48 protein-coding genes and 1 tRNA gene (1 of these 49 cut by a window edge) are annotated in these 57,671 nt (G+C 55.1%); 31 read left to right on the top strand and 18 right to left on the bottom strand.

The window, feature by feature from the left end; translation table 11 throughout:
• Together lon and Q0Y02_RS02785 are read right to left on the bottom strand one after the other, a co-directional pair.
• Positions 1-11, bottom strand: partial view of an endopeptidase La gene (gene lon, locus Q0Y02_RS02790; protein ID WP_297764107.1) — the start only. 2,362 nt of this gene lie to the left of the window's left edge; the window shows 11 of its 2,373 coding nt (coding positions 1-11); the start codon lies at positions 9-11; its stop codon lies off the left edge, out of view.
• Positions 12-120: 109 nt separating this feature from the next.
• Positions 121-756 (bottom strand): methyltransferase domain-containing protein, encoded by a 636-nt coding sequence (locus tag Q0Y02_RS02785; protein ID WP_297764105.1) that lies wholly within the window; start codon positions 754-756, stop codon positions 121-123.
• Between the two features lie 123 nt (positions 757-879).
• Between Q0Y02_RS02785 and Q0Y02_RS02780 the strand changes: the two genes are divergently transcribed.
• Positions 880-2,127 carry an AarF/ABC1/UbiB kinase family protein gene (locus tag Q0Y02_RS02780; protein ID WP_297764102.1) on the top strand — a complete coding sequence of 416 codons (1,248 nt, stop codon included), beginning with the start codon at positions 880-882 and terminating at the stop codon, positions 2,125-2,127.
• Positions 2,128-2,143: 16 nt separating this feature from the next.
• Here Q0Y02_RS02780 and Q0Y02_RS02775 read toward each other — a convergent pair whose 3' ends face one another.
• The 3 genes from Q0Y02_RS02775 to rimO form a co-directional block, all read right to left on the bottom strand.
• Positions 2,144-3,094, bottom strand: a complete 951-nt coding sequence (locus Q0Y02_RS02775) for an alpha/beta fold hydrolase (RefSeq protein ID WP_297764100.1) — start codon at positions 3,092-3,094, stop codon at positions 2,144-2,146.
• A gap of 128 nt (positions 3,095-3,222) precedes the next feature.
• Positions 3,223-4,110, bottom strand: coding sequence for an EamA family transporter (locus tag Q0Y02_RS02770; RefSeq protein ID WP_297764097.1), 888 nt, complete (start codon positions 4,108-4,110; stop codon positions 3,223-3,225).
• Positions 4,073-5,398 (bottom strand): 30S ribosomal protein S12 methylthiotransferase RimO, encoded by a 1,326-nt coding sequence (gene rimO, locus Q0Y02_RS02765; RefSeq protein ID WP_297764095.1) that lies wholly within the window; start codon positions 5,396-5,398, stop codon positions 4,073-4,075. Before rimO ends, Q0Y02_RS02770 begins: the two co-directional genes overlap by 38 nt.
• Before the next feature lie 132 nt (positions 5,399-5,530).
• Here rimO and thpR point away from each other — a divergent pair, with 132 nt between their 5' ends.
• Positions 5,531-6,043: an RNA 2',3'-cyclic phosphodiesterase gene (thpR, locus tag Q0Y02_RS02760; protein ID WP_297764092.1), complete on the top strand. Its 513-nt coding sequence runs from the start codon at positions 5,531-5,533 to the stop codon at positions 6,041-6,043.
• A gap of 84 nt (positions 6,044-6,127) precedes the next feature.
• Positions 6,128-6,757, top strand: a complete 630-nt coding sequence (locus tag Q0Y02_RS02755) for a YbhB/YbcL family Raf kinase inhibitor-like protein (protein ID WP_297764089.1) — start codon at positions 6,128-6,130, stop codon at positions 6,755-6,757.
• Between the two features lie 64 nt (positions 6,758-6,821).
• Here the strand turns inward: Q0Y02_RS02755 and Q0Y02_RS02750 are convergent.
• Positions 6,822-6,898 (bottom strand) — tRNA-Pro (locus Q0Y02_RS02750).
• A gap of 141 nt (positions 6,899-7,039) precedes the next feature.
• On the opposite strand from Q0Y02_RS02750, the gene Q0Y02_RS02745 reads away from it, so the two are divergent.
• On the top strand, positions 7,040-8,146 hold the full coding sequence (locus Q0Y02_RS02745; protein WP_297764087.1) for a methyltransferase: 1,107 nt from the start codon (positions 7,040-7,042) through the stop codon (positions 8,144-8,146).
• Between the two features lie 104 nt (positions 8,147-8,250).
• On the opposite strand, the gene mtnC is transcribed toward Q0Y02_RS02745, so the two are convergent.
• The 5 genes from mtnC to Q0Y02_RS02720 all read right to left on the bottom strand — a co-directional run bounded on the left by mtnC (position 8,251) and on the right by Q0Y02_RS02720 (position 11,703).
• Positions 8,251-8,925: an acireductone synthase gene (gene mtnC, locus Q0Y02_RS02740; RefSeq protein ID WP_297764084.1), complete on the bottom strand. Its 675-nt coding sequence runs from the start codon at positions 8,923-8,925 to the stop codon at positions 8,251-8,253.
• A gap of 114 nt (positions 8,926-9,039) precedes the next feature.
• Positions 9,040-9,585, bottom strand: a complete 546-nt coding sequence (locus Q0Y02_RS02735) for a cupin domain-containing protein (protein WP_297764081.1) — start codon at positions 9,583-9,585, stop codon at positions 9,040-9,042.
• Positions 9,586-9,589: 4 nt separating this feature from the next.
• A complete protein-coding gene (locus Q0Y02_RS02730; RefSeq protein ID WP_297764078.1) occupies positions 9,590-10,225 on the bottom strand; it encodes a methylthioribulose 1-phosphate dehydratase in 636 nt (211 codons plus the stop codon).
• A 4-nt stretch (positions 10,226-10,229) separates the two neighbouring features.
• Complete coding sequence (mtnA, locus tag Q0Y02_RS02725; RefSeq protein WP_297764075.1) at positions 10,230-11,258, bottom strand: S-methyl-5-thioribose-1-phosphate isomerase; 1,029 nt, start codon at positions 11,256-11,258, stop codon at positions 10,230-10,232.
• Positions 11,248-11,703, bottom strand: coding sequence for a PGPGW domain-containing protein (locus Q0Y02_RS02720; RefSeq protein ID WP_297764072.1), 456 nt, complete (start codon positions 11,701-11,703; stop codon positions 11,248-11,250). Before Q0Y02_RS02720 ends, mtnA begins: the two co-directional genes overlap by 11 nt.
• Positions 11,704-11,826: 123 nt before the next feature.
• Here Q0Y02_RS02720 and Q0Y02_RS02715 point away from each other — a divergent pair, with 123 nt between their 5' ends.
• On the top strand, positions 11,827-12,285 hold the full coding sequence (locus Q0Y02_RS02715) for a DUF2489 domain-containing protein (RefSeq protein WP_286827491.1): 459 nt from the start codon (positions 11,827-11,829) through the stop codon (positions 12,283-12,285).
• Positions 12,286-12,405: 120 nt separating this feature from the next.
• On the opposite strand, the gene Q0Y02_RS02710 is transcribed toward Q0Y02_RS02715, so the two are convergent.
• Entirely contained in the window at positions 12,406-13,143 is a 738-nt protein-coding gene (locus tag Q0Y02_RS02710) for a DUF3108 domain-containing protein (RefSeq protein ID WP_297764064.1), read from the bottom strand.
• 27 nt (positions 13,144-13,170) lie between these two features.
• Here Q0Y02_RS02710 and Q0Y02_RS02705 point away from each other — a divergent pair, with 27 nt between their 5' ends.
• Together Q0Y02_RS02705 and Q0Y02_RS02700 are read left to right on the top strand one after the other, a co-directional pair.
• Positions 13,171-13,848 carry a hypothetical protein gene (locus Q0Y02_RS02705; RefSeq protein WP_297764061.1) on the top strand — a complete coding sequence of 226 codons (678 nt, stop codon included), beginning with the start codon at positions 13,171-13,173 and terminating at the stop codon, positions 13,846-13,848.
• On the top strand, positions 13,838-14,227 hold the full coding sequence (locus tag Q0Y02_RS02700; RefSeq protein WP_273009543.1) for a PilZ domain-containing protein: 390 nt from the start codon (positions 13,838-13,840) through the stop codon (positions 14,225-14,227). Before Q0Y02_RS02705 ends, Q0Y02_RS02700 begins: the two co-directional genes overlap by 11 nt.
• Before the next feature lie 58 nt (positions 14,228-14,285).
• Here the strand turns inward: Q0Y02_RS02700 and Q0Y02_RS02695 are convergent, their stop codons facing one another.
• On the bottom strand, positions 14,286-14,912 hold the full coding sequence (locus Q0Y02_RS02695; protein WP_297764058.1) for a hypothetical protein: 627 nt from the start codon (positions 14,910-14,912) through the stop codon (positions 14,286-14,288).
• A gap of 405 nt (positions 14,913-15,317) precedes the next feature.
• Between Q0Y02_RS02695 and Q0Y02_RS02690 the strand changes: the two genes are divergently transcribed.
• The gene (locus Q0Y02_RS02690; protein WP_297764056.1) at positions 15,318-16,235 is read left to right on the top strand and encodes a 5'-nucleotidase; all 918 of its coding nucleotides are present in this window, start codon (positions 15,318-15,320) and stop codon (positions 16,233-16,235) included.
• Between the two features lie 116 nt (positions 16,236-16,351).
• On the opposite strand, the gene Q0Y02_RS02685 is transcribed toward Q0Y02_RS02690, so the two are convergent.
• Complete coding sequence (locus Q0Y02_RS02685; RefSeq protein ID WP_297764053.1) at positions 16,352-17,149, bottom strand: sulfite exporter TauE/SafE family protein; 798 nt, start codon at positions 17,147-17,149, stop codon at positions 16,352-16,354.
• Between the two features lie 179 nt (positions 17,150-17,328).
• On the opposite strand from Q0Y02_RS02685, the gene cysB reads away from it, so the two are divergent.
• Positions 17,329-18,303, top strand: a complete 975-nt coding sequence (gene cysB, locus Q0Y02_RS02680; protein ID WP_297764049.1) for an HTH-type transcriptional regulator CysB — start codon at positions 17,329-17,331, stop codon at positions 18,301-18,303.
• Positions 18,304-18,496: 193 nt separating this feature from the next.
• Positions 18,497-19,114, top strand: coding sequence for a bifunctional phosphoserine phosphatase/homoserine phosphotransferase ThrH (thrH, locus tag Q0Y02_RS02675; RefSeq protein WP_297764046.1), 618 nt, complete (start codon positions 18,497-18,499; stop codon positions 19,112-19,114).
• A 146-nt stretch (positions 19,115-19,260) separates the two neighbouring features.
• Here thrH and pabB read toward each other — a convergent pair whose 3' ends face one another.
• A complete protein-coding gene (pabB, locus tag Q0Y02_RS02670; protein WP_297764043.1) occupies positions 19,261-20,178 on the bottom strand; it encodes an aminodeoxychorismate synthase component I in 918 nt (305 codons plus the stop codon).
• 544 nt (positions 20,179-20,722) lie between these two features.
• On the opposite strand from pabB, the gene Q0Y02_RS02665 reads away from it, so the two are divergent.
• The 18 genes from Q0Y02_RS02665 to Q0Y02_RS02580 all read left to right on the top strand — a co-directional run bounded on the left by Q0Y02_RS02665 (position 20,723) and on the right by Q0Y02_RS02580 (position 49,014).
• Positions 20,723-21,583: a DUF6160 family protein gene (locus Q0Y02_RS02665; protein WP_297764040.1), complete on the top strand. Its 861-nt coding sequence runs from the start codon at positions 20,723-20,725 to the stop codon at positions 21,581-21,583.
• A gap of 107 nt (positions 21,584-21,690) precedes the next feature.
• The gene (locus Q0Y02_RS02660; RefSeq protein WP_297764038.1) at positions 21,691-23,604 is read left to right on the top strand and encodes a tetratricopeptide repeat-containing sulfotransferase family protein; all 1,914 of its coding nucleotides are present in this window, start codon (positions 21,691-21,693) and stop codon (positions 23,602-23,604) included.
• Between the two features lie 204 nt (positions 23,605-23,808).
• Complete coding sequence (locus Q0Y02_RS02655; RefSeq protein ID WP_273009530.1) at positions 23,809-24,618, top strand: C39 family peptidase; 810 nt, start codon at positions 23,809-23,811, stop codon at positions 24,616-24,618.
• 45 nt (positions 24,619-24,663) lie between these two features.
• Positions 24,664-25,680 (top strand): transporter, encoded by a 1,017-nt coding sequence (locus Q0Y02_RS02650; RefSeq protein WP_297764034.1) that lies wholly within the window; start codon positions 24,664-24,666, stop codon positions 25,678-25,680.
• A 30-nt stretch (positions 25,681-25,710) separates the two neighbouring features.
• Positions 25,711-27,378 (top strand): outer membrane protein transport protein, encoded by a 1,668-nt coding sequence (locus Q0Y02_RS02645; RefSeq protein ID WP_297764031.1) that lies wholly within the window; start codon positions 25,711-25,713, stop codon positions 27,376-27,378.
• Positions 27,378-28,193: a MalM family protein gene (locus tag Q0Y02_RS02640; protein WP_297764028.1), complete on the top strand. Its 816-nt coding sequence runs from the start codon at positions 27,378-27,380 to the stop codon at positions 28,191-28,193. The genes Q0Y02_RS02645 and Q0Y02_RS02640 overlap by 1 nt, the downstream gene beginning before the upstream one ends.
• Positions 28,194-28,237: 44 nt before the next feature.
• Complete coding sequence (locus Q0Y02_RS02635) at positions 28,238-30,187, top strand: hypothetical protein (protein ID WP_297764025.1); 1,950 nt, start codon at positions 28,238-28,240, stop codon at positions 30,185-30,187.
• 91 nt (positions 30,188-30,278) lie between these two features.
• Positions 30,279-30,974 (top strand): GntR family transcriptional regulator, encoded by a 696-nt coding sequence (locus Q0Y02_RS02630; protein WP_273009520.1) that lies wholly within the window; start codon positions 30,279-30,281, stop codon positions 30,972-30,974.
• A gap of 72 nt (positions 30,975-31,046) precedes the next feature.
• On the top strand, positions 31,047-31,934 hold the full coding sequence (gene prpB / locus Q0Y02_RS02625) for a methylisocitrate lyase (protein ID WP_035244313.1): 888 nt from the start codon (positions 31,047-31,049) through the stop codon (positions 31,932-31,934).
• Positions 31,935-32,072: 138 nt separating this feature from the next.
• On the top strand, positions 32,073-33,200 hold the full coding sequence (gene prpC, locus Q0Y02_RS02620) for a 2-methylcitrate synthase (protein WP_297764020.1): 1,128 nt from the start codon (positions 32,073-32,075) through the stop codon (positions 33,198-33,200).
• Between the two features lie 152 nt (positions 33,201-33,352).
• Positions 33,353-35,944, top strand: coding sequence for a Fe/S-dependent 2-methylisocitrate dehydratase AcnD (gene acnD / locus Q0Y02_RS02615; RefSeq protein ID WP_297764017.1), 2,592 nt, complete (start codon positions 33,353-33,355; stop codon positions 35,942-35,944).
• Between the two features lie 123 nt (positions 35,945-36,067).
• Positions 36,068-37,246 carry a 2-methylaconitate cis-trans isomerase PrpF gene (prpF, locus tag Q0Y02_RS02610; RefSeq protein WP_297764014.1) on the top strand — a complete coding sequence of 393 codons (1,179 nt, stop codon included), beginning with the start codon at positions 36,068-36,070 and terminating at the stop codon, positions 37,244-37,246.
• Positions 37,247-37,412: 166 nt separating this feature from the next.
• A complete protein-coding gene (locus Q0Y02_RS02605; protein WP_297764011.1) occupies positions 37,413-38,897 on the top strand; it encodes a bifunctional 2-methylcitrate dehydratase/aconitate hydratase in 1,485 nt (494 codons plus the stop codon).
• A 369-nt stretch (positions 38,898-39,266) separates the two neighbouring features.
• Positions 39,267-40,568, top strand: a complete 1,302-nt coding sequence (locus Q0Y02_RS02600) for a hypothetical protein (RefSeq protein ID WP_297764008.1) — start codon at positions 39,267-39,269, stop codon at positions 40,566-40,568.
• Entirely contained in the window at positions 40,565-41,386 is an 822-nt protein-coding gene (locus Q0Y02_RS02595) for a DUF6160 family protein (protein ID WP_366516900.1), read from the top strand. Before Q0Y02_RS02600 ends, Q0Y02_RS02595 begins: the two co-directional genes overlap by 4 nt.
• A gap of 2 nt (positions 41,387-41,388) precedes the next feature.
• Complete coding sequence (locus Q0Y02_RS02590) at positions 41,389-43,833, top strand: DUF6160 family protein (protein WP_297764004.1); 2,445 nt, start codon at positions 41,389-41,391, stop codon at positions 43,831-43,833.
• A gap of 80 nt (positions 43,834-43,913) precedes the next feature.
• Positions 43,914-45,491, top strand: coding sequence for a hypothetical protein (locus Q0Y02_RS02585; protein WP_232221944.1), 1,578 nt, complete (start codon positions 43,914-43,916; stop codon positions 45,489-45,491).
• 106 nt (positions 45,492-45,597) lie between these two features.
• A complete protein-coding gene (locus tag Q0Y02_RS02580; RefSeq protein ID WP_297763999.1) occupies positions 45,598-49,014 on the top strand; it encodes an FG-GAP-like repeat-containing protein in 3,417 nt (1,138 codons plus the stop codon).
• Between the two features lie 416 nt (positions 49,015-49,430).
• On the opposite strand, the gene Q0Y02_RS02575 is transcribed toward Q0Y02_RS02580, so the two are convergent.
• Positions 49,431-50,249, bottom strand: coding sequence for a pyruvate, water dikinase regulatory protein (locus Q0Y02_RS02575; protein WP_035244330.1), 819 nt, complete (start codon positions 50,247-50,249; stop codon positions 49,431-49,433).
• 454 nt (positions 50,250-50,703) lie between these two features.
• On the opposite strand from Q0Y02_RS02575, the gene ppsA reads away from it, so the two are divergent.
• Positions 50,704-53,076: a phosphoenolpyruvate synthase gene (gene ppsA, locus Q0Y02_RS02570; protein WP_273009502.1), complete on the top strand. Its 2,373-nt coding sequence runs from the start codon at positions 50,704-50,706 to the stop codon at positions 53,074-53,076.
• Between the two features lie 210 nt (positions 53,077-53,286).
• On the top strand, positions 53,287-53,589 hold the full coding sequence (locus tag Q0Y02_RS02565) for a Rieske 2Fe-2S domain-containing protein (RefSeq protein WP_297763992.1): 303 nt from the start codon (positions 53,287-53,289) through the stop codon (positions 53,587-53,589).
• A gap of 11 nt (positions 53,590-53,600) precedes the next feature.
• On the opposite strand, the gene Q0Y02_RS02560 is transcribed toward Q0Y02_RS02565, so the two are convergent.
• Positions 53,601-54,251 (bottom strand): transglycosylase SLT domain-containing protein, encoded by a 651-nt coding sequence (locus Q0Y02_RS02560; protein ID WP_297763989.1) that lies wholly within the window; start codon positions 54,249-54,251, stop codon positions 53,601-53,603.
• A 350-nt stretch (positions 54,252-54,601) separates the two neighbouring features.
• On the opposite strand from Q0Y02_RS02560, the gene gorA reads away from it, so the two are divergent.
• Positions 54,602-55,966, top strand: coding sequence for a glutathione-disulfide reductase (gene gorA / locus Q0Y02_RS02555; protein WP_297763986.1), 1,365 nt, complete (start codon positions 54,602-54,604; stop codon positions 55,964-55,966).
• A 64-nt stretch (positions 55,967-56,030) separates the two neighbouring features.
• Here gorA and Q0Y02_RS02550 read toward each other — a convergent pair whose 3' ends face one another.
• The gene (locus Q0Y02_RS02550; RefSeq protein WP_297763984.1) at positions 56,031-57,374 is read right to left on the bottom strand and encodes a cytochrome P450; all 1,344 of its coding nucleotides are present in this window, start codon (positions 57,372-57,374) and stop codon (positions 56,031-56,033) included.
• Between the last annotated feature and the right edge of the window lie 297 nt (positions 57,375-57,671).

Raw genomic sequence — 57,671 nt, 5'->3', positions numbered from 1 at the left:
TCTTGGCTCATAATGTTGTCACTTCCATTCAGCGTGGAAACAACATGGTGGCGACGTGCGAAAAATCAATAGTGCGGCACCGGCGGGCACCGCATGTTGGGTGCATCGCAGGCCGCTGGGTTAGCGATTTATAATCAACAGATCCGCACTGAGGACTTTCGGGGTTTTTGTCCGGCGCTCCACCACACGGGCATCCATCCCGGCATTCTCGCATTTTTCTGCCAGGGCATAGAACGGTGAGCGGCCCGGGTCCGCGATGATCACCTGTTTGACGCCACTGCGCAGTCCCCGGCGGATGAGGTTGAAAAGCACCGGAGTCAGTTCATCCCAGAAACAGATGTCGGCACCGGCAATGATATCCACATCGGCCAGGCGCTTTTGGGTGAGCTTCTCGAAGCTATCCTGCTGTTGGTCAATCCGGACCTTGTTGATCTGGGCATGCAGGTCCAGATAGGGGAACACATCCGGATCTGCATCAACGGCTGTGACCCGGCAACCGAAACGCTTGGCGGCAAAGATGGAGAGGGGCCCCCAACCGCAGCCAATATCCATCATATGCTCTTCGGCGGACATTTTTCGGCGGGTCAGGTGGTCCATGATAAGGAAGCTGGAGTTCCAGACCTTGTTGCCATGAATGGAAGGGGTGTGGTTTGCACGTTTCAGGCGGCGGATTTCCCGGTGGCCGGAACGCAGCAGAGTAATGCCGCGAGTGCGAATGGTATGCGGCTCTCCAGCGCGTATAACTGTTCCTGACATAATCGCTCACCAGCGGCAAAGCTAGAAACAGTACGGTCAAGGCCGACGGGTTTCAAGCCGTATCTATGCGGCTTACTCTGGGCAAACCGATTTCCGGTGAATAACCATAATGAATAAAGCCTGATGATGAAGAAAAGTATCGCCGGCGTCAGTGGCCTGGCTGGGGGCCGTTCCCGGTATTTACGGGCACTGACGGCCATGGCCCGTGTGGCGGCGATCTATGCGGGGGGCGTGGGCAAGGATGATCGCCACCAGCGCCACTGCCGGGGAGCCGAGATTGTCACTGCCCTGTGTCGACGTAATGGTGCTTTCTGGGTGAAGGCAGCCCAGTTCTTCAGTTGTCGGCCAGACGTGCTGCCGCAGGAATATATTGAAGCGTTTCAGCAATTGCAGAATGACGCGGCACCGGTGCCTTTTTCACGGATTGACGCTGCCCTGAAACGATCCCTGGGTGCTGACTGGCGTGACGCTTTTCGCTGGGTTGACGAGAACCCGGTGGCGGTAGCCTCCATCGCTCAAGTGCATCGCGCGCGCCTGGAAGACGGCACCGATGTGGCGATCAAGGTGCGTTTGCCTGGGGTGAAGAAACTGTTCGAGCAGGATGCCAAGGTGTTTGAGGTCCTGGCGGCGATTGCTGCACCCCGGTTTCGGGAATTTGATCTGAAGCAGGCTATAGAGCAGCTGCTGATCATGACCGCCATGGAACTGGATTTTCGTAATGAGGCCGCCAACACCCGGCGTTTTTCCCGCCAGCCCCATCATGCCCGTATTCGTATTCCCGATTTGATCGATGACCTGTGCAGTGAACGCATTCTGGTGACCAGCTGGGAACATGGCGCAAGGTTGCGTAACCACCTGGATGCGAATCCGGAACAGGCCAGGGACCTGCTCTCGGTACTGTTAACCAGCTACCTGCAGCAAGTGACCCGTTTCGGGGTCTACCAGGCGGATCCGCACCCGGGCAATTTCCTGGTCAACGACCAGGGCCAGGTAGTGATTCTGGATTTCGGTGCCATCGGCGTGCTGACGCCGGATGAAGTGCGTCGTTACTCACGGTTGCTGTACGGCCTGATGGGCTTTGAAGGGGATGTGGATATCGGCGAGCTGTTTGTTCAGGCAGGTTTTAAAGGCGGAAGCCCGGAAACATTGAAAGAGCTGGCTCTCTTTGTGCTGACTGACAAGGTCAACCAGCAGGGGCCGGTAGCGGCGATGGGGGAGTTGATGCAGCGCTTCCGTGAAGAGCGAATCAGTATTCCCGATTCCTATATCGGTATCTCGCGGGTACTGATTACCCTGGGTGGTTTCCTGATGAGCTATCAGGTGCCGTTTGACTGGACACCGCCGGAGCAGCGGCAGGCCCAGTCAACGTAGCGACGGTAAAGAAGAATCAGGAGCCTGATTGGGCTTCCCGCCAGAATACCCGGAAAGCATCGGCGCTTTTGGTCGGGGCTTCTGCCATGGGCACGTGGCCGATACCATCGAGAATCACCGCCCGGGCTTTGGGTAGTTCCTTGAGGAAAACCTCCACGTTGTCCACGCCTAACAAGCGATCCTCCCGGCCCCAGAGAACCAGTGCCGGTTGCTTCAGGCTGGCCAATTTGCCGGTGCCTTCAAGGCTGACTCCCGGGTCAGTGTCCATATCCTTCCAGATCTTGTCGGCCACAGGAGCGTTCTGCGCCTTTTTCGCGCCCATGATATCGATGAAGAATTCCGGGATATAAGGTGCGTCTTCCATGGCCCACTTTAGCGTGGTGTGGAATTGTTCCGGGCTGCGCGGTATCAGCGGGTTGCTGTCACTGGTTGCCAGTAGTGAGCTGAACTCCTGGGTCTGGCGAGTCAGCCCGGCAGAATCCACCAGCCCCATGGAAAGCACCCGCTCGGGTGCTGCTTGCGCCAGAGCCAGGGTGATGGCGCCGCCCATGGAATTGCCGGCTACGTGATAGGCCGGAATTTCCAGGGTTTCCATCAGAGTCACCAGGCGCTCGGCCTGGGCTGCCATGGTGTAATCCAGCTCCGTGTTACGGGTGGTTTCGCCATGACCCGGCAGGTCTGGAACGACAAAGTGAAAGTCGCCTTCCAGTTCGTTGACGAAGCGTACCCAGTTACTGGAATCGGCGCCGAAACCGTGAATCAACAATACCGCCGGCTTGTCGTTCTGGCCTTCACTGCGTAGCAGATGCCATTGAATGCCATCGCGGGTTTCCAGGGTCTGGTCTGTCAGGCCGGCGCGACCCTTTTCCAGGCTCAAGCCGCTCTCGTAGGCCCATTTGGCCAGTCCGTCGCAGCCGCAAAGGATGATAGTGCTGATCAACAGCAGGCTGAGTTTCAATGAATGCATGCACAAATCCCGTTTGTTGTTTTGCCGACCCACGAGCATAGGGGATTTTGTCGCCTCGTGTCCTTCTCTGCGGGCCAATATCCAATAGATTCTCGACGCTCGTCTTTCGGTATTGATTGAGGAGTTCCCTAGCGGCTTTTCAGATTCCAGACGCCGGCGGCGACAATTAGCAGGGTGCCGATCAGGGTGGTCAGTACCAGGGTTTCGCCCCAGAACATCCAGCCCAGTAGTGCGGCCCAGACGACTGAGGAGTAGTTGTAGACACCCACCTGACCCGGGCGAGCGATCTGGTAGGCGGTAGTCATGGCGTATTGCCCGCCGGTGGCTACCAGGCCGATGGCGAACAACCACAGATAATCGGTGCCGGCGGGCAGGGTGCTGGCCCAGGGCAGGGGCAGGGCGGAAAACAGGGTCGCGAACAGGGCGAAATAGAAGACGACCCGTTGCGCCGGCTCCGATACGGCCATGCGCCGGATGCTGACCTTGGCCACACTCATGATGGCGGCGCCGGCCAGCGCTACCCACATCACCGGATTCACGCTGCCACTGCTGACATCCATGATCACGGCAACCCCGGCAAACCCTCCGATGATGGCCAGCCAGGTGCGCAGACTGATTACCTCCCGCAGCCACAACCAGGCCACGATGGGCAGAAAAAAGGGCACGGTCATTTTCACCAGTACGGCTTCTGCCAGAGCAATGTGACCAATGGTGTAGAAGAAACAGAACATGGCAGTGACCCCGGTAAAACCACGGATCATGTGCAGGTGTAGAAAGCGGGTGCGCAGTTGGCCAAAACCGCCACGGGAGGCAATGATCGGAATCAGAATCAACAGCCCGAACAGATTGCGGGCAAAGACGATCACCTCGGTGTCGAGGTGATCGGTCAGATGCTTGATCATGGCGGCCATCACCGCCAGTAGACCCTCACCGAGGACCAGTAGCAGAGCGCCTTTGAGTGGCTGGTCGTTCACCGGATCAATGGCCGGACGGTACCGGAGTACCCCACAGGTCATGCTCGTCGGCGTGCTCGACATTCACCATTAGCCGCTGGCCGGGCTTCAGCTCACTTTGCCCGTTGAGATACACCAGGCCGTCGATCTCCGGCGCATCCGCCTGAGAGCGGGCGATAGCGCCTTCCTCATCCACTTCGTCCACCAGCACTTCCAGCGTCTTGCCGATTTTCTTCTGCAGTTTGGCGGCGCTGATACGGGCCTGCACGTTCATGAAGCGCTCGCGGCGTTCTTGCGCCACGTCCGGATCCACCGGGTCGGGCAGGGCATTGGCCGAGGCGCCGTCCACCGGGGAATAGGTGAAACAGCCCACCCGGTCCAGTTGCGCTTCTTCCAGCCAGTCCAGTAGAAGCTCGAAATCCGCATCGGTTTCACCGGGAAAGCCGGTGATAAAGGTGCTGCGCAAGGTGATGTCCGGGCAGATCTCCCGCCAGCGACGAATTCGCTCCAGGGTGTTTTCGGAATGGGCCGGGCGCTTCATGTTTTTCAGTACGCTGGGGCTGGCGTGCTGAAAGGGAATATCCAGATAGGGGAGGATATGACCTTCGGCCATCATCGGGATGATGTCGTCCACATGGGGGTAGGGGTACACATAGTGCAAGCGTACCCAGGCGCCGAGCTGGCCCAGGGCCTGACACATTTCCAGCATGCGGGTCTTCACTGGCATGCCCTGCCAGAAACCGGTCTGATACTTGCGATCCACTCCATAGGCGCTGGTGTCCTGGCTGATCACCAGCAGCTCCTGCACGCCGGATTTTACCAGGCGCTCCGCTTCATCCATCACATCGCCAATGGGGCGCGAATCCAGTTTGCCGCGCATGCTGGGAATGATGCAGAAGCTGCATTTGTGATTACAGCCTTCGGAAATCTTCAGGTAGGCGTAATGGCGGGGAGTCAGTTTAATGCCCTGTGGCGGGACCAGATCGAGAAAAGGATCATGGTTCTGGCTCGGAGGCACCACCTGGTGAACGGCGTTAACCACCTGTTCGTATTGCTGCGGGCCAGTGACGGACAGGACCGAGGGATGTACCTTGCGAATGATGTCCTCTTCCACGCCCATGCAGCCTGTGACAATCACCTTGCCGTTTTCGCTGAGTGCTTCGCCAATGGTGTCCAGGGATTCGGCCTTGGCATCGTCGATAAAACCACAGGTGTTGACCACCACCACGTCCGCATCATCGTAGCTGGATGTGACGTCATAGCCTTCCGTGCGAAGCTGGGTCAGAATACGCTCAGAATCCACCAGGGCCTTGGGGCAACCCAGGCTGATGAAACCGACTTTACCGGACATAGTGATACCTCGAGATTGGCTGCCGTTCGCTGATGGCTAACACTGGCTGGGCGAGCAGGGCGCAATTCTACCGTCGTGACCGCTTTGAAGCCATGCCGCTCGGCTGGGCTTAAATAGACAGGAGGTTTTTTCATGCGCTGTTTTGTCGGCGTACCGGTCACCGGGTCTTTGGCCCGGCAGTGCAAGGAGCTTTCCCTGGGATTGCCACGGGCAACCCCTCGACCCAATCTGCACCTGACGCTGGCCTTTCTGGGGCAATGTACGCCGGCGGGAGTGGCTAGATTATCTGGAGAATTACAGTCGCTGGCCGACCGCTTTCCGGCGTTTGCTCTGGATTTCGATTGCTGTGAACCCTTCCCCGCGCAGCAGGGCCCTTTCCTGGCGCTGACCACTACCATTTCCGGTTCCCTCAATGCCTTGCATGAAGCCCTGTGGGAATCCCTCGGTCGCCAGGGGGTAGAGCGAGAACAGCGGGCCTTCCGGCCGCACATTACCCTGGCAAAGCCGGGGCTGGCCCTGGCGCCACAAACGGGCCAGTGGCTGCTGTCGGTGGATCAACTCTGTCTGTATCAGAGTGAACTGATACAGGGTGAGGTTCCTACGTACCGGCCATTATCCCAGCACCCGCTGACCGGTATCGCTTGAACCGAAATGGTGATGACAGGTTGAATTTATCGCCCGCAACTGCAAGGTTGGGGCTGTGCAAACACTGATTTAAGGAGTTGTACCATGGAGCTACTCAGTAACAGCCTCACCGATCAGGCTCCCATCGCTGAGAAGTTCGCTTTCGCAGTGATTGACCCGGACAACCATGTGGCTCTGTCCAGCAACATCAATCCTCATCTGGCCTGGAAAGGCGAGCCGGCCGGGACCCGCTCTTTCGCGGTGGTCTGTCATGACCCGGATGTGCCCAGTGCGGGGGATGATGTGAATCAGGAAGACCGCGAAGTCCCTGCCGACTTGCCGCGGGTGGACTTCTATCACTGGACCCTGTTCGACATTCCCGCTGACCAGAGCGAGTTGATGGAAGGCAGCCATTGCCAGGGGATAACACCGCGGGGAAAAAACGGACCGTCAGCTCCACAGGGTCTGCGGCATGGCCTTAACGACTACACCAGCTGGTTTGCCGGTGATGAGGATATGGAAGGGAGTTACTTCGGCTATGACGGCCCCTGTCCGCCCTGGAACGACAGCATTGTGCATCGTTATGTCTTTACCGTTTACGCACTGGATGTGAGCACATTGCCGGTCAAGGATGACTTCAGTGGGGCGGCCATTGTGGCGGCCATGGAGGGGCATGTGCTGGCCAAAGCCAGTATCACGGTGAGCTACACACTGAACCCGAGATTGGCAGACTGAGAAGACACAAAAAAGGCCGCAAAAGCGGCCTTTTTTGTAGGCCCTTGATGACAAGGACCTGAATTGGTCGGAATAGCAGGATTCGAACCTGCGACCCCTACGTCCCGAACGTAGTGCTCTACCAGGCTGAGCTATATTCCGAGTTCGCTGGCGCATTCTAGCAGCGAAATTGCAAAATGCCATACCTAAATAGGTGTCGCCCGGCTGTTTGCGCAGAATCTGGCCAACAGCCAGCAGGGCAGGCAGAATGCGCGCTCTGATCGATCGGCAAGCAGGAATGGTATGACAACCTTTGAGCACCCCTGGGGCGAATTGACCCTGCAGCGCTGGCCCCGTCGCCGGAATGAGCCTCTGCAGGCCTGGGACAGTGCCGACCTCTATCTGCTGAAGACTCTCAAGGAACGCCATGCCGGCCCGGTAACGCTGGTGGTTAATGATCAGCAGGGGGCACTGGCTTTGGCAGCAGGCCGCCATGGGCCAGTGGTCAGCAGTGGCGATTCTTATATGGCCAGCCGTGCACTGACCCATAACTGCCTACTCAATGAGCTGCCGGAGCCGGGCGCCACCCTGTGGCCGTTTGATAACCTGTCGCAAGCCCCTGATCAGGTGGTCATGCGGGTGCCCAAATCTCTGGCGCTACTGGAATGCCAGCTGCAGTGGCTCAGTGAGCAGCTGGCGGGCGGCACACCGGTCTGGCTGGCGGGCATGGACAAGCACCTGCCTCATCAACTGGTGCCCTTGATGGAGCAGTACCTGGGCAAGGGCCGGGCGGAGCTAGGCTGGAAGAAGGCACGCCTGTTCAGTGCGACGGCGCCCGGTGAGCGGCTCGCAATCGCCCCGTACCCCACCCAGGTGGAGGGTCCCATGGGGCCGTTGACGGTCCACGCCGGGGTGTTTGCCCAGCAGCAGCTGGATATCGGGGCGCGGTTTTTCCTGGCCCATCTTCCCGGCAGTCTGACGGCGGGGGCGAAGGTGGCAGACCTTGGCTGCGGCAACGGCGTGATCGGGCTGGCACTGCTGCAGGCCCACCCGGACAGTCATCTGGTGTTCTGCGACGAATCCTGGCTGGCCCTGCAAAGTGCCCGTGACAATGTGGCCAGGTATTACCCGAAAAGTACCAGCGAATTTCATCTCGGTGATGGTCTGGCCGGGTGCGATGCGCGTTTTGATCTGATCCTTCTCAACCCGCCGTTTCATGAAGGGCATGTGGTCGGGGATCATGTGGCGCGGCGCCTGTTCCGGCAAGCGAAACAGGCGCTGAACGCAGGCGGGGAACTGCGGGTGATCGGTAACCGCCACCTGGGCTATCACAAGCTGCTGAGCAAACTGTTTACCAACGTGGAGGTGCTGGGCAGCAACCAGAAATTCGTCGTCTGGCGTTGTTCGTAGGGTGCACTGAGCCTCAGGCGAACTGCACCATCCGGGCGTCGAATCGGTGCAGTTCGCCTGAGGCTCAGTGCACCCTACATTTTCCGATTCCCCGTTGTGCGGTCCTACAGGGCGATTTCTTCGAATGAAGTGACTACCTGGTGCCGACTTTCCCCTTGGCTGCCTTCACGGTCCAAGCGAATAGTCCGGAATCCCGCGTCAGCCGCTGCATCCAGTTCTGCCTCTATATCCGACAGGAACAGCAACTGCTCCGCCGGCAAACCGATGGCTTGCTGGATAGTGCGGTAGCTGTCCGTTTCCTGTTTATGGCCAGAGGTAGTGTCGAAATGGCCAGACAGCAGACCGGTCAGATCCCCCTCATCGCTGTAGCCGAAGAACAGTTTCTGGGCGGCGATGGAGCCGGAGGAGTAGACGTAAAGGTCCAGCCCTTTTTCCTTCCAGGCTTGCAGGGCAACGGCAGTATCAGGGTAAAGATGGGCGGTGTAATCGCCATTCTGATAGCCGGCCTGCCAGATCATTCCTTGCAGGGCTTTTAGCGGGGTGGCTTTACGGTCATCGCGGATCCACTGCTGAAAGAGTGCATTGGCCGAGGCTGGGCTTTCCAGAGTGCGGCCGCTTTCCTGCTCGGCCGCGCCCACCTGTGCCTGTACCTCCGGTTGATTCCAGTGCGTTTCGAGAAACGCCGGAAATTGTCTGGCGGCATAAGGGAACAGGACTTCCTTGACGAAGGAAATGCTGCTGGTGGTGCCTTCAATGTCGGTGACGACGGCTTTAATCATGATTGCGCTACACAATGAATAGTCTGCAGGAGCCTTTTGCTGAACAGCAACCTCAGCGTTACAAGCGAGGGCATTGTTGCAGTCCGAGCGATGACTCCTGACGGGGAGAGGGTGTCAGTTTTCCAGGCGGTTGAAGCGTTGGGCGATATCACTGCCGGTAAAATCAGCCACCCAGCCTTCCGGGTTATTGAACAGGCGGATGGCGACGAACCGGGGATTCGGGCCCATATCGAACCAGTGTGGCGTGTTGGCGGGGACGCTGATCAAGTCGCCTTTGGTGCAAAGTACTTCGTAAACCTTGTCGTTGATGTGCAGTGTGAACAGGCCCTGGCCTTCCACGAAAAAGCGCACTTCATCTTCGCTGTGGCGGTGCTCTTCCAGAAACTTCTGTCGGAACGCGGCTTTTTCAGGGTGATCGGGCACCATGCTGACCACGTCCACGGTCTGATAGCCTTCCTCATCAATCAGGCGATCGATATCTGCCTTGTAGGCGGCGATGACCTGCTCCTGTTGTGGGGCGTCGGGCAGGGCCTGTGTGGCTTGCCACTGTTCATAGCGAATACCCGCTGCAGCCAGAGCTTTGGCCATGGATGCCTTGTCAGTCAGGTGCTGCTCAAGGGTGTCGGGTTGGCTGTCGTGGAAAATTTTCAGTTCACTCATGGGGTCATACTCCTTGCAAACGGCGGCGATCCAGCTCTATGGCGAGCAGGGTCTCCAGCGCTTCAAGTTGACGGTAGCAGGTGGGCAAATCGCTTGCCCAGGTATACAGACCATGGCCGCGGATCAGGTAGGCGTGGCTAATATCACCGTCCGCCATGGCCGCATCCACCTGGTCGGCGAGAGCGGCAATATCCTGGGTGTTATCGAATACCGGGATGACCAGTCGGCTGTCATGGGTCGTAAAGCCTTCCAGGGCCTTGAGCAGCTCGTAGCCTTCCAGGGTGATGCTGTTGGCGGGCCAGTGCATGGTCAGCACCGTGCTGGCATGGCTGTGGGTATGCAGGACGGCGCCCACGGCGTCATGGCGACGGTACAGTTGGGTATGCAGCAGGGTTTCTGCCGATGGCTTGCCATCGCTGGCGGCCTGGCCGTTCATGTCCACGGCCATGATATCGGTTTCCTGCAGCAGTCCCTTGTCCTTGCCGGAGCGGGTAATCGCCGCATGGGTGGCATTCAGGCGCACGGAGTAGTTGCTGCTGGTGGCCGGCGACCAGCCCTGCCGATAGATGCGCTGGCCAGTGGTTGCCAGGGCATGGGCAGCATCCCGGTAAAGGGCGGTAGAGTAGGGGCGCTCAATCATGTTTTTATCCACGAAGATGTGCCAATAGTGTATCGGTGGTGGGGGCTCGTATCACGCCCCGCTCGGTGACGATGGCGGTGATCAGTTCTGCGGGTGTCACATCAAACGCCGGGTTGTACACCGGGCAGTGGGCCGGTGCCAGCGTCTTGCCCTGAATGCTGCGCACTTCGCGGGCGTCACGCTCTTCGATAACAATGTGGCTGCCATCGGGCAGTTCTGCATCAAGGGTAGACAGTGGTGCCGCAACGATAAAGGGAATGCCGTGGTGGCGTGCCAACACGGCCAGATTGTAGGTGCCGATCTTGTTGGCCGTATCGCCGTTGGCGGTAATGCGGTCGGCACCCACGATCACGGCCTGGACCTTGCCCTGCTGCATAAGCTGGCCGGCGGCACTGTCGGCGACAAGCGTGACAGGGATGCCGTCGTTGAGCAGTTCCCAGCTGGTCAGGCGGCTGCCTTGCAGCCAGGGCCGGGTTTCCCCGGCGTAGACTTCCTGCAGGTTACCGCGTGACCAGGCGGTGCGGATGATACCGAGCGCCGTGCCATGACCGCCGGTAGCCAGGGCACCGGTGTTGCAGTGGGTATAGACGCTGGCGTTGTCTGGCAGCAGATCGGCACCCAGTTCGCCCATGCGTTGATTGGCCGCCAGGTCTTCCTGGTGAATAGCCTGCGCATCGGCTTTGAGGGCGCTGATCAGCGCGGCACCGGAAAGGTCGCTGGCGACTCCCTGCAGACGCTCCAGGGCCCAGAACAGATTGACGGCCGTAGGGCGGCTGGCGGCAAGGGTGGCAATGGCAGGCGCGAGCGCCAACGCTGAAGCGTCATCGCCCAGACGCGCAGCCTCCAGGGCGAGGCCGTAGGCGGCGGTGATGCCAATGGCAGGTGCGCCGCGAACCACCATGTCATGAATGGCGGTAGCGGCATCGTCGCTGCCGTGGATCGGCAGCCAGATGGTTTCCGCCGGAAGACGTCGCTGGTCGAGCAGCTCGAGGTGGTCGTCATGCCAACGGATGGCAGCGCTGTTAATGGCCATCGGTGATGTCCTTGTCATGTCCGTCAGGATGTTTCAGGGGTGTTCTGTGGTATTTACGGCGAATCCAGTTGGCTGTCCGGAAGACGCCAGGGCGGCGCATGATAGCGCGTTCCAGACGGTATTTCCCCGGAAAAGTGCTGGCCATTAATGCTATCAGAATGGTCAGCAGCCCTTGCCCGGGAAGCACCAGCATCACAATGCCAGCAACCAGTAATAATATCGCCAGGACGTTTCGAATCAGCCAGAAACACCACGCCAGAGGGCCTCGCTGGGTGTGGGGCTGATAGCTCTCGGTGAAATAATCCTCAGGCATGCGCAGTAATAGCCAGGGAATGGCGACACAGGAGGCCAGGGCCATGACAATACCGCTTACCGTGAGTGCCGGCAGCCAGGGTTCCAGTTGCTGAGCCAATGGCTTCAGCCAGACGGATAACTCTGCGTTCAATGTGCCTCCGGTTTGCGGTGCTGTAGCAGAGAGAGTGTGCCGCGTACAATGCGGCTATGCCCAAGGATTTTCAATGCCGACGGCATGGCTTTTTATCTTCACAGACTCCAAGGAGAATGCGTTATGGCCCAGGCCGGACAACTTATACTGGCAGCCTTGATTGGGCTGTTGATTGGTGCAGCCCTGGGCCTGGTGCTTTGGCGATTCTGGCTGGCCCGCCGTGAGGCACGGGAAACCCGCGCTCAGCAGGTGCACATTATCGAGAGTCTTGACGTGTTGTGCCGCGCTGTGGAGCAGAAACAGGTGGAGTTAAGCGAGGCCTCCATTCGTATCAGTGCCCTGTTGGATTGCCTGCCTGACAGCATCGAACCGAAAGTGGATCTGGCTGCCATTCATCAGTTTGCCGAAACCTGTCAACAATTTGATCGTGGTGAGCAGCGCCAGGAGCTGACCCCCCGGGCGCGATTCCAGCAGGATTCCCGTCGCTGGCAGCTGGAAGAGGATCAGGATGAGGTGGTGAACCAGGCGACTCGCCGCCTGGCAAAAGTGCTGCCAACCTGGCGGAGCGGCTTGAGAGTCTAGAGGCCCTCTCAATCACTTTTTGCGTACTCAGCCTGGCCTGAAGGGAACAGTTGTTGTGCTTTGTCGCGAGGGGCGGGTGGCTGCCTTTCCTGGCGACAAAGGGCAGCCGATGAGGAGGGTTCAGGGGTTCGTAGCCAGATAACGGAACGACGTCAACTCAATGCGTCCCCGCACGAACAGATTTTCCTGATGGTCCATGCGGACCATGAAGTAATCCAGCTCCCGGGCTGCCCAGAACCGGGAGCGCTTGCCCCGCTCCGGATAATCCCGCTCTATACTGGCGGCATCCCAGTCTCCGGCGGGAGTCTCCAGATTTTCCACACCCAGAGAGCGGTATTGGTAGTTTGCCATGCCGTCTGGTTCTGCTACCGGATAACTGAACTCTGCGTCTCCCCTGGCCATGTTGCAGCGCGCCACCATGGCGACACTCAAGGCATCCAGCGCCTCATCGACCAGTGGATAGATCGCCTTGCTGCCCTGGGCTTCACGGTCTTGCCAGTCAAACACAATCTCCCCTTCGCGGCGCAGGCCGAAGCCGGCGCTGGCATGGCGATAGTGATGGGGGCGAGCGGTGCAATCATGCCAGCGGAAGGTGGCGATTTCTTCATGTTGAAACAGGCGATTTTCAATCCGGAAATGCAGTCGGTAGTCCTGCTCTTCCTGCGTTAGACGGATGGTGGCATTGAGGCCCAGGGGAATGCCATTGACCACAACGCGGTACTCGGCTTCAGCAGGCTGGAGCGCTATCGGGAAGGGGGCAGGCTGATCGCCGGGTTGAGCAAACAATGACTGGGACGCCAAAAGCAACAGGCCCGACAGCAGCCGTAAGGGCCGCAGGATTACAGTATGATTCGCCACTTTCCCAGTGTCCCCAGTTAAATGAGTATGGATGATAGCACGCTCCACATTGCGTTCGAGGCCTCACAACCCCTTCAGCAGTCCATTGAAGGCTTTATTGATGGCATGCTGGCTGAGCCCGGACGTTGTCACCTTGAAGAACTGGATGCTCTGGTTGTGCCTTTTGTCGATGAAGTGCTGTCTGTGTTCTTCAAGGGGCCGCTGCAAGCCGCCGAGGCAAAGGGGGCATCGGCAAGGTTGATTCTGGGTGCCATGAGAGTGATAAACCGGTCAGCGAACAGTCTGATTGGTCGCTTGATGAAAAATACCACGCTCGACGAGCAACTGGCTCTGGCTCGATATTTCCAGAATCTGCGCCGTTATCAAGGTGGCAAATTGTATGTGGCTTACCCCCTCAGACCGGCCATGGCAGAAAAGGCCTGCCTGGTGTTCCAGGCAGGGTTGCTTGGCGAAGAAGACATGGCCGGACTGCTGGATGTGATGCAAGCGATCAATGATGGCGCGATCACTCATTTCATGGACAACTCCGTAGCTTGTCTGACATTGGGGCGGGTAAACCGTGCATTAGTATCGGCTGCTCGTGTTACAATTTGTAAAGCGACGGCATCAGCCACTCACAAGGGGTTGCCGGGCATGGAGGCCAGCGCCAGGACGGCGGTGGTGCGTTATTTTGATCAGATGCTGATACGGTTCGATGATGGATAGCAGGGAAAACCGCGGTGCCAACCGCCGCAAGCTGGCACGAATCAATACCCAAATGCGGGTAGATATCTTTCGCCACCGATTGATTGGCGGATGGCGCTTTGTGACCCGTGCCAAGGCCATGGACTACAACCGCTATGGAGTGGGTCTGACGTCACCGGTGAGTCTGTCACGGGGTGCCCGCCTCAAGCTGGACTTGTATGCGCCTGGCATGATTCTGCGTCAGGTATCGGCAGAAGTGGTCAGTTGTCATCGGGCGGGACAGGCATACCGGATTGGTTTACGCACCTATTCCAACTTGCGTGAGTTGGCTGGCGACGCGCGGCAGCATCAAATCCGTTATCTGGCAGGAATGGAAGAACAGCTTTCCCCGCAGGGGTAAGACTGATTGCGAATACAAAAAAGCCGCCCTGAGGCGGCTTTTTTGATAGTGGCTTGGCTCAGTCGCCTGAAGAAGGCGCTGCGGCTTTCTTCTTGGCGGGAGCCCGCTTGGCAGGTGCTTTCTTCTTGGCAGCTGCTTTCTTGGCGGGGGCCTTTTTGGCAGCTGCTTTCTTCTTGGCAGGAGCCTTGCGAGTAGCAGCCTTCTTGGCAGCTGCTTTCTTCTTCGCCGGTGCCTTTTTGGCAGCCGCTTTCTTGGGCGCTACACGGCGCTCAATTTCCTTGGCGCGTTTTTCCAGGTCTTTCTCGTACTGACCGATAACCCGGGACAGGCTGTGGGCCTGCTTGGCGGTGGCCTTCAGAACCCGAACCTCGGTTTCCAGGATGCGCTTGCGGCCCTGGGAGGTTTCCACCTGTTTGCGGGCATCTTCTGCCGCCTTGCGGGCGCGCTCGATCTGTTTCTTGACGGTGGCGGTGGCACGGTCACGGTATTCCGCCTGCAGCTTTTCAACTTTGGCGAAGTACTCCCGCTGACGCTTCATTTCCTGGTTAAGGCGATCGCGCACCTTCTCCAGCTGTTTCTCAAGTTGACTGATCTGTTTCTCGCGTTCCTTGTCGAAGCGCTCAGCCAGCTTGCGAATCTGAGCCTGAAGTTCCTCGACAGTATCTTTCACCTTGCTAGCAGCCATGGATGACTCCCTTTCCCCTTCGGATTGTTCGTAGTGGCTTTGTGCTGGAGAGCAGCAATGCCCGGATTCAATAGTAACGTGCAACGCCGTTGCTGTAGCAACTTTATGCCACATCCTACGACTGAACAACCATTGATCAATTAAAGAACGCCGGGCGCGACTTATTAGCAGCGGTTTGATTGCGGCCCTCGGAGGAGGGCGCAGGCAAGTAACAGCGGTTGTCGTGCACGAAGAGACAGACGAAACCGGTAGCAAAGCGATGCCTGGATCGCGAATCAGACCACACTGCAACACAGGGATCACCTCCTGCTAAAGCACTGGCACACCTGGTGCTGCGTTGTGCTGTTGCGATTCAAAGTGGCGCGCAGGATACTGGGCGAAACTCACCTTCACCCGGGACATATCATGCCGGTTTCCTTTGATGGCAAGCTGGTTATCGCGATCAGCTCACGTGCCTTGTTCAATCTTGCAGACAGCCACAAGGTCTACCTGGAAGAGGGCCTGGAAGCGTTTCAGGATTACCAGACCCGTCATGAAGACGATGTGCTGGAGCCGGGGGATGCTTTCACGCTGGTGCAGAAGCTGCTGGCTATCAACGAACTGAAAGAGGGAAAGGGGCGGGTCGAAGTCATTCTGCTGTCGCGCAACAGCTCTGATACCGGCCTGCGGGTCTTCAACTCCATCGAGCATTACGGATTGCCGATCACCCGTGCGGCCTTTGCCGGCGGGCAAAGCCCCCACCGTTATGTGTCTGCGTTCGGCGCCCACCTGTTTCTGTCCACCGACCCGGATGACGTACAGCAGGTACTGGAAGCCGGCTATGCAGCTGCCACCATTCTTTCCGGCGGCCAGTGTCAGCGCCCGGATGGCATTTTGCGGATTGCCTTTGATGGCGACGCGGTGCTGTTTTCCGATGAGTCGGAACAGATTTTCCAGAGTGATGGCCTGGAGGCTTTCACCGAGAATGAAAAACGCTCCGCACGTCAGCCACTGGACGGCGGCCCGTTCAAGCCTTTCCTGGCAGCCTTGCATCAACTGCAGGACAGCTTTCCGGTGGCATCCTGCCCGATCCGAACGGCTCTGGTGACCGCCCGGGGCGCTCCTGCCCACGAACGGGTAGTGCGAACCCTGCGTGACTGGAATATCCGCCTGGACGAAAGTCTGTTTCTGGGAGGCTTGGCGAAAGGGGATTTCCTGCGGGCGTTCGGTGCCGATGTGTTCTTCGATGATCAACAGGGCCACTGCGAATCCGCAGCCCGACATGTGGCGGCCGGCCATGTCCCCCATGGTGTGGCCAATCGGCGAAAAAGTGGGGAAGCCTGAGATCGCGCATTAGCCCGAGGCTTTCTCAGATCCTGCCGGAACCGGCGAACCTGGTTGAGACAGTGCGACTGTTCGCCATGCAGGCATAGCTCCTACGTCTTTAGCAGGGACTTCCTTCAAAACACCGCATACTTGATCCCCAGCGCCAACAAAACCGTCACCAATACCGGGTGCATGATGTGGTTGGGTACCCGATGGCCCACATGCGTGCCGATGTAGATCGCCGGCAGGGACCCCATCAGCAGGGCAGCCAGCAGACTCAGGTCCACATGGCCAAGAGCCAGATGGCCCAGGCCGGCGATCAGGGTAAGGGGGACCGCATGGGCCAGATCAGTACCCACTACCCGAATCGGTGCCAGGGCAGGGTAGAGGATCAGCAATACGGCGGTACCGATGGCGCCGGCGCCCACCGAGGACAGAGTCACGAACACGCCCAGCAGAATTCCCATTGCCACAGTCCACACGCCGGCCCGGTGCTGAGCAGATCCCAGTAAGCCAGATGGGCGGTGGTTCACTATCGCCTGCAGACGATGCTTGAACAGTAGCACCATGGCGGTGACGATCAGGGTTATACCCAGCGCCGTTGTCAGCAAGGGGGCATAGTCGTCGGCATCGGAAGCCAGCAACCAGAGCGCCGCCGCGGTGAGCAGGGCGGCAGGGATGCTACCGGCCGCCATGCGTTTCATAATGGTCCAGTCCACGTTGCGGCGACGGGCATGCATCACCATGCCGGAAGATTTGGTAACGGCGGCATAAAGCAGGTCGGTGCCGATGGCAACCTGAGGCGGGAAACCGAACAGGAGCAGGAGCGGAGTCATCAGCGAGCCGCCACCGACCCCGGTTAGGCCAACAGCAAAACCGACCAGCGCACCGGCGCTTATATAGAGAAGCAGCTCCGGTTGCAGTATCGGCATACAGTGGCTCCAGACAGGTTCTGTGGGAGAAGTACTTGACGGGGCTACTATAAAGACGGTTATCTATGCTTTGAACGAATAATTATTCATATTTTTATAACCAGGTTGAGTTGATATCCTGATTTGCCACAATGGATAGTGACTGAGTCTGGCGCCGTGTTCCGATTGCGGAGGCAAGGATGAAACTGCAGCAACTACGCTACATTTGGGAGGTGGCCCGCCATGATCTGAATGTGTCTGCCACCGCCGCGGCGCTTTTCACTTCCCAGCCGGGTATCAGCAAGCAGATCCGCATGCTGGAGGATGAGCTCGGCGTCGAGGTCTTTGCCCGTAGCGGCAAGCACCTGACCCATATCACTCCGGCAGGCCAGGCGATACTCAAGATTGCCGGCGAAATCCTCCAGCAGACCGAATCGATCCGCCGGGTCTCCCAGGAATACCGGGATGAATCCCGTGGCGAACTCAGCATTGCCACCACCCACACCCAGGCCCGCTATGCCTTGCCGCCTGTGATCCAGCAGTTCACCGGCCGTTTCCCGGATGTGTCCCTGCACATGCATCAGGGCACTCCCATGCAAATCTCCGAGCTGGCTGCCAACGGCAGTGTGGATTTTGCCATCGCCACGGAAGCCCTGGACCTGTTCACCGATCTGGTGATGATGCCCTGTTATCGCTGGAACCGGACAGTGGTGGTGCCGGAGGGACATCCGCTGACCAAGGTGACGCCGCTGACTCTGGAAGCCCTGGCGGAGTACCCCATTGTCACCTACGTGTTCGGCTTTACCGGCCGCAGCAAGCTGGATGATGCCTTTGTCGACAAGGGTCTGGAGCCGAAAGTGGTGTTCACCGCTGCTGATGCGGATGTGATCAAAACCTATGTCCGCCTGGGCATGGGGGTGGGAATCATTGCTCACATGGCCGTGGATCCTGTGGAAGACAAGGGGCTGGTAGCGCTGGATGCCGGGCACTTGTTTGAATCCAGCACCACGCGTATCGGTTTCCGCAAGGGGACCTTCCTGCGCGGCTTCATGTATGACTTCCTGGAGGCCTTCGCGCCGCACCTGACGCGGGATCAGGTGGATGCCGCCATCAAGGCCCCCAACCGGGAGGAGCGTGAAGCCCTGTTCGAGGGCATCGAGCTACCCATTCGCTGACAGTCGCAAACCACTATGGTCGCGATGCTCGCATGGCGGTAAGCGGGCAAAGCCTGGCCCCTGGGCGGTGTGCGCATCACCCCATAAGATCCACTTTCACACAATTGCATTACCCCAAATCCAGCCTCCCCGTTGCAAAGCCCCCGGGGCGCCGCTACATTGTGCGCGCCTTATTAACCCAAAGGGGAAAACCGTGGAATTGCTGTGCCTGGACCTGGAAGGGGTGTTGATCCCCGAAATCTGGATCAACTTTGCGGAAAAGACCGGTATCGACGAGCTGCGTGCCACTACCCGGGACATTCCGGACTATGACGAGCTGATGCGCATGCGCCTGCGCATTCTGGATGAGCATGGCTACGGGCTACCCGACATCCAGGAAGTCATCGATACCCTGGACCCCATGGAGGGTGCCAAAGAGTTTGTCGAGTGGGCGCGTGAGAACTTCCAGCTGATCATCCTTTCTGACACCTTCTACGAGTTTGCCAGGCCGCTGATGAAGAAGCTGGGTTGGCCGACCCTGTTTTGCCATCGCCTGGAAGTGGACGAGAACGGCAGGATCACCGACTACAAGCTGCGCCAGAAGGATCCCAAGCGGGCATCGATCAAGGCATTCCATTCCCTGAACTACCACTGCATCGCGGCAGGTGATTCCTACAACGACACCACCATGCTGTCAGAAGCGGAACAAGGCATCCTGTTCCACGCCCCGGACAATGTGATTGCCGAATTCCCCCAGTTCCCCGCCGTGCACAGTTACGAGGACCTGAAAAAGGAAATCGTCAAAGCGAGCCCGCGCGATATCCCGCTTTAAGGCAGGCAACACGCTTCGTGCACCAGCGTGAAGCGTGCATAGCATGAGCTGGAAACGAAAAAGCCGCGCCCAGAATCCGGGTGCGGCTTTTTATAGAAGGGCTCGGCTTTAGAGTGTTGCATGAGGCGTACTGCTGCTAGTGCTGATTACAGAAACCGTTCTTCCAGCGCCCCCATCAGCTTGGCAACTTTAAAGCAGCTCTCCTCATATTCCGCCTCCGGCACAGAATCGAACACGATACCGCCCCCGCCATGACAATAGAGCCTGTCGCCTTCGGTTTGCAGTGTGCGAATAAGAATGTTGCTGTCCAGATTTCCCCGGTTGTCCATCCAGAAGAAGCTTCCGCAGTAGGCGCCACGGGGCGCTGGCTCCAGCTCGGCAATAATCTCCATGGCCCGCTTCTTCGGAGCACCGGTGATAGAGCCGCCGGGAAATGCGCCGAGCAGAGCATCCAGTGGGGATAGATCCCGGCGCAGGGTGCCAGTCACTGTGCTGACCAGATGTTGCACGTTGCTGAAACGGCGTAACTCGAAAAGCGGATCCGCCTGAATGCTGCCGGCCTCACAACAGGCCCCCAGATCATTGCGTAGCAGGTCCACGATCATCAGGTTTTCGGCGCGATCCTTGGGGTTGGAGAGCAGCTCATCGCCAAAAGCCTGATCTTCTTCAGGACTATTGCCACGCGGGCGCGAGCCCTTGATCGGCTCGGACATCACCTGTCGGTTACGGATAGATAGAAAACGCTCCGGCGAGACCCCGAATATCTGACTGTCTCCGGCATCAAAGTAGCAACTGTGCGGGGCAGGGTGGGCCTCTTGTAGCGCCAGCCAGGCCGTAAGGGGATCGCCGTGGAAGTGGGCGCTGAAACGCTGGGCCAGATTGACCTGGTAACAGTCGCCGGCAGCCAGATATTCCTTGATCCTCGCCAGGCTGCGCAGATAATCCTCCCGACTTTGTTCTGCCTTAAATTCCCCTTCGAGGGAAAAGGATGTCGTTGCCTGGCGGCTCTTCAGGCTGCGGACGGGCTCGGGGCCGTTCTTGTAGAGGTGAATAATGGCAGGCATGACGGAATGGCTTTGGTCACCGCTACCGCGCGAGGAGGAAGGGGTAATTGCTCCCCTTAACCATGCTCCTGCCTCATAAGGTAGTATCCCGGCAGCAAAGGCGTAGCCTCCCTCTAGGGCCTTTTCAGCTTCCCGAACACAAGTGACAAGCTCCGCCTCGCTGTTGGCAGATAGCGTTAGCGCGGGCCGGCTTAGTGCGACCAGTCCGTTTGTATTATTGAAGAGACAGCTCGGTGACATCATGGGCAACCAGTTTCAGGAGCGACTAGTCTACCTGTCGGGCTGAAACTTGCCCAACTCTGTTACTGCGCGTAACAGATAGACTTTAACCGGCATACTGTTTACATCTGTGTTCGATTGATACGAGCGTGCACATGAGTACAAAAACTAATAAAAACAAATGCCTATGCTATTAAAGTGACGTCATCGAGTTTTGTAACGGATGCATTTGTTTTTGTAACCATTGTGTTAACTTAGATGCGTGCCGATCAAACGTGGCACCCGAACGATTACAACAAAACGTTGTGCACACGAGGAGATAACAATGAAATTCAAGAAGCTTGCTCTGGCGGCCGCCGTTGCAGCCCTCCCGGCTACCGGTTTTTCCATGGAAGCCATGGAAGATAGCGCTCTGTCCGGCGTGACTGGTCAGGATGGTATTAGCATTGGCCTCAACACTGAACTGAGTGCTGAACTGCGTATTCACGATGCTGACGGTTTTACCGATCCCGCTGGTGTCACTGCTAATGATCGTACTGATTCTGCGGCACTTATCTTCCAGGACTTTGCCATTACTGCTATCGGTGGTGGTGCTGCTCAGATCGACCTGGAAATTGATTCAGGTACCAATGCTGGTAATGATCCGACTTTGAACATCAACGTGGATCTGGCTAACGGTATTGATGTGAACATGGGTGATCTGGACGTGGCGGATTCCGGTCGGACTACTGCCTCCACAATTAGTGCAGGTTGGACGGTTGGCACTTCCGTTGGCACGAACCGCGTAGACAGCGTGATCAGCCTGGGCTCCCTGACTCTGGGTGCGGGGACTTCCCTGAACATCCAGCTGGGTAACGAAGCTCAAGGTGACATGATCGCTATCGATACCACTATTTCTAATGGTATCTCCATTAGCGGCTTTGCTATCAATGATGCTGACAGCGGTGGCGGTATCAGCCAGGATGTAAGCATCGTGGATAGCGCTGGTGCCAATCTGACTGTCGCTACTGGTATTAATGTCGATGCTGATTCCCTGAACATTGGCCTTGCCGGGATTGGTGATGCTGGCGGTATGAATGTTCGTCTGGCTAACCTGAACATCGGTGACGGTACTGGCGGCAACGTGGGTGATATCGAGCTCGTTGGCCTGCAGCTGTCTGGTAGCCTGGAAATTTCTGGCCACTAAAGCTGAAGCTTGCCGTATGGCTTGCAAACCAAAACCCGGCCTTTTCAGGTCGGGTTTTTTATTTTTTTTAACGATATATAGTTAATTTATTTTATATCGATGATTTCATGGCCATGAATCAAACCCCGAATGCCCAAGTGCTGGTGCGCCAAGCTGCCTCATTGCTGCAACAGGGCTTTTCTAAAAAGGCGCAGCAGGCTATCAATCTTGCCTTTCAGCAGGGCGCTACGTCCGGTGTGGCGTGGGATATCTACGCCCAGGCATGTGCGAATTTGAATCAGCTACAACCCGCGATTCTCGGCCTCAAGAAGGCCATTTCCCTGGACGGAGGGCGGCTCGACCGTGCCCTTTTATTGGGGCAAATGCTGGTACGGGCTGGACAATGGCAGGACGCTGCAAATATTTATCAGCAGGTAATTCAACAGGACGACAGTCAGGCCAAAGCATGGTTTGGCCTGGGCGAGAGTTTGCTTGGCACCAAGGATGTCGAGCGAGCGTTGCGTTGCTTTAGCGGGGCTTTGCAGCGTGAGCCTGATTTTCCTGAGGCTCGCCAACGCCTTGCAGTGTGTTTTCTGGAAAAAGGCCAGGCATTGAAGGCGCTTCGTCTGCTTGAAAAATTGATTTCAGATTTTCCGGACGCTGCTGGCCCTAAAGTTGATTATGGCGAAGCCTTGCGTCAGGCAAATCGTTATCGGCAAGCCCAGCAGGAGCTGGAAAAGCTTCAAGACCACCCGGTTGTTGGGGTGCTAGCTCGGAGGCGGCTCGTTGATGTGTACTTGCATATCGGTGAATATGATCTTGCTGAAAAATTTCTGGATGGTGTGGATGCTTTGCATCAGAAAGAGCCAGATTGGATTTTGCAACGTGTGCGCCTTGATAACATTCATGGCCGCAATGTTGAAGCCTGTGAGCGTTTGCGTTTTCTGCTGCAAAGCGAGCCGGGAATTGCCAATGGCTGGAAGCAGCTTATGGAGCTCACCAAAAGCCCTCTTAGTGATGGAGAGTTAAGCTGCGTTAAGGAGCAGGCCCGCTTAGCAAGCAAGTTTGGGCGTCAATCGACCGCAGCGGATTTTTATTTCGCGTTGGCTTTTCACTTCGAACTTACCGGGGAAAGGAAGCTGGAATTCCAATCTCTTGAAAAGGGTAACAATTTAAAGCATGGCCTGATCCGCTTCGATTTTGATAACTATCTTTCACGAGTGCTGCCCTCGCGTGAGTGCTATTCCGCGGAAAAAATCCATGAATGGTCGGTGGATTCGAGAGCCCAATCTTCCCCCGCGCCAATTTTCATTCTCAGCCTTCCACGTTCGGGAAGTACTTTGGTAGAGCAGATTCTGGGGGTACATGGAGATGCTGAGGCAACGGGGGAGTCTGACTTTGCCGAGCAGGCCTGGTTTACATTGACTGGTGAGCGCTCTTTGTTTTCTGCTCCTGAGTTACACCGTGAAATGTCAGCAGAAAAGGTCGAAAAATTCCGTCAGTATTATCTTGAGGCGGCGGCAGCTGCCGGTTTTGATACGCGTAAACGTCTGGTAAATAAAGGAATTAACAATCATAAATTTGCCGGATTGCTAAAAGCCGCCTTTCCTGAGGCCAGTTTTATCGATCTTCGGCGGAATATGATGGATGTAGCCTTTGGCTGTTATCGGCAAAATTTTGCCAGTCAGTTATTCAGCTTTTCCATGGACGGGTGTGCCCGGGAAGTGGCGCTTTTCTATGACAATATGGCTTTTTGGTATAGCCAACTGCCTGCTCAAGAGTTTCTCCCCCTGCATTATGAGATGCTCGTCAGTAATTTCGAGCCACAGGTCAAGGAGCTTCTTGCTTATTGTTCGCTTTCATGGGATCCACGCTGCCTGGAGTTCCACAGCGCCAAGGGTAAAGTGAGCACTGCAAGCATCAACCAGGTAAATCAGGGGCTCTTTACTCAGGGCGTTGCTCGTTGGAAAAAATATGAGGCTTATCTGGGGCCTATGGTGGATGCCCTCAGATCACAGGGATTGGAGCCATTATCGGACTAGGGGAGGGGGTTGTTTGAAGTTTCCTTTAATAACAAGGCCTTATGGTCGGTGTTGTAAGGGGTAAGCTTTATTTGGGGGCCAGCAAGATTGGCTGGAACGCCACCCGAGTCTGTCTGAATAGGTGGTTGCCTGCCTACTGGGACATGGTTAACATGGCTGCCTATGTTTGAAACAAACAATAACAATAACAGCGGATAACTTGCCATGCTGACGTCCATGCTGGGTGTAGCGCTGATCTACTTTGCCGCCAATGAGTCGGTTGTAGTCGAGCCCCCCGAGAAAGGCGTGATTTATTACGAGCACCCCACTGGTGACGGGCCCCTGCGCGAGAGAGGGGTGGCCGTTAAACCGGTTTCTGAATTCCGTTATCACAATGTCACGCGCCAGGCGTACGACTATTCCTGCGGCTCTGCTGCCTTGACCACCGTATTGAATCAATATCTTGGACGCCAGTTCCAGGAGCGCCAGATCATGGAGGGGCTTCTGCGGTTTGGTGAAACCGAGAAAATTGTTAAGCGGCGAGGTTTCTCCCTTCTTGATATGAAACGTTTGGCAACTGCCTTGGGTCACCCCAGTGGTGGGTTCAAGGCAGAAATGAAAGACATCAAGAGCCTTGATCACCCGGCAATCGTTCCTATCGCATATGGCGGCTTCAAGCATTTTGTGGTGCTGAAAAAATATCAGGATGGCCATATATATGTGGCTGACCCGGCGTTGGGAAATATCAGCTTCACAGAATCAAAGTTTTTAGAGGTTTGGGACCAGAATGTTCTGTTCATTGTCTTTCCCAACGGTTTTGAGCCACAGGATGGTTTGGAGTTAACTGATTATGATCTCCGTTTGTTGGACGAGCGCACGATTAATCGGCTGGCCTTCCAGGAGTTTCCAGTGTTTACCAATACCATCGAAAACTGGGCAGATAAAGCCAGTACGCTTCGCCGGGTATTGATTGAGGAAGAGGATGGCACAGAGCGTGTGATCAATGTGCCAACCCGCACCTATTTCAGAAAATAAGAGCCTGCAGTGGCAAATAAAAAACAGAATAAAGGACGGCTTTGCATGAATATGAAGTCTGGAAAAGTGGCAGCGATTGCTGCACTCCTGCTTGCCCAGCCCGTTGCCTGGGCGGCTGAAAGCGTTGAAGAAGCACGCGATGCCCTGCAGACCAAAGAAGATGATGTGACCGAAGAAAAGAACCTGGAAGAAGTTTTTCAGGCGGCTGAAAAACAGTACTCCCTGTTGCCAAGTGGCCAGATGTCACTGAATTTCTCGGCAAACTATAACTACTACCGGGATGATCGGATTGACATCGCTCTGGATGAGGATAGCGGTAATATCAGCCGATTCCGGATTGAGCAGGATGCCCAGCACTCCTTCGGCTCCTCGCTGTCTTTTGATTATGGTATCTGGAACAACCTGACATTCAATACTCGGCTGCCGGTTTCCTACAAGTACGATACTGAAAAGGATGTCTCCCAGGCAGCCCTGGGTGATGTGTCTTTTGGGTTACGTTATCAGCCGTTCCCGGTGCGTCCCGGCGCGGTAAATACCACACTTTATACCACACTGACGACGCCGACCGGGGACAGCCCTTACGACATCAACGTTAACACTGAGGTGTCCAGCGGCTCCGGTTTCTATTCACTGGGCGGCGGCGTCAGTATGAGCAAGGTTGTTGATCCGGTGGTGTTGTATGGCTCAGTGGGTTATTCAATGGCGTTTGATATTACTGGTATCAATCAGCGGCGTGGCTCGGATACCCTCGAAGAGGTGAACCCGGGGGACAGCATCAACTTTTCCATGGGGTTAGCTTATGCGCTGTCCTACGAGGTGTCTCTGAGCGCCAGCTATCAGCAATCCTATAATTTCGATACCGAGTTTTTCTTTGATGGTGGGCGTATTGCCCGCTCCGAAGACTCTACATCCAGTGTTGTGAATACCTCTATTGGTTTGCGCTCTTCCAAGAACCGAATCATTAACCTGAGTTTCGGCTTCGGTCTGACCGAAGACTCTCCCGACGTGCTGCTTGGGTTGTCCATGCCGATTGATTTCAGCGGCCTGAAACCCGGTGCCTAAGCCGATATTTGCAGTTGTGAGAGGCATGCCATGAAGAACAATAATAAGGCTTTGGTCTGCGGCCTGGCGGCTTTGCTGGCGGGCTTGTTTGCGACAAGCAGCAGAGCCCAGCTGGCTAACAACTTGGCGATTGATGTGCGTGCCATGAGCATGGGCCATGCGGTAACGGCTGATCCCCCAGGCATTATGGCCATTCATTTCAATCCAGCAGGGTTGGCCAAGCTGGACGGACGCAGGGTCGACTTGCAGTTTCTGGCTGCGGACTTCAGTTTGAACTCCGAGTTTTCCGCACCCCCTGACTACAATGTTTTCGGTTTTTCCGATGATCCGGTTGTCTGTAACGACGCACCCAACGATGGTGTGGATTTCTGTCGGGATTTCAAAACCGCCAATAGTACTATTGAGGGCATTTCTCTCTATGTGCCGTTTATTAACGATACGGTGGATTTGCCCCCTGGTCCTTTGATTGCTGGCCCTCTGCCGGCCTTTTCCATTCGTCCAGCAGGTTCCAAGTTCACTTTTGGCACCGCCACGTATCTCCCTATGGCGGCTGGTTTTTACCGTGATGAAGATGATGTCGGCAACTTTATGGGGGAGCGGGTAGCGCTGGAGCGTATTACTTATCTTTCTCCTTCGGTTGGGTATCGTGTCAATGATGAGCTCTCAATTGGTGCTTCCATCGGTATGAGCTTTCAGGCTGTGGCCCTGGAGCAGGATTTTCGTGCCCCCAATGAGCTGTTGGGTTTTGCCAGGGTGCTGGATGAAAGCATCTGTGCGCCTTTTAAAGGCGAGTCCAATATCGCTCTGGATCTGATTCTCTTCGGGATCTGTCGTCCGGAAGAGGGCTTGGGACCGTTCAAGAATCTGGCTTCTCTTGATGTGAAAATGGACCAGCGTTTCAGCCCTTCCTATAACCTGGGGGTACTGTGGGAGCCCCATGAACGTTTTGCCTGGGGTGCTGTGTATCGCTCTGCAGCCAAAACGCATATGCGCGGTGACTACAAGATCAGCTACTCCAATGCTGCCCAGGAGACAATTAATGGTATTGGCGGCTCCGCAACGGGGGCTATTGCCCTGGCGGTGCTTGGCATTCCTTCCCGTGTCGCAGCAGAAGAAGTGGGGCGTGTAAGCATGGATTTGACGATGCCCGCCTCTTTCCAGACTGGCATCAAGATCAGGCCCACAGAAAGACTACAGTTCAACATCGATGCTGTCTGGGCCGATTACAAAGAGTGGGATTCTTTTGATTTCACCTTTGATCGTAGCTCTGCGGTACTAAGCTTGGCTCGTTTGTTTTCGCCTGGATCCACTTCGTCCCGTTTAAGTTACCCGCTGAACTATCAGTCCACCTGGAATCTGGCATTTGGTGCTTCCTATGATCTTACAGGTCGTATCCAGCTTCGTGCCGGTTACGAGCCACGTGCTTCAGCGATTCCGGAGGATCGGCGTAGTCCGCTGGTTCCAATCAATGAGGCGAAGTATTACAGCCTTGGTCTTGGGTATAAATGGGACAAAGACACCGATATCGATCTGGGTATTGCACAGCTGCGAAGCAAGGATGAAATTCCCGCAAATACAAGCTGTGCAGCCAACTGCACTGGTATCGACAATGTGGTCTATAACCCCTACGCCGGACTTGATATCAAAACTGAAGCTACGGTAACTATCATGGGCCTGGCGTTCCGAACTCGGTTCTAATGCAAAAATACTCTTTTCTCTATCCGCTGATACTGTTGCTGGCTGCCTGCCAAGGTCAGCCAGGGCAGGGTGAGCTCTACGTTTATACGGATGCTCAGGGTAACTTGGTCACCATCGAGAAACCCGAAGACAAAAAACCGATTGATGCTGATGGCAGTGCTGGTGGGCTTTCTCTTGCTGAGCCGCTGGAAGACTACCGGCCCAGCGAAGAGATAGACCAGGAGCTTGAGGATAAAGAGCGAGATCGGTTTATTACCTACGTGGACGAAAGTGGCCAGCTAACCAGTCGCCCAGTGGATATGGTGGCTGAACGGGAGGCGCTGGACAGGGTCGAACCGGAGTATGCTGAGGTCGCTGAGAGCGGTTTTCTGGAAACCTACCGCACTATACGGCAGGATTGCTGCCAGCATCTGCTGGAGGAAGCCGTCGAACTTGCCCCAGGGGCCGAAATTCTTGTTACTTTTGACCAAGATAGCCCGGTAATGCTGGGCGATGAGCCACTCAAGGCGATGGCCCTGACACTAAACAAGAATGTGACTACTCTTGATCTGAAGGCCTTCATTCGAAAACAGGACTACGTGGCCGCACAATTGCTGTGGCTTGATGAAGCTGGCCGACCGCTGCTTCTGATTGATCAACCGTTCAGCCGAAAATACCCGGAGACCTGGTACCGATACGGCTATCTGCAAGGAACCTTGCCGCGCGAACCCGGTCAACGTCACTTGGTAGTTTTCCTGCCTTACTTACAAGAGCAGTCGAGTACTGATGGGCTGCAAGCGGTGCTGAAAGGCGAGTTGCTGCTTTCAGCCCAGTGAATTCAGCCGGGTAGAACCCGGCTTGCTATTACAGGTAACGATTTATGCGACACCTTACATTAATGGCTTTTGCCGCCCTGGCGTTTGCTGGCTGTAATGGCGGCGAGGATTTTTCCGATGCCACGGTCCCTGGTTGCCCGCTAGGCGCTAACTGTGACATTAACCCTCGTGGTGATTCCCTGATTGAACTACAGGGCCCGCGTGTGGCGAACCTGGGTTATCAATGTGGAAACTCCAACGGTTATACCCGTGACGAGGCTTATACCCCTGCTGGCCTGAATATCGAAGTTCCTGCTTTCCATGCACTCTGTCCGGCTAACTCGCGTAGCGTTGAATTCTATATTGGTAGCGCTATTTTTGAAGGTAATCGGGTGACGCTGGGAAGCTACAAACTGCCGCAGCAATTGCGTAAGGGAACTTACCAGCTAACCCTGGCTGATCTAATTGAGTCACCCCGCAGGACAACCGTTCAAGACGGCGCGGTAGGCACTGCCAGCCCGGCATTGAACCGGTCCGCGTTACTGCATGCCCTTAATCAGCAGGGTAATGATCCTGATGCGAAGATTATCATCCCGGGTGACCCGAATCTCCCCGCAGACTCGGGGGATCCGAATACTATACTCGATGCCCAGCCTGAGCTTGGGGCAGAAAATGGTTTTAATTACAGCGATTTCGACGAATTCAAGGCGGCTTGGCAGGGATTTATCGACCGGGTTAACACGGAAACGCCTGTTGATGGATTTGCCAACGATACCGCTGCGTATGAGGGTCGTCTTGTAGAAGGAAATGATCGGACCCGCGCTGGTCTCTATGCCTTTGAAATTGCGGGGGAATGCATCATTTTGGAGGGCTGTGACTTCGGCGGGGAAGATGGTTCTACGGTGTCTTTCACACTCAACGCGTTAGTTCTGCCAGATGGAGATATCCTTGGTGGCGGCTTGGGTGTTCGGGCGTCAGAAGGTGGTAATGAGGTTCTGGATTACCTGGGCTTTAGTTCCAGTGCAGGGCTGTCGGACATCCTTGAACTTCAGAATCAGGATGATGATTCGCTTTCCGTCAATCTGCTAAGTGCAGGTATTGGTGATGCTCCCGCCAACAATACTGATGCCCAGGTTGCGGGGCGTTTCCTCGGGTCTAGCCTTTATGCGGGGGTGGATATCGACGGCAATAGCGACTTTAAGCTTGATTTTCCGAGTTCCGGCACAAGCTTGCAGGAGGAAGAAAAAGGGGAAATCACTGGTGAGTTACTGGATGAACAGTTGACCGGCGAGCCTCTTCCATTCCGAGCCACCAAAACTGGCTTTGTCCAGGCTAAACCTGCTATCCCTGCAGAGTTGGTTGGTGATTACACTATTCGTTTAATGCGGGCCTGTGTTGATGATGATCTTGGCGACGATGATGACACCGGAGTGTGTATGGATATCGCCGACCCTGACGAAGATACAGATGAAAACGAAGAAATCAGTAACGCTGGTGGCAATTACCCAGAGACCCTTGGCGGCGAAACCGTAAGCCGTGAGCGTGTTCGGATGGACGAAAATGATATCGGTGAGTTTTGTTTAAGGATTAGTGCAAATGGACTCGTAGCTACTGGTGCAGGTGGTGTTTGCGGTAATACCTATGGCGTTGGTCTTGTAACACGGAGTTTTGATGATCCCAAAAGCGCCAACCTGTCAATCCGGTTGGCGCCAGGTATGGATCGACGAGCAGATACCCCGCACTTCAATGCGACAATCGAAGGCCGAGTTGATTTGACGGTTGATGCCAATAATTGTGCTCCCCTTTATCGCCTGTCTGATGGAAATTTCGACATTGGCCTCCGTGCTCGTTGGGTCGAAGAGACTTTTCTGCCGAGAATTGTTCTGGCTGGCTTCAGCGATGAACCAAGTGATCCCGAAGCTCGCCGATTTAATTCCTTACGTAGTGGGGCAGTGCAGTTTTTCAAAGGGGCCCCAGGCGATGCAATTTGTGACCCCATGGCTCCATCGTCCTGAGCCAAATTGTCAACAATGCCTCTTGAAACATCCTGTTTAGGGGCGTAAAGTCCAGCCCGGTTGTTCAGATTGTCAACAATCGGGCTGTTTTATGTCTGTTGCTTCCCCGGGCTCCTTGCCTGAAAACACACGCACACTGGCAGATCGGGTCTTCGCCCGGCTCCAGGACGATATTGTGCGCGGGGAGATCCTGCCCGGTTCCAAGGTCAGCGAAACCGAACTGGCCAGCCGCTACGGTGTCAGCCGTGGCCCCCTTCGTGAAGCTATCCGCCGTCTGGAATCCCGCAAACTGCTCGAGAGAGTGGTGCACGTGGGCACCCGGGTCGCTTCCCTCAGCGTCAACGACCTGATCGAAATCTATCATGTTCGCGAAGCCCTGGAGGGCATGGCCGCCCGGCTCGCAGCGGAACATATGACCGCTGACGAAGTGCGCGGCCTTTATGATGTGCTGGCCCAGCATGAGCAACAGCAAGATCTCCGTGAAGATGTCGCCTATTTCCAGCGCGAAGGGGATCTGGATTTCCATTACCGCATTATTCAGGGCAGCCACAATGCCACTCTCAGCCAGTTGCTGATCGGTGAGCTGTATCATCTGGTACGAATGTACCGCTACCAGTTCAGCACCGTGGCCAATCGGCCCCAGAAAGCCCTCAATGAGCATCGTCGAATTGTTGAGGCTATCGAGTCTCGTGATGGCGAAATGGCCGAGCTATTGATGCGCCGTCATATCAGTAGTGCGCGCAAGAATATCGAAAACCAATATACCGTGCAGGGTAATACCCTGTAGGGGCCATGCTCGCATGGCGAACGCTGTTCGCTTGCAGGCAAGCTCCTACGGCACATAACGAGGAGATCTACCATGAGCAAACTCACCGCCGGCGGTCGTTTCCGCAAGGCACTAGCCGAAGAAAAACCGTTGCAAGTGATGGGTACCATCAACGCCTATGCGGCTATGATGGCAGAGCAGACCGGCTACCGGGCTATCTACCTGTCTGGCGGTGGTGTGGCGAATGCCAGCTACGGCATGCCGGATCTGGGGATGACCAGCATGAATGATGTGCTGGAAGACGTGCGCCGAATCTCCAGTGCCGTGGAAACCCCGCTGCTGGTGGATATCGATACCGGCTGGGGTGGGGCGTTCAATATCTCCCGTACTGTGAAAGAAATGATCAAGGCCGGTGCCGGCGCCGTCCACCTGGAAGACCAGGTGGCCCAGAAGCGTTGTGGTCACCGCCCGAACAAGGAAATTGTGTCCCAGGAAGAGATGGTGGACCGGGTCAAGGCGGCTGTTGACGGCAAGACCGATGATGACTTCTTCATTATTGCTCGCACTGATGCCTTTCAGAAGGATGGCCTTGAATCGGCGATCGAGCGTTCCCGAGCCTGCATTGAGGCCGGTGCGGATGGCATCTTTGCCGAAGCGGTACACACCCTGGAAGATTACAAGGCCTTCAAGGAAGGGCTGGGCGACGTACCATTGCTGGCCAATATCACTGAATTTGGCGCCACACCGCTGTTTACCCGCGAAGAGTTGGCTGAAGCCGGTGCGGACATGATCCTGTATCCGCTGAGTGCCTTCCGTGCCATGAACCAGGCCGCGCTGAAGGTATATCAAAGTATCCGCGAGCAGGGCCACCAGAAAGACGTGGTGGACATCATGCAGACACGTATGGAACTGTACGATTTCCTGAATTACCACGATTACGAGCAGAAGCTGGATGCGCTCTTTGCCAAGGGCAAGGGCTAGGAGATTTTATGTAGGATCACCTCTTGAGGTGTGAATCATGCCTTTGAATATATCGGCAAGCCGGTTCGCGCCTCGAGAGGCGCTCCTACAGAACTGAATTCGTATTGGCGAAATATTAGTTTCACAAGGAGATAAACAATGGCAGAAGGCAAAAAACTCGGCGGCGCTGGCCTGCGTGGCCAGGTAGCAGGCAAAACCGCACTGTCCACCGTCGGCAAGAGTGGCTCTGGCCTGACTTATCGTGGCTACGACGTGAAAGATCTGGCCGAGAACTGTGAATTTGAGGAAGTGGCACACCTGATCCTGAAAGGGGAGTTGCCCACTCAGGACCAGTTGGCCACCTACAAAGCCAAGCTGAAAAGCCTGCGTGGTCTGCCTGATGCGTTGAAAACCGTGCTTGAGCAGATCCCCAAAGATGCGCACCCCATGGATGTGATGCGCACCGGCTGTTCCATGCTGGGTAACCTGGAAACGGAAACCGATTTCAGCCAACAGGAAGATGCCACCGATCGTCTGCTGGCCGCATTCCCGAGCATCATCTGCTACTGGTATCGCTTTAGCCACGACGGCGTGAAGATCGATCCGGAAACCGATGACGACTCCATTGGCGCCCATTTTCTGCACCTGCTGCGTGGTGAAAAACCCAACGAACTGCACGAGCGGGTGATGAACGTGTCCCTGATTCTCTATGCAGAGCACGAGTTCAACGCCTCCACCTTCACCGCTCGCGTTTGTGCGTCCACCCTGAGTGATTTGCACAGCTGTGTTACCGGTGCCATCGGCTCCCTGCGTGGCCCGTTGCATGGCGGCGCCAACGAAGCGGCCATGGACATGATCGAGAAGTTCTCCGATGCGGATCATGCCGAGAAAGAAATGATGGGCATGCTGGAGCGCAAGGAAAAGATCATGGGCTTCGGCCACGCGATCTACACCGAATCTGATCCGCGTAACGCCATCATCAAGCAGTGGTCTGAAAAGCTGGCCAATGATGTGGGCGATACCGTGCTGTACCCGGTATCCGTTCGTTGTGAAGAGGTCATGTGGCGCGAGAAGAAGCTGTTCTGTAACGCCGATTTCTTCCATGCGTCTGCTTACCACTTTATGGGCATTCCCACCAAGCTGTTCACCCCGATCTTTGTGATCAGCCGTCTGACCGGCTGGGCCGGCCACGTGTTCGAGCAGCGCGCCGATAACCGCATTATTCGTCCCAGTGCTGAGTACACCGGTGCGGAACTGCGCAAGGTAACGCCGATCGCCGAGCGATAAAAAACCACCCTCTCCCTGCCCCTCTCCCATAAATGGGAGAGGGGGCCCTCCAGACAGGTTGGGTTTAAGCTCCCCTCTGCCGCTTGCGGGAGAGGGGTCGGTGGAGAGGGCGCCTTTCCCCAGGATTCACTCCTGAACAAGAGTCCCAGGCTATGAACACCGAATACCGCAAACCCCTTCCCGGCACCGAGCTGGAGTACTTCGACACCCGTGCGGCTGTCGATGCGATCCAGCCTGGGGCCTATGACAAACTGCCGTACACCTCCCGCATCCTTGCCGAACAGCTGGTTCGCCGCTGTGCGCCGGACGCGCTGACCGATTCGCTCAAGCAGCTGATCGAGCGCAAACGCGATCTGGATTTCCCCTGGTACCCGGCCCGGGTGGTCTGCCACGACATCCTTGGCCAGACCGCACTGGTGGATCTGGCCGGCCTGCGCGACACCATCGCCGAGCAGGGTGGAGATCCGTCCAAAGTCAACCCGGTGGTGCCCACCCAGCTGATCGTGGATCACTCCCTGGCCGTAGAGCACCCGGGTTTTGAAGAGAACGCCTTCGAGAAAAACCGGGCGGTGGAAGAGCGCCGCAACGAAGACCGTTTCCACTTCATCAACTGGACCAAGACCGCCTTTGATAACGTGGATGTGATCCCACCTGGCAACGGTATCATGCACCAGATCAATCTGGAGAAGATGTCGCCGGTGGTACAGGTTCGTGACGGCGTGGCCTATCCGGATACCTGTGTCGGCACAGACAGCCACACTCCCATGGTGGATGCACTCGGTGTGATTTCCGTTGGGGTAGGGGGGCTGGAAGCCGAGAACGTGATGCTGGGCAATCCGTCCATGATGCGTCTACCCGACATTGTCGGCGTGGAGCTCACCGGCAAACTGCGCCCGGGCATTAACGGTACGGACCTGGTACTGGCAATCACGGAATTCCTGCGCCGCGAGCGTGTTGTTGGCGCTTACCTGGAGTTCTTCGGCGAAGGCGCAGACAGCCTGTCCGTGGGTGACCGCGCCACCATTGCCAACATGACGCCAGAATATGGCGCCACTGCCGGCATGTTCTTTATCGACGACAACACCTTGGAATACCTGAAGCTGACCGGCCGCGAAGACAAGCAGGTGGCGCTGGTGGAAAACTACGCCAAAGCCACCGGCCTGTGGGCGGACAGCCTGAAGACCGCCGAATACGAGCGCGTGCTCAAGTTCGACATGACCAGTGTCGGTCGTAACCTGGCTGGCCCGTCCAACCCGCACGCCTTGCTGCCGGCCTCCGAACTGGCCAACCGTGGCATCTCCGGCAAGTGGGAAGAGAAAGAGGGCGAAATGCCCGATGGCGCGGTGATCATTGCGGCCATCACCAGCTGCACCAACACCAGCAACCCGCGCAACATGATTGCTGCCGGCCTGATTGCCCGCAATGCCAACAAGCTGGGCCTGATCCGCAAGCCCTGGGTGAAATCCTCCCTGGCGCCGGGTTCCAAGACGGTGAAGATGTACCTGGAAGAAGCCAACTTGTTGCCGGAATTGCAAAATCTGGGCTTCGATGTGGTGGCGTTCGCCTGTACCACCTGTAACGGCATGAGTGGCGCGCTGGATCCGAAGATCCAGAAAGAAGTGATCGACCGCGACCTGTACGCCACGGCGGTACTGTCCGGCAACCGTAACTTCGATGGCCGTATTCACCCCTACGCCAAGCAGGCCTTCCTGGCCTCGCCGCCGCTGGTAGTGGCTTACGCCATTGCCGGCACTATCCGTTTCGATATCGAGAAGGATGTGCTGGGGCACGACCAGGACGGTAACCCGATCATGCTCAAGGACATCTGGCCTGCGGATGAAGAGATCGATGCCATCGTCAAGGCATCGGTGAAGCCGGACCAGTTCCGCAAGACCTATATCCCCATGTTCGAGAAGAAGGGCGACGGTGCACGCGCTGCCAGCCCGCTGTACGACTGGCGCCCGCAGAGCACCTATATCCGTCGCCCGCCGTACTGGGAAGGCACCATGGCCGAGGCCCGTGCCCTGAAAGGCATGCGCCCGCTGGCGATCCTGCCGGACAACATCACCACCGACCACCTGTCGCCGTCCAATGCGATCCTGCTGGATAGCGCCGCCGGTGCCTACCTGGACAAGATGGGCCTGCCGGAGGAGGACTTTAACTCCTACGCGACTCACCGTGGTGATCACCTCACCGCCCAGCGCGCCACCCTTGCTAACCCGAAGCTGTTCAACGAAATGGTCAAGGACGAGCAGGGCAACGTGATTCAGGGGTCTCACGCCCGGGTCGAGCCGGAAGGCGAAGTGAAGCGCATGTGGGAAGCCATTGAAACCTACATGGAGCGCAAGCAGCCGCTTATCATCATCGCTGGCGCCGACTATGGCCAGGGCTCGTCCAGAGACTGGGCGGCCAAAGGTGTAGCCCTGGCAGGGGTGGAAGCCATCGTCGCCGAAGGCTTCGAGCGCATCCACCGCACCAACCTGATCGGTATGGGCGTCATGCCCCTGCAGTTCGAGGAAGGTACCACCCGCAAGACCCTGGGCCTGGATGGCACAGAGATCTTCGACGTGGAAGGTGAGCGCGCGCCCGGATCCACCATGACCCTGGTGATCCACCGCCAGAATGGCGATGTGGAACGGGTTCAGGTCAAGTGTCGCCTGGATACTGCCGAGGAAGTTTCCGTGTACTCCGCCGGCGGTATCCTGCAGAAATTCGCCAAGGATTTCATGGCAGAAGCGAGCTAAGTCGTTCGCCTGGTAACGCGAGTAAGCCTTCAACAACAAACCGTTGGAGCCTTGCTCGCAAGGCGAAGAATCTGAAACCCCGATGGCTTCGCACGTCGGGGTTTTTTTGAAGGAGAACATCGCATGGCTCATGCACCCCAAATCAAAGTCCCCGCCACCTATATGCGTGGCGGCACCAGCAAAGGCGTTTTCTTCAGCCTCACTGATCTGCCTGAATCGGCCCAGGTGGCCGGAGAAGCCCGTGATAAGCTGCTGCTGCGCGTCATCGGCAGCCCGGACCCCTACGGCAAACACACTGATGGCATGGGCGGCGCCACATCCAGCACCAGCAAGACGGTGATTCTGGCCAAGAGCGAAAGCGCTGATCACGACGTGGATTACCTGTTCGGTCAGGTATCCATCGACAAGCCCTTTATCGACTGGAGCGGCAACTGCGGCAACCTGACCGCGGCGGTAGGCGCGTTTGCCATCAACAACGGGCTGATCGCCGCAGACCGGATTCCCGAAAACGGCATTGCCGTGGTGCGTATCTGGCAGGTGAATATCCAGAAAACCATCATCGCCCATGTGCCGATCACCAACCGTGACGTCCAGGAAACCGGTGACTTCGAGCTGGACGGGGTGACCTTTCCGGCTGCAGAAGTGCAGGTGGACTTCATGGACCCGGCAGACGGCGACGGCGCCATGTTTCCCACCGGCAATGTGGTCGACGAGCTGGAAGTCCCCGGTGTTGGCTCCTTCCCGGCGACCATGATCAATGCCGGCATTCCTACGGTTTTCGTGAACGCAGAAGATATCGGCTACACCGGTACCGAGCTGCAGGGCGACATCAACGAAAACAAGGACGCGCTGCAGAGGTTCGAGACCATTCGTGCCTATGGCGCCGTGCGTATGGGACTCATCGACAATATCGAAGAAGCGGAAGCTCGCCAGCATACTCCCAAGATCGCCTTTGTCTCCAAGCCGAAGGCCTATGCAGCCTCCAGCGGCAAGCAAATTGGAGAGGGTGATGTTGACCTGCTGGTCCGGGCCCTGTCCATGGGCAAACTGCACCACGCCATGATGGGCACCGCCGCCGTGGCTATCGCCAGCGCCTCGGCAGTGCCCGGCACCCTGGTGAACCTGGCCGCCGGTGGCGGCGAACGTGACAGCGTGACCTTCGGCCACCCCTCCGGCACCCTGCGCGTCGGCGCCGGCGCCCAGCAAGTGAACGGCCAGTGGACCGCCACCAAAGCCAGCATGAGCCGCAGCGCCCGCGTGCTTATGGAAGGCTGGGTGCGCGTCCCCGGCGACTGCTTCTGATTTGTCTGTCCGACCTCACTTTGCTAGCAAGGCCCCAACAACATTCACCCCTGTTGGGGGATTGCTAGCAAGGCGAATACCCACCGATTTAGTCTTCTCCAGCCCTTGACCCTCCGCCATCCCGGGGCGACCCTGAAAGCTAACCCAGCCAGGGGAGGCTCCTGCCATGTCCGCCAACGTCGACCACAATGAACGCCCGGATTACGACCTGGAAATCCAGGCCATCGCCGACTATGTCCTCGATTACAGAATTGACTCGGAAGAGGCGTGGGACACGGCTCGCTACTGTCTGATGGATACCCTGGGTTGTGGTCTGCTGGCCCTGCGTTTCCCGGAATGCACTAAGCATCTGGGGCCTTTAGTGGCAGGAACGCTGGTTCCCCATGGCGCCCGGGTGCCCGGAACCCCGCATCGACTGGACCCGGTCAAAGCGGCGTGGGATATCGGCTGTGCTATCCGCTGGCTGGACTACAACGACACCTGGCTGGCAGCGGAGTGGGGGCATCCGTCGGATAACCTGGGGGCGATCCTGGCCGTAGCAGACCACCTGTCTCAACAAAGGGCGGCGCAGGGTGGGGAGCCGCTGACCATGAAAGATGTCCTCGATGCCATGATCCGTGCTCATGAAGTTCAGGGTGTGTTGGCACTTGAGAATTCCTTCAATCGGGTCGGGCTTGACCATGTGGTGCTGGTAAAAGTGGCCTCCACTGCGGTTGCAGCAAAAATGATGGGCTCCGACCGCGAACAGCTCTTGTCTGCGATTTCCCATGCCTGGGTGGATGGCCAATCACTGCGTACCTATCGCCACGCTCCCAACGCGGGCTCGCGGAAATCCTGGGCTGCCGGGGATGCCACCAGTCGAGCAGTGCGGCTGGCTGATATTGCCCTGAGAGGGGAAATGGGGATACCCGGTGCCCTTACCGCCGAGCAGTGGGGGTTCTACGATGTGTCATTTTCCAAAACCAACAAGGACCAGAAGGTCAAAGCAGACAAGGAGCGTAAATTCCGCTTTCAGCGGGACTATGGCTCTTACGTCATGGAGAATATCCTCTTCAAACTGAGCTTTCCGGCAGAGTTCCATGCGCAGACCGCCTGTGAAGCTGCTGTTACGCTGCATTCCCAGGTAAAGGATCGCCTCGACCAGATCGACAGGATTGAGCTCACCACCCATGACTCTGCTATTCGAATCATTTCCAAACAGGGCGCCCTGGCCAATCCGGCTGACCGGGACCACTGTCTGCAATACATGGTTGCCGTACCGCTGATATTCGGCGAGCTGACTGCCGAGCACTATGAGGACGATTTCCACAAAAGCCATCCTCTCATCGACACCCTGCGCGACAAGATGGAGGTGCTGGAAGACAAGCAGTACTCAACGGATTACCACGACCCGACTAAACGCTCAATCGCCAATGCCATCCGGATAGTCTTCAAAGACGGTACCCACACGGACAAGGTGGTCGTTGAGTATCCCATTGGTCACCGTCGTCGCAGGGAGGAGGGCACCCCTGTTCTGGAAAGCAAATTCCGACGACACCTGCTGACAAGTTTTCCGAGAGGGCGAGCAGAACGTATCCTCGAGCTCTGCCGGGATCGTGATGAACTGGAAGCCATACCCGTTAACGAATTCATGGACATGCTTGCGCTGTAGGCCTGTAAATCCAAATGGGTCAGGTCCTTCCCCACTAGGAACTATGCTCGCATGGCGAACCCTCTTAGGCCTTAATACTCGCACACCATTCCTACATAGCCTTGGAATCTACATTTCTCGGTAAAGTGTGCATATTTGTAACAGATCCTCGCTTTTGGTAGCGCACGTATATTCATAGAAAGTGTAAACTTGATGTTTACCATCTATAACGTATTGAAATTAATGAAAATTTAAATCTAACATCATGTGGTGTTTGTGTTAACACATGTTGTCTAGCGTTATCATGCTGTGTAGTCTTGTGGCATAAGTAACTAGTCCTGCCCAAAAACCGTTCACGGTCAGACTGATAACAACAAGACAGAGGTCACAGTGCGGCGCAACAACTCCCTTTCCCACTTGCTGCTGGGAGCGGCCCTCACCCTCGGCGCTTCCCAGGTAATAGCTCTGCAAGAGCTGGATGACTCCTCGCTGTCTGATGTGCAGGGCGCAGGTTTGGCCTTTGCCATGGATGATTTCAGTTTTCGCTTTGCACCTACCAGCTATATAGAACTGACCGGAACCCAAGCACAGGGTGCAGGCTGGGAACGGGGTGATGCCCGTTACTACGGCCTTTCCATTACCAATGGAGAGCAAATCGCCGGTATGGATTGGCATGGTTCAGGCTGTGGCTCCGGCGGGGCTTTCGGCAATGATCACCTGGCTTGTCCAATGGGTACGGACAATGGTGGGGGAATCGGTGCCTTTGCCTCCATTTACGACCCCTACGTCCTGCGTGCCTACAAATACGAAGGCTATGACTATTCGGGCGCTTACCTCAGCACCCCTGCAAATATGCCTACCGTGATGGAATTGATAGGCCCCAGCGATACTGACCGCTGGCGCTGGTCTTTCTGGGGTGAGCTTGAGGTGGATCGGTTAAATAACAATCCGGCCGATGGCGCTCGGAACAATAGCTATAACGTTGGTGGTGCCGATTTCCTCCAGAGCCAGACCATAATCCACGGCAAACCGGTAACGACAGATGGCAGGCCCGCTCGACTTAGACTGATGCGCACCACTGGTATGGACTCGGCACTCTACCCTTGGGCTGACTCCAATACGTTTGGCATCACCTATGAAAGTGCTCTTTCAGGTGACTTCCGCTTCTCTGTGCGTCAGAAAGCAAACTCTGAAGACCGCCTGCATTGGGTGCCGGACTTTGAAGATAATGAAGGCATGTACTTCAAAAATGTTGATGCCTATCTACCCCTTGGACAATTGCACTACCAGGCATTGACTCTGGATGCAGTAAGAAGTGGTAACGAACGCGGTAACTTTATTATCGAATTAACCCGAATCCCCAATATTGCTGCAGTTTATGAGGATTTCTACTGTGATGGACCTTGCAATATCGTCAACGGAGAAATTCAAAACCCCAACAATGATACGCGTGGTTATGTACGTTGGGGGGATTTCACCCGCTTCGACGATCCTGGGTCCACTGAGGGTTTTGCAGTGCCGGGTGCACAATCTACCGATAACGGTATTTACTTTGTTGGTGGGGGGACTGAACCAAGTCCTGGGGCTGGCGTCACTGCGAGCACTCAGGATGTCACAAATATTGGTATTTCTCGTATTGAAGGAATGCGAATACACCATCTGAAAATCACCACCTTGGGAGCAGGGCAATGATGAATAGGGCTCTGGGTACTCAATTCAGAATATCGCTCTCTCCTGTCGCGAGAGGCAAAGCCTTTTGGGCTGCGCTTGTTGCAGGAATCTCAATGCTTTTTGCTATCCCAGGGTATGCACTGGAGAGCATGGATGATTCTGAAATGGGTGCCGTCACTGGTCAGGAAGGTGTTCTTATCAGCCTGGAGTATTATTACAACAGTGATCCCTCGCCCGGTGTGAATCAGGGCGCGGCGTTGGGTGGCGCATTTGGCTGCAGCGCTCCAAATGGAGGGACTAGTCTTGCTAACCAGAATTGTCGTCTCGCATTGCAGCTCGAAAACCGCGACTTCGGTTGGCTGGTATTTAAAAACGGGCATGCCTCAGTAGAGATGAATCGCTTGAGCTTGGATGCTGCTTTTCTGGGCGGAGATCCGGTAGCCGACAACGGTGTCAGCACAGCTAACAAAGCAATAGCCTTGAATGATGAAAAATTCCGGGATGAATCAGGGGCTTGTCTTTTTGGTGATTGCACCACCACGTGGATCGATAACTCTCCTGCAGTTCGTGCTCAGTACATAGAAACTGGCGGCCTTTATACTGCAGGCTCCCCTGGGCAGCCAGGCACTAGTACTGGTTATAACGATGTACTTCTGGGTATGTATGTTGAGGGCCTTGCTGTTGAATACAATCAACCGCAAGTCGGTGATATCTGGGCTGCTGCTCCAGGCTGGCAGGCCAATAATTTCGGCTCTTTCCTGGGTTTTGAAATAGCCGACAATAATGGTCATCAAGCCGGTATTGCCATCGGCGGTAACTTCTACATGTACGGGTTCTGAGCATGAAAAAACGCAGAATAACAACACAAAGCGTTTGTATTCTGGTGACCCGTCCGTTACTTACAGGCGGTCTGTCAGCATCACTGCTGATCGCAGCTGTTCCTTGCTCAGCCATGCAGGCCTTGGATGACAGTGCCCTAGCAGGTGTTTCTGGGCAGGACGGGTTGACCATAAACCTTGAAGCAACAGAAGGTTGGAGCGCAGATAGTATTAAATGGAAGCCTGACGCCGCAGAACTCAGTCTCAATACTATTGATCTCACAGGGGTCGAAAGTGATGGCACTTTGGCAGGCTCTGATCCGGCTGCAGCTACTTTAAAGGTTGACGCTGGTACCGCCGGAGATGGGGTGCCCCTGATGGCGCTGGGTCTTCATACAGACAATCGTATACGTGTGCGCACTGATTCATTGACTATTCCTTCCGCGAGCAACTCTCGTTCCATGGGAACATTTGCCTTCGACTTCGAAGGTGGTATCGACCTTGTTAATAATGGCATTTTGAACATGGGCTATAACAAGGCCTATCTTCTGGGTGAAATCCGTGATGCTGATCTGTTCTATCGTCAAGGAGGCGATACTAATCACTGGATAGCGCTGCATGATTTCGCTCTTCGTTGGGAAATTCAGGAAGGCACCTTGGGGGTTGAGGATCAGTCTATCGTGCATCGGGCAGGTAACCCGTTTGACCCAAACGCAGTTTCTGGGCCTTCATCAGAGATACCAACGTCTTCGAACATCCAAGCTTCAGATTTGATCAATTTAGCGTTGGACTTCGATTTAATCTATGGGCAGAAAGTTGGTGCGGAAGAGTTCCGCATTACCAATAACGCAAGAGGTTTAATGCATTTTGGTTTTCTGGGCAGTGTTCGTGACGCTGAACTGAAGTGGATGTCAGGCGGTGTTTGGCAAGGAGCGACTGCCGGTGCTTTTGATCCCAATGGTGTAAATGCTGTAACTTCGGAAGGGTTACGCTTTAGCTCCCAATGGGATTATGTGAATCTCGACGACATTGCTGCAAATAACTTCCTTTCTGCGGAAAACGAATTTCGCTGGAAGCTTGGTGAAACTGCAGATGTTGCAAGCGTAGATCGGTCCAGAGTCAACTTTGAGCTTGGTGACTGGACTATGTGGGGCGAACGGACAGAGCGAAAACCATCGGCTCACTATTTTCCTTTGATTGCAATAGATGTGATTAATGGAGCAGGGCAGGGCCCGGGCGGACTCTGCTGGGGCCATGGAACCAATTTCCAGGCTCCTGGTTGTGCTAGTGCAGGTGGGCAGTTTATTAATATTCAGCCTGGGCGGATTGGCAATTATTACGGCTTTACCCATGGCGGTGATTCAGGGGCTCTAGCCATTATTGTTCGCGACGGGCAACTTCAAGCGTACTCTCGGAAAGTGCGGCTTCTTGAGAGGCAGTCAGATGGAGAAACAGTAAATACCCGAGAATTTGATTGGGGGCTCATCTATTCATTGGCAAATATTGATGCCAACTTTTATTTGTATCCCGGCGGCAGTCGTTATGATTCCGGGTCTGCTTCTTATGTCGGCGGAGATGGGATTATTGCTGATATCTTGCTCAAGTCACAAACTCTTGACGCTAGCAATGAACTACAGACTCAGAATTGGGATCACGGCACACATTTGATGATTGCTGATACTGAAGCCAGCATGGGTATTGGTTTTATGAGTTCAAGTTTTGTGGTGGCTGGTAACGATACCCGGATATGGGTAAAACCACAGGTTGGAAACGACTATTACTCCGGCGGCCTCGATATTTTTTCCCCTGAAGCACGGTTCAACTACCGTGCCACCTTTGGTGGAGGTTTGTTACCTGGACATCCTGACTACGACCCTGAGAGTACAACTCGTGCTCAGACCGTCAATGGAGCCAATCTGGATTTGAATTTGGAGGGTTTGGTAAATCTAAGATTTTCACCATCTGATCCTGCTTCTACATCTGGCAATAATTATTTGGGGTATAGCGGCGCTTTGAGCCTCGGTACTAGCCACAGCGATGGTATGTTAGGCGGCACGACTGACGTGTCAAATTGCGGCTCTTTAGGAGATTCAAATTGCGGTAGTTACCTTTCTATCGCTGAACCGAGTCAGCCTGAAGCAGCAATTAAGCTTGCCAATATAACTGGCGATCTTGCCTTTACTGACGGCAGGGTAGACATCGTGGGGACTAATGAAAGAGCAATGAGCCCTGAGCCCAAAATGATAATCGCTAATAACATAAAAGTCGGCTATGCGGCGGCAGCTCATCTGGGTAGTGTTCTTGATACTGTTCCAGGTATTTCAAGTGCTAATGCGGGACAGCCGGTAATAATTGACAGCATTATGCTAGGTGACGCCAAGCTTGGACGAATGGTTATTCCTTCGGCACAAATTTACTCAAGTATCACACTAGAACCTCAAAGTGCAGCAATACCATTCTCTCCGTAATTGTAAGAAATGTTTACCTTGCATATGCATCTGGTCGACCAAACAACAGAACAGGCAAAATGATGAGCAACCAGAGAATAATGATAAAGGCCGCCATTGACGCTCTCGCCTCTCTAGGGATTTTTATTCAGAGAGCTTTTTTTTTCATGAAAAAGACCTTTTCCAATGAGTGTCAGAACTGCTCTGGATTTACCCGTGGTTTTTTATTCTCTCCAATCCAGGCTAATAAAGCAGGAATAGCGTTGGCATTTTGTATGACGGCTATTTTGTTGAGTATTGCTTCACCGGTCACTGCAATGACCGAGATGGCTGACAAAGAAATGTCTAATGTGTCTGGTCAGGCGCTATTGCAAATGGATAAGGAGTTCACCAATGGCTTTACGTTTTATAAAGCGGGCCTTGATGCAAAACTTGAACTAAATACAAATTTCGAGAAGCTGCAGTTAGGCTGTGGCGGAGTTAATGGCCCTGGAGCTTGTGATTTAGATATCGACAATTTTTCTCTAGGTTGTGTTGCTGATTCATCAGGAGCATGCCTTTCTTTGGATCCACGTGGGCGCCAAATTCCGGGTGCCCCAGCTGGAACTGCCAGTCAGCTGAAAGACTTTTTGATTGAGCGTCCTTTTTTTCAGTTTGCTATAAAAAATGATAATTCAAAAACTCTCAGGGAAGTGGTGGGTATTCGGCTAGGTGGTGAGGATGTATCCGGACCCTTAAGCTTTGGTTCACTAAATACTTTCAGCGGGTATATGTCTGGCCAAGCAAACCTGGAAATGCAAGGCGCAGACAATGTTGCTATTACCTGTGCATATGCAGATCGCCCTTGTGTGGCTCCAGGTGCTGATACGAGCGGAATGAACAATGGTGGCGCCAGTAGCTGGGGATCTCCTCCTGCCGCTTGTGGTTTTTTTGGTTGTAATAGAGCTGGGTTGCCAGCCCCAGAAGGTGGATATCTTAATCTCGGTGACGATATGATTCTTGATATTGGGATTGCGTCTATTCGCTTTCAGGAAGCTCTGGTTAGTTATGGCACAGTTACCCGAAATGGTAATTCGGTTCTTCTCAGTGGCAACCGTCAAAATCAGGCGGCAGTAAGTGGTATTGAGCTTGGAGGAGTTGTTAATAGCCTTGTTTACGGCAACAACGATGGTTCTACCAATGTTGGTGCCTCTCCCCTTGAATTGGCTGATACTGATGCTGGAGCATTAGTTGGTATTTTTGGTCCTACATTACTTCCGTTGCTCCGCGGTGGGGTCTCAGATCAAATTAAAAGACAGCTTGCTGCAGGCCTGCGAATTTATGATCCTAATGAGGCAACGAATCAAGCTATAATTAATAGTAAATCTGATGGAGCTATCAACACTGATCTAAACAACTACGATCTTCCATTTAATGTGACAAATGTGCATCAAATTGATGTGACCTCTGATCTTTTTGGGCTTTCTTTTCAAAAAGAAGATGTTCAGTATCCAGGCTATGTTGAGTCAGTAAAAAGAGGATGGGCTATGTATGCTCCTGACGCTTTTACTTTAGATATAGCTCAGCCTGTTACAACTTTTGTTTCTGGTATTACCGGTTCTTCAGCCGCAAGGGATGGCAATATCGTTGGGCTAGAGCCTCCATTTAAGAACTGCTGGGGAAGCGCTAGGTTTTGTTGAATAAAAGCCATACGCGGCTCTACTTTGATGATTCAAAATGTATTCCATACAGAAAATGCTTTTGTGTTGCTTTAAACCTATTAAATAAAGAATCCCGGATACGGTAATGACATCAGGAAAAATAGCTGACCAATGCCAGCGTCTATTGTGGCTTTTGGTGGTTTCATTAGTGTTGTCTGCCTGCGGGGGTGGTGGCAGCACTGGTAAAGCTCCTGTGGATGCAAATCCAGCCATAAAGACACCTCCTAACCCCGATCACGGCTCAGATTTTGGTGAAACAGATATTGGATCTGATGAGCCGAATGCAACGTTGGATGATTGGCTCCGTAACGTAATCATGGAGAATGGTCTAACTGGGGATCCGGCAACTCCACGACAGCAGCGCCAGCGAACCCCTTCAGAAGACCCTAAAATTAAATTAGGGCAATTGCTCTTCTTTTCCCATTCCCTTTCAGGTGATCTGACATCCTCGTGTGCTACTTGCCACACGCCCGATTTCGGTGGAAGCGACGCGCTTTCACTTGGAATTGGAGTTGCTCCTGTAGATGCAGCTAAAGTCGGCCCTGTGCGTCGACTGGACAGCACCAAAGATCTGGATCCAGCTGCTGATCGCGGCCCCAACATGCACCGGAATAGTCAGACAATTTTTAACTCTGCCTTGTTTGACCGCAGTATGAGTTTTGATGGTCGAGTATTTGTGGAGGATGAGAACGTTGTCGCTGGCGGTAAAGGGCAAGCAATCCGCACTCCTGAAAGCGGTAATTTCCCCGATTCATCAGATGCTGACGGTATACTGGAAATTTTTGTCAAATTCCCCCTCACCAACCATAATGAAATGCGGGCCTATCTCTTTAGTGCAAAATCTCAGGAGGAGTACCGGGAGTACCTGGCAGCTCGGCTGCGAGGAGAGCAGGATGAGGGTATGTTGTCAGCGAATAGGCCCGAAAATTGGCTGCAACGATTCCGGCAGGGATTTGACCAACCACAGGCTAGCGCTTTAGAGGTTATTACCTTGATTAATATCCAGCGAGCGCTTGCTGAATATATCCAGTCTATGATTTTTATTGAATCCCCGTGGAAACGTTATGTGGAAGGTAATGATCATGCGATTTCATTATCTTCTAAGCGTGGCGCTCGCTTGTTTTTCGAGCCCATTGATGAGGGTGGCCTGGGTTGCGCAAGTTGTCATAGCGGTGATTTTTTTACCAATGAAGGATTCTACAATGTTGCTTTTCCGCAGATTGGGCGCGGTTTTATGCGTGCTGAAAAAGATGACATTGGCCGTTGGGCTAGCACAAGAAGGGAAGAAGATCGATACGCTTTTCGAGTGCCCTCCTTGCTGAATGTTGAAGTTACCATGCCGTATGGTCATGCAGGGACCTTTGATCTTTTACAAGATGCTATTCGTTACCATGCCAATCCGCGTCAGGGTATACAAGATTATGATTTTACACTGGCTAGTCTGGCACAGTTTCAAGGAACCCAGTCTTATGGCTATGCTTTATCGCATTCACAGAGCGCACTGAATGCCAGTAGCTTTTCTATTGCTGAAGCGCTTCTTCCTGGAAGGGCCTTGACTAATCAGGAAGTGTCTGACCTGGCTTCTTTTTTGCACACGCTTACCGATGATTGTGTTAAAAATCATACCTGCAGAAACCAGTGGGTTCCTAGTCTCAACGATGACCCTGATGGTAATTTACTCGTCAGTGGTATTAACCCGACGGCTGAGCCGATTACGCCACTTGATCCACCCACTGATGATAATGAGCTGCCTGCACAACCGGGCGATTATCCGAAAACTGTGGATTTAAATTTTACTGCCCAAGCTCGTAGTACCTTTGCTGAAATCGAATATTGTTCTGAATATCCAAGCCAGAGCACCATTAATGTTGGACATGGTTTTTTGCCACGAAACTCGATTTTATTCGGGCTTTATGATCTGTTCGGCAACCCGATACATCCACATGGTTTTAATGCGGAGACTTGGGGTCTTACTGGCGGACTCACTTCTGAACCAACTATGATCGCTGGCGGTGTCAGTGCCAGCTATCTGAATGACGACTGTTGGTTAGACTTGGCTTATGCAGGTGGTGATCGGTCTGGAATGGTATTTTATATCAACCGTGGTGGGCAGGCCGGTTTCGATGCCCAGCCATTGCTAGAAGATGATCCTGGTGGTCGTTTTACTGGTGTTGCCATGGCCGATTTGAACGGTGATTATCGGCGAGAATTATTGTTTGGCAATATCAAGGACAAGATGTTGCCGATCTATTCCGGTAATGATAAGGGCAGTTATTATCGTGTAGCAGACCTTTCTATCAGTCGTCATACCTACGGTATATCGTTTGCCGACAGTAATCACGATGGTTATCCAGAGATATTTTTGGCCCACTGGTTTCTCGGCAACATTTTGACCGCACCGGTTTTTTGGAAAAATAACAGAGGAACTGAGCTCGAACATTATGATTTTGAGGGTGGTCTCTCTGACAACAATCTTTCTCAGAATTGGAATTTTTCACCACAGCCTGGCGATTTCAATGGCGATGGCGAATTAGATTTACTGCTGGCTTCGGATTTTGGCACCAGTGTTGTAATGCAGGGAGCAGGAAAAGGCACTTTTGTTAATATAACTGACAGATCCGTTATTACTGATGAGAATGGCATGGGCTCTGCACTCGGTGATTATGATAACGATGGTGATCTTGACTGGTTTGTTACTTCGATTTATGACCCGAATGGAGAGGCAGAGGGCAACTGGGGTGTAACCGGGAACCGACTTTACCGAAACGATAGTGGTGGCGGAGATATCTTGCTGAAAGATGTGACTGAACAGGTGGGTGTTGCCGACGGAAACTGGGGCTGGGGCGCTTGTTTCGCAGATTTCAACAATGATGGTTTTCTCGATATTTTTCATGTAAATGGTTTTGGGAATATCCCTGAGAGTGCCGTTATAGATGAACAAGGCCAGAAGCTGAAAGATAGAATTCGGGACATTGCCAGCGAGTATCAAGGTTCCTTGCCGCGGCTTTTCATGAACCAAGGGGATGGCACTTTCTCCGAACAGGGGGCTTCTTGGGGGCTATTGTTAACTAGCGATGGACGTGGGGTTACTTGCCTGGATTATGATCGTGATGGGGATATGGATGTCGCTCTTCTTGATCACTCCAATGGGCTGCAGTTTTTTAGCAACCAAGTAGGGTACGGCCCGGGTAACCACTTCCTGTCAATCAGATTGGTGGGTGAATCGCCTAATACCGAAGCCTTGGGTACTAAAGTTTCCATAGAAGCTAATGTTGGGGGCAATTACGGTACGCAGACACAAACCCGTGTCAGCATGGCTAACACGAATTTCAACGGGCAAAACCCACCCGACCTGCATTTCGGTATGGGCGAAGCTCAGGCGGGAGATATCACTCTTACCTGGCCGGATGGTGTGCGTTGGCAGTGTGAAAGTATGGAAACCAACCGCTTCATAATTTTTGATCAACGCGCGCTTCATGCCGGCTGTAGCATACAGCCTTAATACTGTGTCGGCCTGGCGTATCAGATGAGTTTTCTTCTGGCATGGCGGAACTTTAGCAAGAGGTTTCCGTAATTAATTTCTTTTTGCAGAAAGCTTCGCATAGTCTCAACTTGTTAACCGTTTGTTCTCTATCTGAAATTTCCACTTTTAGTAGAAGGCTGGTTGCAGCTTAACCGGCTGGTCACCACACCTATTTCGAGTGCAAGCACAGTCTATCAAAATCAGGTTCTGGAGTTTCAGCGTTAACCGGGGATACTCATAAGCTCCGTCAAACGGAACGTTATACCGAGTACCTCATTCAAACTACTACGGCCTTTCCGAATGGCTCTGCCGGCGGATGAAGATTTCTTGGAAAGACCGCAAAGACTATGCTTTGGGTGTCAATCGCTTTCAGATTAGCTCCTATGGCAGGGCCGCTACTGCAATCGCCGCTCCAACCCCTTCATCGCCAATACACGCGTACTAATCTCCTCGATCGACAACTCCGTGGCATCCAGGTAGGGGATGTTGTGTTTGTTGTACATTGCTTCCAGGGCTCTTAACTCCATATCACACTGCCGCAGGGACGCGTATTTGCTGCCAGCTTTGCGCTCGCTGCGGATAGCGCTGAGTCGGTCGGCGTTGATGGTGAGGCCGAAGAGCTTTTGTTTGTGCTCGACCAGGGGCTTGGGCAGGCGCAGGTCGTCAAAGTCGTCTTCGGTGAGGGGGTAATTGGCGGTGAACAGCCCGAACTGGAGTGCCAAGTAGAGGCAGGTTGGGGTTTTACCGGAGCGGGAGACACCAATGAGAATCACATCCGCCTGATCATAGTGGCGGGTGCGGGCGCCGTCGTCGTTGTCCAGCGCAAAATGTACGGCATTGATACGAATGCGGTAGGACTCCGCATCGCGGATGGCGTGGCTCTGGTTGATCTTGTGGCTGGAGCGCACGCCCAGTTCGTCTTCCAGGGGGTTCAGAAAGGCGCCGAACAGATCCAGTACCAGTCCGTCGCAGCCGTGTAGGAGGGTGCGATGGTCGTTGTTGACTAGGGTGGAAAAGACAACGGGCTTCTGGCCATCCTCTACCGACGCTCTGTTGATGCGAGCAATGGCTTCCCGGGTCTGTTCATCGGACTGGACGAAGGGCAGGGTGATCTGCACAAACTCAATATCACCGAACTGGCTGAGCATGCTGTGACCGAGGGTTTCTGCGGTGATGCCGGTGCCATCTGAGAGATAGAATGCCGTTCTTTTCATTGGTTTCAGCCGTTTTCTGTGCCCGTAGGAGCGGTGCTTGAGCCGGGAAATGCAGCTGACAAGAGACGCCTAAAGCCATTCGCGGCTCAAGCGCCGCTCCTACGGGGTTTGTAAGTCATTGTTTTCAATGATGACAGTCTAGAGGGAGCGATAGGCAGGGGCTAGTGCTATCTTTCAAGTTGTCGGGCAAATCCTGCCTTGGGCGTTGTCCCTGCCTTCACATCCTTCTAAACTGCGCCGCATAGGCTGGTCCGCAGGTTAAATACCCTTTCATTTTCAATGGGATAGTGCTCCCGAGAGGGGCAGGACTAGCCGCAGATGCAGGGATTGACCAAAGTCGTACCCAAATTACGACGAGGGGCGGGCAAACTGTGCGGGTTTTGAGTAGAATGGCGGCTCGATTAGAGCCGGCTCAGGCCAGTAATCAACGGTAATACGTAAAAAGGAGACGACCTTGGCGGAATATGTAGTCTGGTTTCAGGACCTGGGGAAAAATGACGTTGAGCGCGTAGGCGGCAAAAATGCATCCCTCGGTGAGATGATCAGCAATCTGTCGGCAGCGGGTGTCTCCGTTCCGGGCGGTTTTGCCACCACTGCTGAAGCCTTTCGCGAGTTCCTTGAGCACAACAATCTGACCCAGAAAATCAACGAGGCCTTAAGCGCCCTTGATGTTGAGGATGTGGTTGCTCTGGCCAAGACCGGTGAGCAGATTCGCCAGTGGGTTGTGGACGCACCGTTCCAGCCAGCGCTGGACAGCGCTATCCGCGAGGCTTACGCAGAGATTGGCGAAGGAAATGCTGATTTACCGGTGGCGGTACGTTCTTCTGCGACTGCGGAAGATCTACCCGATGCGTCCTTTGCCGGTCAGCAGGAAACCTTCCTCAATATTCGTGGCATCGACAGCGTGATGATCGCCGTCAAGGAAGTGTTCGCGTCCCTGTTTAACGATCGCGCCATCAGCTACCGCGTTCACCAGGGCTTCGACCACAAGCTGGTCGCCCTGTCCGCTGGCGTGCAGCGCATGGTCCGCTCCGAGACCGGCGCCGCTGGCGTCATGTTTTCCATGGACACCGAGTCCGGCTTCAAGGACGTGGTCTTTATTACTGCTTCCTACGGCCTGGGTGAAATGGTGGTTCAGGGCGCGGTAAACCCTGATGAGTTCTACGTCCACAAGAAAACCCTGCTGAACAAGAAACCAGCCATCCTGCGCCGCAACCTGGGCAGCAAGATGCAGAAGATGATCTATGGTGCCGAAGCAACTGCCGGCAAGTCCGTGCAAATTGTGGACGTGGATAATGCCGAGCGCATGGTCTACTGCCTGAATGACGAGCAGATCGAAAACCTGTCTCGTCAAGCCATTGAGATCGAAAAACACTACGGCATGCCCATGGATATCGAATGGGCGCTGGACGGCGACGACAACAAGCTCTACATCGTGCAGGCCCGCCCGGAAACCGTGAAGAGCCGCTCCGATGTGAATGTCATGGAGCGCTACCTGCTCAAACAAACCGGCAAGGTATTGGTCGAGGGTCGCTCCATTGGCCAGCGTATCGGTGCCGGCAAGGTGCGTATCGTCACCAACATCAAGGAAATGGACAAGGTCCAGCCCGGCGATGTACTGGTTACCGACATGACTGACCCGGACTGGGAGCCGGTCATGAAGCGTGCAGCGGCCATTATCACCAACCGTGGCGGCCGTACCTGTCACGCGGCAATCATTGCCCGTGAGCTTGGTGTGCCGGCCATTGTAGGCTGTGGTGATGCGACGGATGTGCTCAAGGACGGTCAGGAAGTGACCGCGTCCTGTGCCGAAGGCGATACCGGCAAGATCTATGAAGGCCAGCTGGAATTTGATATTCAGCGTAACTCCATTGAGTCCATGCCCAAGCTGCCGTTCAAGATCATGATGAACGTGGGCAACCCGGACCGGGCCTTCGATTTCGCCGGCCTGCCTAACCAGGGTGTTGGCCTGGCGCGTCTGGAGTTCATCATCAACCGCATGATCGGGGTTCACCCGAAGGCGTTGCTGAACTACGACACGCTGCCCAAAGATGTGAAGCAGAACGTGGACAAGCGCACTTCCGGTTACGGTGATCCGGTGGACTTCTACGTGGAGAAGTTGGTCGAGGGCATCTCCACCCTGGCCGCCGCATTCCACCCGGAAAAGGTGATCGTTCGCCTGTCCGACTTCAAGTCCAACGAATATGCCAACCTGATCGGCGGCAAGCTCTACGAGCCGGAAGAAGAGAACCCCATGCTGGGTTTCCGTGGTGCCAGCCGTTATATCAGCGAAAATTTCCGCGACTGTTTCGAGCTGGAATGCCGTGCGCTGAAAAAAGTGCGTGATGTAATGGGCTTCACCAATGTGGAAATCATGGTGCCCTTCGTGCGGACTGTAGGCGAAGCCGAGCAGGCCGTTGATCTGCTGGCCAAGAATGGCTTGAAGCGTGGTGAGAACGGTCTGCGCGTGATCATGATGTGCGAACTGCCCACCAATGCACTGCTGGCCGACGACTTCCTGCAACACTTTGATGGCTTCTCCATCGGCTCCAATGACTTGACCCAGCTCACGCTGGGCCTGGATCGGGATTCCGGTATCGTCAGCCACCTGTTCGACGAGCGTGATCCGGCGGTCAAGAAGCTGCTGAAGATGGCCATTGATGCCTGTAATGCTCAGGGCAAGTACATCGGTATCTGTGGCCAGGGCCCTTCGGATCATCCCGATCTGGCCAAATGGCTGATGGAGCAGGGCATCTCTTCCGTGTCGTTGAACCCGGATTCAGTACTCGATACCTGGTTCTACCTGGCGGAGAAGCACGGCAACTGATCGTTTGCCTGCTTGACCTGAAAGGTGCTTCACAGCACAGTAAAAAGCCCGCGATTGCGGGCTTTTTACGTTATGGGCGGTTTGGCAGAGACGCGTCTCAGTTGTTCCCTTTCCTCTTTTATTATGAAGAGTCGGGTCTCAACGGATGAGCAAGAGAAGTGTGGGCTGCCATGGACCGCAAGCTCTCAACCGCCAGGACGAAGGTAAGCCATGTTTCATCGCCTGCTCAGGACTCTGGATTTGTACGACGGTTTGCGACTGCCTGTGAAAGTAGGCCGGTTGGAGTTGTTGCTGATCCATGAGGAGGGGGAAACCCGGTTAATGCAACGGCGCTGCCCCCATGCGGATTTTCCACTGGATCGTTGCACCATCAACCATGGCGAGCTGCGCTGCCCCGGGCATGGCCTGACGTTTTCCCTGAGAAGTGGTCGCTGTCTTAGTGCCAGCTACCAACTTGAGCAATATCCACTGAGTTATGATGGGCCCTGGTTGGGAGTGGATCTGCCGGCATAGGGGAGGGCAGCTTAGTGGCGAATAGGGGAGGCGTAGACGACTTTCTCCTCGCCCAGGCCGGCAACAAAGTGGCTGCTGTAGCGCTGGCGTAATTGTTTGACCTTACGCACATAGGCCTGGGTTTCCTTGAAGGGGGGGATGCCGCCGTAACGGCGCACATTGCCTTCTCCAGCGTTATAGGCCGCCAAGATATGGTCCAGGGTGGAGAATTTGCCTTTCAGGTACGCCAGGAAGCGGGTGCCGCCGAGGATGTTTTCTTTGGCATCAAAAGGATTGCTGACTTCCAGGTAAGCAGCGGTTTCTGGCATCAGCTGCATCAATCCCTGGGCGCCAACTCGGGATATGGCCTGTGGGTTGAACAGGGATTCGGCATGGATTACGGCCTTTACCAGTGCCGGGTCCACCCGGTGCTGGCCTGCCGCCAGCGTAATCAGGTTGTCGTAGCGGTCTCGCTCTGCATCGCTCAGTGCTCGGGGCTGGTAGTTCCAGCCTTTGCGTATGGATAGCAGGGTATGATTACGGCCAACCCGGTCCTGAGGCTGGTCGGTAAACAGAATGGTGCCGTCAGCGGCCCGATACTTGTAAATATCACTAGCCCCGACAGTGCCTGAAAAACTGATCATGCCGCTCATTAGTAGAGCCAGCAGCCCGCTCAGTCGCATTAGTGTCCCGTTCCCCGTTGAATGCGCTGTGGTGTGCCACGCGTTGTTGTTTTGTAAGGAAAAACCCTTGGGGCTTTTCTGGCCAAACGTTACCCCCATGATAACGTCAGGCCTGACAGGTATTACCCATGACCGACGAGTTGTCGGAATGAGCCGCTGAGCGTACCCGGCCAGCGCTCAAACATCATACTATCGCAGCCCTTGACGCCCAAGAGTTCTGGCTCACATTTCCACTTCATTGTGGCATATGGGCAAATCCATTGCTGTTGGCTATGGCATGTATCAGCTCATCAGCCTTGTTAATCCTTTCGCCCTGCGCACAATAGGGGCAAACCAAGCAGGAGACAGCAGTGACAACAGAATTTGATCTGGTGGTGATCGGTGCCGGTTCCGGTGGTGTTCGAGCTGCGCGGATGGCGGCAAGCCATGGCGCGCGGGTAGCCATCGTCGAAGAACGTTTTTTTGGTGGTACCTGTGTCAATGTGGGCTGTGTTCCCAAGAAGCTGTTCTCTTACGGCTCCCATTTTCCCCAGGAATTTGCGCTGGCCGAGGATTTCGGTTTTTCCGTGCAGGGCTGGTCATTCGACTGGGCAACCCTGCGCGATAACAAGAGCCGGGAAATTCACCGCTTGAATGGCATCTACCAGCGCATCCTCGATCAAGCCGGGGTCACTGTTTTCGAAGGACATGGCAAGGTTCTGGGCCAGGGACGAGTGGCTGTCGATGGCCGGGAACTGAGCACGGCCAATATCCTGATCGCCACCGGCGGCAAACCCTTTGTGCCTGAATTTCCTGGCTGTGAGCTGGCACGGATCTCCGATGACCTTTTCTATCTGGAGACGCTGCCCGAGCGAGTAGCGGTGGTGGGGGGCGGCTACATTGCCACCGAATTCGCCGGCATCCTGCATGGCCTGGGCTGTCAGGTCACCCAGGTGTATCGGGGCGAGCTCTTCCTGCGCGGATTTGACGGCGATATTCGCCAGTTTGTGGCAGAGCAGATGCGCGGGCAGGGGGTGGATCTGAAGTTCAACAGTGATGTCACCCGCCTGGAGGCTTTCGGCAGCGGCAAGCAGGTCACCTATCAGGACGGTAGTCAGCAAACCTTTGACGAGGTCTTCTACGCCACCGGCCGCGTACCAAAGCTGGATGGGTTGTTTGCAGACGGGGCGACGCCAACGCTGACAGAAGAGGGGGCGATCAAGGTTGATGACGGCTTTGCCACCTCCATCCCGTGCCTTTACGCCCTGGGCGATGTGATTGACCGTGTCCAGCTGACCCCCGTGGCCCTGGCTGAAGGCATGTGGCTGGCTGCGCAGCTGTTCGGCGAGAGCAAGCCGCGGGCTACAATGGATTACCGCAATATCGCCACCGCTGTTTTCAGCCACCCGAACATCGGCACCGTAGGGCTCAGTCAGGAAGAAGCGTTGCAGCAGGCCTCGGCAATCCGGGTTTACAAAAGCGGTTTCAGACCCATGCGTTACACCCTGGGTGACAAACAGGAACGCAGCTTTATCAAGCTGATCGTGGACGACGAAACCGACAGGGTGCTTGGTCTGCATATGGCCGGGGAGGACGCGGCGGAAATTACCCAGGGCTTTGCCGTGGCCATTAAGATGGGCGCTACCAAAGCCGATTTTGACGCCACCGTGGGTATCCACCCGACGGCGGCTGAAGAGCTGGTCACCATGCGTCAGGGGGAAAGAATTACCGCCTGAGCACTCCAATATTGTTTCCCCCCGCCGCAGGACCGTCGCCAGCGACGCTCCTGCGGCCAGGAGCTCAGAGTCTCTCCAGTTTCACCGGTAGCCCATCGCCGGGCACCGGCAGGCTGGTGGTATCTACCGGCATCTCGTAGTCCTGCGGCACGCTCCAGCGATAATTGAGCAGCACCTGGTGAAGAATCGCCTTCACCTGCATTTCCGCAAAGTGCAGGCCGATACATTTGTGCGCACCACCCCCGAACGGCACCCAGGCATAAGGGTGCACCTTGTCTTCCCGGCGGGCTTCACTGAACCGTTCCGGATCAAACGTTTCCGGCTCCGGCCAGTACTCTTCCATGTAATGTGTGAAGTAGGGCACCACGTTGATAAAGCTGCCTCGGGGGATGAAAAACCCCTCGTATTCCACGTCCTTGACGGTCTTGCGCGGCAGGGACGGCACCGGAGCGCAGAGCCGCAGTGCTTCTTTCATGGCCATACCAATCCCTTCCAGCTGGGGGAGGTCTTCATACTCCAGGCAGGTTTTGCCAAGGGCCTGGCTTTCCTTGCGCAGACGTTCCTGCCATTGCGGATTCTTGGCCAGATAATAAAAGAGGGTGGAGAGCGTGATGGTGGACGTATCGTGGGCCGCCATCATCAAGAAGATCATGTGGTTAACCACATCGTCGTCGCTGAATTGTTCACCGTCTTCCGTTTCGGCGTGACAAAGCACACTGAACAGGTCGGAATCGCGGCTTTGCCGTTTGGCGGCAATTTCCTTGCGGAAGAAGGCTTCCAGAAGCTTGCGCCCCTTGAGGCCTTTTGACCAGCGCAGGCCGGGAACAGGGGTGCGCACGATGGCGGTGCCGGCACGAACCGTATCCACGAAAGCCCGATTGATGTCGTCAGCCTCCGGGCCCAGCTCATAGCCCATGAAGACATCGGTGGCCAGATCCAGGGTGAGCTGTTTTACCGCACTCAGCACATGAAAATCGGCGATGGCGTTCCAGGGTGCAATTCCCGAGGTGATGTGCGGGCCCATCCGCTCCAGATAGCCCTTGAGAACATCCCGATTGAACGCCTGCTGCATGATCTTGCGATGCCAGCGGTGCTCCTCGAAATCCAGCAACATGATGCCGCGATGGAAAAAACGACCAATAAAGTAATCCCAGCCCTGGTGGTTGGAAAACAGGTCACCCCGATTGAGCATGACGAACTGGTTGGCATCCGGGCCCAGCAGTTGCACCATTTTCAGGCCAAACACGCTAGTCCATGAGACCGGACCGTATTGATCGTAGCGTTTGCGCATCAGGCCGATGGGATCGCGCATGAAGGAGAGGGTGTGGCCGATGAGTGGCAGCCCCTTGTCGCCAGGTACAGCGCGAAGCTGGCTTTGCGCGGGCAGCGGACAAAACGGTTGTGACATGAATCTCTCCCAATAAACAGAGCGTTTACTATTAGCTGGATAACACGCCCAGCTCAATACCACTAAACAGATTTCGTTATCGCATTTCCCTGTCAGCCGAACGGCTCAGTTGCTGGGGTTGTTGGGCTCTGTGTGCTGTTTTTTTGATCTGCACCTGTCCGGCTCACAGCCCGGCAAGGCTGGGGCCAGTCACTCAAGGGTTATGCACCCGGTTATCCACAGAAACTGTGGACAGAAAAAGAGAACCGGTGGGCACTGGGAGAGCCACCAAGGCCTGTGTATGATTCGGCAACAAAC

Origin of the sequence: uncultured Alcanivorax sp., from assembly GCF_947258575.1 — a bacterium.
Lineage (GTDB): Bacteria > Pseudomonadota > Gammaproteobacteria > Pseudomonadales > Alcanivoracaceae > Alcanivorax.
The sequence above is the reverse complement of the archived record's forward strand: the minus strand, read 5'-3'. Positions and strand labels throughout refer to the sequence as shown.

Excerpts from the sequence above, each read along its gene's own strand:
- Q0Y02_RS02685 (WP_297764053.1), bottom strand. The coding sequence starts at position 17,149 with ATGCCGATACTGCAACCGGAGCTGCTTCTCTATATAAGCGCCGGTGCG.
- prpB (WP_035244313.1), top strand. The coding sequence starts at position 31,047 with ATGAGCAAACTCACCGCCGGCGGTCGTTTCCGCAAGGCACTAGCCGAA.
- Q0Y02_RS02735 (WP_297764081.1), bottom strand. The coding sequence starts at position 9,585 with ATGAGTGAACTGAAAATTTTCCACGACAGCCAACCCGACACCCTTGAG.
- thpR (WP_297764092.1), top strand. The coding sequence starts at position 5,531 with ATGCGCTGTTTTGTCGGCGTACCGGTCACCGGGTCTTTGGCCCGGCAG.
- Q0Y02_RS02640 (WP_297764028.1), top strand. The coding sequence starts at position 27,378 with ATGCAAAAATACTCTTTTCTCTATCCGCTGATACTGTTGCTGGCTGCC.
- mtnA (WP_297764075.1), bottom strand. The coding sequence starts at position 11,258 with ATGGCCATTAACAGCGCTGCCATCCGTTGGCATGACGACCACCTCGAG.
- Q0Y02_RS02590 (WP_297764004.1), top strand. The coding sequence starts at position 41,389 with ATGAAAAAACGCAGAATAACAACACAAAGCGTTTGTATTCTGGTGACC.
- Q0Y02_RS02635 (WP_297764025.1), top strand. The coding sequence starts at position 28,238 with ATGCGACACCTTACATTAATGGCTTTTGCCGCCCTGGCGTTTGCTGGC.
- Q0Y02_RS02565 (WP_297763992.1), top strand. The coding sequence starts at position 53,287 with ATGTTTCATCGCCTGCTCAGGACTCTGGATTTGTACGACGGTTTGCGA.
- acnD (WP_297764017.1), top strand. The coding sequence starts at position 33,353 with ATGAACACCGAATACCGCAAACCCCTTCCCGGCACCGAGCTGGAGTAC.
- Q0Y02_RS02700 (WP_273009543.1), top strand. The coding sequence starts at position 13,838 with ATGATGGATAGCAGGGAAAACCGCGGTGCCAACCGCCGCAAGCTGGCA.
- rimO (WP_297764095.1), bottom strand. The coding sequence starts at position 5,398 with ATGTCCGGTAAAGTCGGTTTCATCAGCCTGGGTTGCCCCAAGGCCCTG.
- Q0Y02_RS02705 (WP_297764061.1), top strand. The coding sequence starts at position 13,171 with ATGGATGATAGCACGCTCCACATTGCGTTCGAGGCCTCACAACCCCTT.
- Q0Y02_RS02690 (WP_297764056.1), top strand. The coding sequence starts at position 15,318 with ATGCCGGTTTCCTTTGATGGCAAGCTGGTTATCGCGATCAGCTCACGT.
- Q0Y02_RS02695 (WP_297764058.1), bottom strand. The coding sequence starts at position 14,912 with ATGGCTGCTAGCAAGGTGAAAGATACTGTCGAGGAACTTCAGGCTCAG.
- Q0Y02_RS02730 (WP_297764078.1), bottom strand. The coding sequence starts at position 10,225 with ATGATTGAGCGCCCCTACTCTACCGCCCTTTACCGGGATGCTGCCCAT.
- Q0Y02_RS02775 (WP_297764100.1), bottom strand. The coding sequence starts at position 3,094 with ATGCATTCATTGAAACTCAGCCTGCTGTTGATCAGCACTATCATCCTT.
- Q0Y02_RS02560 (WP_297763989.1), bottom strand. The coding sequence starts at position 54,251 with ATGCGACTGAGCGGGCTGCTGGCTCTACTAATGAGCGGCATGATCAGT.
- Q0Y02_RS02605 (WP_297764011.1), top strand. The coding sequence starts at position 37,413 with ATGTCCGCCAACGTCGACCACAATGAACGCCCGGATTACGACCTGGAA.
- Q0Y02_RS02585 (WP_232221944.1), top strand. The coding sequence starts at position 43,914 with ATGATAAAGGCCGCCATTGACGCTCTCGCCTCTCTAGGGATTTTTATT.
- Q0Y02_RS02780 (WP_297764102.1), top strand. The coding sequence starts at position 880 with ATGATGAAGAAAAGTATCGCCGGCGTCAGTGGCCTGGCTGGGGGCCGT.
- Q0Y02_RS02550 (WP_297763984.1), bottom strand. The coding sequence starts at position 57,374 with ATGTCACAACCGTTTTGTCCGCTGCCCGCGCAAAGCCAGCTTCGCGCT.
- cysB (WP_297764049.1), top strand. The coding sequence starts at position 17,329 with ATGAAACTGCAGCAACTACGCTACATTTGGGAGGTGGCCCGCCATGAT.
- pabB (WP_297764043.1), bottom strand. The coding sequence starts at position 20,178 with ATGCCTGCCATTATTCACCTCTACAAGAACGGCCCCGAGCCCGTCCGC.
- prpC (WP_297764020.1), top strand. The coding sequence starts at position 32,073 with ATGGCAGAAGGCAAAAAACTCGGCGGCGCTGGCCTGCGTGGCCAGGTA.
- Q0Y02_RS02645 (WP_297764031.1), top strand. The coding sequence starts at position 25,711 with ATGAAGAACAATAATAAGGCTTTGGTCTGCGGCCTGGCGGCTTTGCTG.
- prpF (WP_297764014.1), top strand. The coding sequence starts at position 36,068 with ATGGCTCATGCACCCCAAATCAAAGTCCCCGCCACCTATATGCGTGGC.
- Q0Y02_RS02580 (WP_297763999.1), top strand. The coding sequence starts at position 45,598 with ATGACATCAGGAAAAATAGCTGACCAATGCCAGCGTCTATTGTGGCTT.
- Q0Y02_RS02755 (WP_297764089.1), top strand. The coding sequence starts at position 6,128 with ATGGAGCTACTCAGTAACAGCCTCACCGATCAGGCTCCCATCGCTGAG.
- mtnC (WP_297764084.1), bottom strand. The coding sequence starts at position 8,925 with ATGATTAAAGCCGTCGTCACCGACATTGAAGGCACCACCAGCAGCATT.
- Q0Y02_RS02715 (WP_286827491.1), top strand. The coding sequence starts at position 11,827 with ATGGCCCAGGCCGGACAACTTATACTGGCAGCCTTGATTGGGCTGTTG.
- Q0Y02_RS02655 (WP_273009530.1), top strand. The coding sequence starts at position 23,809 with ATGCTGACGTCCATGCTGGGTGTAGCGCTGATCTACTTTGCCGCCAAT.
- Q0Y02_RS02575 (WP_035244330.1), bottom strand. The coding sequence starts at position 50,249 with ATGAAAAGAACGGCATTCTATCTCTCAGATGGCACCGGCATCACCGCA.
- Q0Y02_RS02630 (WP_273009520.1), top strand. The coding sequence starts at position 30,279 with ATGTCTGTTGCTTCCCCGGGCTCCTTGCCTGAAAACACACGCACACTG.
- Q0Y02_RS02770 (WP_297764097.1), bottom strand. The coding sequence starts at position 4,110 with ATGACCTGTGGGGTACTCCGGTACCGTCCGGCCATTGATCCGGTGAAC.
- Q0Y02_RS02745 (WP_297764087.1), top strand. The coding sequence starts at position 7,040 with ATGACAACCTTTGAGCACCCCTGGGGCGAATTGACCCTGCAGCGCTGG.
- Q0Y02_RS02785 (WP_297764105.1), bottom strand. The coding sequence starts at position 756 with ATGTCAGGAACAGTTATACGCGCTGGAGAGCCGCATACCATTCGCACT.
- Q0Y02_RS02660 (WP_297764038.1), top strand. The coding sequence starts at position 21,691 with ATGGCCATGAATCAAACCCCGAATGCCCAAGTGCTGGTGCGCCAAGCT.
- Q0Y02_RS02665 (WP_297764040.1), top strand. The coding sequence starts at position 20,723 with ATGAAATTCAAGAAGCTTGCTCTGGCGGCCGCCGTTGCAGCCCTCCCG.
- Q0Y02_RS02650 (WP_297764034.1), top strand. The coding sequence starts at position 24,664 with ATGAATATGAAGTCTGGAAAAGTGGCAGCGATTGCTGCACTCCTGCTT.
- Q0Y02_RS02595 (WP_366516900.1), top strand. The coding sequence starts at position 40,565 with ATGATGAATAGGGCTCTGGGTACTCAATTCAGAATATCGCTCTCTCCT.